The sequence below is a fragment of the Halomonas sp. GXIMD04776 genome, from assembly GCF_049808615.1.
Lineage (GTDB): Bacteria > Pseudomonadota > Gammaproteobacteria > Pseudomonadales > Halomonadaceae > Modicisalibacter.
This window is the reverse complement of sequence record NZ_JBNCAN010000010.1, coordinates 56,152-106,899: the sequence shown is the minus strand read 5'-3', so window position 1 is coordinate 106,899 and position 50,748 is coordinate 56,152. Positions and strand designations below refer to the sequence as shown.

At 63.9% G+C, this 50,748-nt stretch carries 72 protein-coding genes (2 of these 72 cut by a window edge); 47 read left to right on the top strand and 25 right to left on the bottom strand.

What is annotated here, in order from left to right:
• Positions 1 to 631, bottom strand: partial view of a hypothetical protein gene (locus tag ACPF7Z_RS08845; protein ID WP_022524163.1) — the 5' portion only. Its footprint begins 56 nt before the window's first position; the window shows 631 of its 687 coding nt (coding positions 1–631); the start codon lies at positions 629 to 631; its stop codon lies beyond the left edge, outside the window.
• Complete coding sequence (locus ACPF7Z_RS08840) at positions 609 to 1,184, bottom strand: hypothetical protein (RefSeq protein ID WP_425192880.1); 576 nt, start codon at positions 1,182 to 1,184, stop codon at positions 609 to 611. The genes ACPF7Z_RS08845 and ACPF7Z_RS08840 overlap by 23 nt, the downstream gene beginning before the upstream one ends.
• On the opposite strand from ACPF7Z_RS08840, the gene ACPF7Z_RS08835 reads away from it, so the two are divergent.
• On the top strand, positions 1,183 to 1,725 hold the full coding sequence (locus tag ACPF7Z_RS08835; RefSeq protein WP_425192879.1) for a hypothetical protein: 543 nt from the start codon (positions 1,183 to 1,185) through the stop codon (positions 1,723 to 1,725). The genes ACPF7Z_RS08840 and ACPF7Z_RS08835 overlap by 2 nt on opposite strands.
• Here ACPF7Z_RS08835 and ACPF7Z_RS08830 read toward each other — a convergent pair.
• On the bottom strand, positions 1,722 to 2,075 hold the full coding sequence (locus ACPF7Z_RS08830; protein ID WP_425192878.1) for a DUF2274 domain-containing protein: 354 nt from the start codon (positions 2,073 to 2,075) through the stop codon (positions 1,722 to 1,724). The genes ACPF7Z_RS08835 and ACPF7Z_RS08830 overlap by 4 nt on opposite strands.
• Positions 2,076 to 2,215: 140 nt before the next feature.
• Between ACPF7Z_RS08830 and ACPF7Z_RS08825 the strand changes: the two genes are divergently transcribed.
• Positions 2,216 to 2,833, top strand: coding sequence for a helix-turn-helix domain-containing protein (locus ACPF7Z_RS08825; protein WP_425192877.1), 618 nt, complete (start codon positions 2,216 to 2,218; stop codon positions 2,831 to 2,833).
• Positions 2,834 to 4,306: 1,473 nt separating this feature from the next.
• On the opposite strand, the gene ACPF7Z_RS08820 is transcribed toward ACPF7Z_RS08825, so the two are convergent.
• On the bottom strand, positions 4,307 to 4,843 hold the full coding sequence (locus ACPF7Z_RS08820; RefSeq protein ID WP_074211784.1) for a hypothetical protein: 537 nt from the start codon (positions 4,841 to 4,843) through the stop codon (positions 4,307 to 4,309).
• Between the two features lie 185 nt (positions 4,844 to 5,028).
• Positions 5,029 to 7,383 (bottom strand): DNA topoisomerase, encoded by a 2,355-nt coding sequence (locus ACPF7Z_RS08815; protein WP_425192876.1) that lies wholly within the window; start codon positions 7,381 to 7,383, stop codon positions 5,029 to 5,031.
• Between the two features lie 460 nt (positions 7,384 to 7,843).
• Here ACPF7Z_RS08815 and ACPF7Z_RS08810 point away from each other — a divergent pair, with 460 nt between their 5' ends.
• From ACPF7Z_RS08810 to ACPF7Z_RS08755, 12 genes are all read left to right on the top strand, one after another.
• A complete protein-coding gene (locus ACPF7Z_RS08810) occupies positions 7,844 to 10,009 on the top strand; it encodes an ATP-dependent RecD-like DNA helicase (protein WP_425192875.1) in 2,166 nt (721 codons plus the stop codon).
• Positions 9,990 to 10,262 carry an Rmf/CrpP family protein gene (locus ACPF7Z_RS08805; protein ID WP_425192874.1) on the top strand — a complete coding sequence of 91 codons (273 nt, stop codon included), beginning with the start codon at positions 9,990 to 9,992 and terminating at the stop codon, positions 10,260 to 10,262. The genes ACPF7Z_RS08810 and ACPF7Z_RS08805 overlap by 20 nt, the downstream gene beginning before the upstream one ends.
• A complete protein-coding gene (locus ACPF7Z_RS08800) occupies positions 10,262 to 10,480 on the top strand; it encodes a hypothetical protein (protein WP_425192873.1) in 219 nt (72 codons plus the stop codon). The genes ACPF7Z_RS08805 and ACPF7Z_RS08800 overlap by 1 nt, the downstream gene beginning before the upstream one ends.
• A gap of 33 nt (positions 10,481 to 10,513) precedes the next feature.
• The gene (locus ACPF7Z_RS08795; RefSeq protein WP_425192872.1) at positions 10,514 to 10,987 is read left to right on the top strand and encodes a hypothetical protein; all 474 of its coding nucleotides are present in this window, start codon (positions 10,514 to 10,516) and stop codon (positions 10,985 to 10,987) included.
• On the top strand, positions 10,984 to 11,262 hold the full coding sequence (locus ACPF7Z_RS08790) for a hypothetical protein (protein WP_425192871.1): 279 nt from the start codon (positions 10,984 to 10,986) through the stop codon (positions 11,260 to 11,262). Before ACPF7Z_RS08795 ends, ACPF7Z_RS08790 begins: the two co-directional genes overlap by 4 nt.
• Positions 11,263 to 11,320: 58 nt before the next feature.
• Positions 11,321 to 12,361 (top strand): helix-turn-helix domain-containing protein, encoded by a 1,041-nt coding sequence (locus ACPF7Z_RS08785; RefSeq protein ID WP_425192870.1) that lies wholly within the window; start codon positions 11,321 to 11,323, stop codon positions 12,359 to 12,361.
• Positions 12,362 to 12,370: 9 nt separating this feature from the next.
• Positions 12,371 to 12,664 carry a hypothetical protein gene (locus tag ACPF7Z_RS08780; RefSeq protein ID WP_074211777.1) on the top strand — a complete coding sequence of 98 codons (294 nt, stop codon included), beginning with the start codon at positions 12,371 to 12,373 and terminating at the stop codon, positions 12,662 to 12,664.
• The gene (locus ACPF7Z_RS08775; protein ID WP_425192869.1) at positions 12,642 to 13,046 is read left to right on the top strand and encodes a hypothetical protein; all 405 of its coding nucleotides are present in this window, start codon (positions 12,642 to 12,644) and stop codon (positions 13,044 to 13,046) included. Before ACPF7Z_RS08780 ends, ACPF7Z_RS08775 begins: the two co-directional genes overlap by 23 nt.
• Complete coding sequence (locus ACPF7Z_RS08770) at positions 13,043 to 13,534, top strand: hypothetical protein (protein ID WP_425192868.1); 492 nt, start codon at positions 13,043 to 13,045, stop codon at positions 13,532 to 13,534. Before ACPF7Z_RS08775 ends, ACPF7Z_RS08770 begins: the two co-directional genes overlap by 4 nt.
• Before the next feature lie 40 nt (positions 13,535 to 13,574).
• Positions 13,575 to 13,883 carry a hypothetical protein gene (locus tag ACPF7Z_RS08765; RefSeq protein WP_425192867.1) on the top strand — a complete coding sequence of 103 codons (309 nt, stop codon included), beginning with the start codon at positions 13,575 to 13,577 and terminating at the stop codon, positions 13,881 to 13,883.
• Between the two features lie 32 nt (positions 13,884 to 13,915).
• Positions 13,916 to 14,488 (top strand): hypothetical protein, encoded by a 573-nt coding sequence (locus tag ACPF7Z_RS08760; protein ID WP_425192866.1) that lies wholly within the window; start codon positions 13,916 to 13,918, stop codon positions 14,486 to 14,488.
• Positions 14,489 to 14,626: 138 nt separating this feature from the next.
• Positions 14,627 to 15,142 (top strand): hypothetical protein, encoded by a 516-nt coding sequence (locus ACPF7Z_RS08755; protein ID WP_425192865.1) that lies wholly within the window; start codon positions 14,627 to 14,629, stop codon positions 15,140 to 15,142.
• Positions 15,143 to 15,200: 58 nt separating this feature from the next.
• Here ACPF7Z_RS08755 and ACPF7Z_RS08750 read toward each other — a convergent pair whose 3' ends face one another.
• The 5 genes from ACPF7Z_RS08750 to ACPF7Z_RS08730 form a co-directional block, all read right to left on the bottom strand.
• On the bottom strand, positions 15,201 to 15,668 hold the full coding sequence (locus ACPF7Z_RS08750; RefSeq protein WP_425192864.1) for a hypothetical protein: 468 nt from the start codon (positions 15,666 to 15,668) through the stop codon (positions 15,201 to 15,203).
• A gap of 101 nt (positions 15,669 to 15,769) precedes the next feature.
• Positions 15,770 to 16,309, bottom strand: a complete 540-nt coding sequence (locus tag ACPF7Z_RS08745) for a hypothetical protein (protein WP_425192863.1) — start codon at positions 16,307 to 16,309, stop codon at positions 15,770 to 15,772.
• 128 nt (positions 16,310 to 16,437) lie between these two features.
• Positions 16,438 to 18,081 carry a phosphoadenosine phosphosulfate reductase family protein gene (locus tag ACPF7Z_RS08740; protein WP_425192862.1) on the bottom strand — a complete coding sequence of 548 codons (1,644 nt, stop codon included), beginning with the start codon at positions 18,079 to 18,081 and terminating at the stop codon, positions 16,438 to 16,440.
• A gap of 53 nt (positions 18,082 to 18,134) precedes the next feature.
• On the bottom strand, positions 18,135 to 18,371 hold the full coding sequence (locus ACPF7Z_RS08735) for a hypothetical protein (RefSeq protein ID WP_425192861.1): 237 nt from the start codon (positions 18,369 to 18,371) through the stop codon (positions 18,135 to 18,137).
• A 41-nt stretch (positions 18,372 to 18,412) separates the two neighbouring features.
• The gene (locus ACPF7Z_RS08730; RefSeq protein ID WP_228219482.1) at positions 18,413 to 18,640 is read right to left on the bottom strand and encodes a hypothetical protein; all 228 of its coding nucleotides are present in this window, start codon (positions 18,638 to 18,640) and stop codon (positions 18,413 to 18,415) included.
• A gap of 242 nt (positions 18,641 to 18,882) precedes the next feature.
• Here ACPF7Z_RS08730 and ACPF7Z_RS08725 point away from each other — a divergent pair, with 242 nt between their 5' ends.
• The 5 genes from ACPF7Z_RS08725 (at position 18,883) to ACPF7Z_RS08705 (ending at position 21,715) form a co-directional block, all read left to right on the top strand.
• Positions 18,883 to 19,164, top strand: a complete 282-nt coding sequence (locus tag ACPF7Z_RS08725; RefSeq protein ID WP_425192860.1) for a hypothetical protein — start codon at positions 18,883 to 18,885, stop codon at positions 19,162 to 19,164.
• A gap of 87 nt (positions 19,165 to 19,251) precedes the next feature.
• Positions 19,252 to 19,500, top strand: a complete 249-nt coding sequence (locus ACPF7Z_RS08720; protein WP_425192859.1) for a helix-turn-helix domain-containing protein — start codon at positions 19,252 to 19,254, stop codon at positions 19,498 to 19,500.
• Between the two features lie 35 nt (positions 19,501 to 19,535).
• On the top strand, positions 19,536 to 19,724 hold the full coding sequence (locus tag ACPF7Z_RS08715; RefSeq protein ID WP_425192858.1) for a hypothetical protein: 189 nt from the start codon (positions 19,536 to 19,538) through the stop codon (positions 19,722 to 19,724).
• 14 nt (positions 19,725 to 19,738) lie between these two features.
• A complete protein-coding gene (gene grpE, locus ACPF7Z_RS08710) occupies positions 19,739 to 20,839 on the top strand; it encodes a nucleotide exchange factor GrpE (protein WP_425192857.1) in 1,101 nt (366 codons plus the stop codon).
• A 207-nt stretch (positions 20,840 to 21,046) separates the two neighbouring features.
• The gene (locus ACPF7Z_RS08705; protein ID WP_425192856.1) at positions 21,047 to 21,715 is read left to right on the top strand and encodes an exonuclease domain-containing protein; all 669 of its coding nucleotides are present in this window, start codon (positions 21,047 to 21,049) and stop codon (positions 21,713 to 21,715) included.
• A gap of 43 nt (positions 21,716 to 21,758) precedes the next feature.
• Here the strand turns inward: ACPF7Z_RS08705 and ACPF7Z_RS08700 are convergent, their stop codons facing one another.
• Together ACPF7Z_RS08700 and ACPF7Z_RS08695 are read right to left on the bottom strand one after the other, a co-directional pair.
• Positions 21,759 to 22,037, bottom strand: coding sequence for a hypothetical protein (locus tag ACPF7Z_RS08700; protein WP_425192855.1), 279 nt, complete (start codon positions 22,035 to 22,037; stop codon positions 21,759 to 21,761).
• Positions 22,038 to 22,118: 81 nt separating this feature from the next.
• Positions 22,119 to 22,982: a RepB family plasmid replication initiator protein gene (locus tag ACPF7Z_RS08695; protein WP_425192854.1), complete on the bottom strand. Its 864-nt coding sequence runs from the start codon at positions 22,980 to 22,982 to the stop codon at positions 22,119 to 22,121.
• A gap of 754 nt (positions 22,983 to 23,736) precedes the next feature.
• Between ACPF7Z_RS08695 and parS the strand changes: the two genes are divergently transcribed.
• The 4 genes from parS to ACPF7Z_RS08675 all read left to right on the top strand — a co-directional run bounded on the left by parS (position 23,737) and on the right by ACPF7Z_RS08675 (position 26,502).
• Complete coding sequence (gene parS / locus ACPF7Z_RS08690; protein ID WP_425192853.1) at positions 23,737 to 24,156, top strand: type II RES/Xre toxin-antitoxin system antitoxin; 420 nt, start codon at positions 23,737 to 23,739, stop codon at positions 24,154 to 24,156.
• On the top strand, positions 24,153 to 24,617 hold the full coding sequence (locus tag ACPF7Z_RS08685; RefSeq protein WP_228219476.1) for an RES family NAD+ phosphorylase: 465 nt from the start codon (positions 24,153 to 24,155) through the stop codon (positions 24,615 to 24,617). The genes parS and ACPF7Z_RS08685 overlap by 4 nt, the downstream gene beginning before the upstream one ends.
• A gap of 137 nt (positions 24,618 to 24,754) precedes the next feature.
• Positions 24,755 to 25,225, top strand: coding sequence for a LexA family protein (locus ACPF7Z_RS08680; RefSeq protein ID WP_228219475.1), 471 nt, complete (start codon positions 24,755 to 24,757; stop codon positions 25,223 to 25,225).
• Positions 25,225 to 26,502, top strand: a complete 1,278-nt coding sequence (locus tag ACPF7Z_RS08675; protein WP_425192852.1) for a Y-family DNA polymerase — start codon at positions 25,225 to 25,227, stop codon at positions 26,500 to 26,502. The genes ACPF7Z_RS08680 and ACPF7Z_RS08675 overlap by 1 nt, the downstream gene beginning before the upstream one ends.
• A gap of 16 nt (positions 26,503 to 26,518) precedes the next feature.
• Here the strand turns inward: ACPF7Z_RS08675 and ACPF7Z_RS08670 are convergent, their stop codons facing one another.
• The 10 genes from ACPF7Z_RS08670 to ACPF7Z_RS08625 form a co-directional block, all read right to left on the bottom strand.
• Positions 26,519 to 26,818, bottom strand: coding sequence for a hypothetical protein (locus tag ACPF7Z_RS08670; protein ID WP_022524249.1), 300 nt, complete (start codon positions 26,816 to 26,818; stop codon positions 26,519 to 26,521).
• Positions 26,819 to 26,824: 6 nt separating this feature from the next.
• Positions 26,825 to 27,364, bottom strand: a complete 540-nt coding sequence (locus tag ACPF7Z_RS08665) for a hypothetical protein (RefSeq protein WP_425192851.1) — start codon at positions 27,362 to 27,364, stop codon at positions 26,825 to 26,827.
• Positions 27,365 to 27,374: 10 nt separating this feature from the next.
• On the bottom strand, positions 27,375 to 27,692 hold the full coding sequence (locus ACPF7Z_RS08660) for a hypothetical protein (protein WP_425192850.1): 318 nt from the start codon (positions 27,690 to 27,692) through the stop codon (positions 27,375 to 27,377).
• A 22-nt stretch (positions 27,693 to 27,714) separates the two neighbouring features.
• Positions 27,715 to 28,428, bottom strand: coding sequence for a DUF7168 domain-containing protein (locus ACPF7Z_RS08655; RefSeq protein ID WP_425192849.1), 714 nt, complete (start codon positions 28,426 to 28,428; stop codon positions 27,715 to 27,717).
• 31 nt (positions 28,429 to 28,459) lie between these two features.
• Positions 28,460 to 28,654, bottom strand: coding sequence for a hypothetical protein (locus tag ACPF7Z_RS08650; RefSeq protein ID WP_074211737.1), 195 nt, complete (start codon positions 28,652 to 28,654; stop codon positions 28,460 to 28,462).
• Between the two features lie 121 nt (positions 28,655 to 28,775).
• The gene (locus ACPF7Z_RS08645; RefSeq protein ID WP_425192848.1) at positions 28,776 to 29,090 is read right to left on the bottom strand and encodes a hypothetical protein; all 315 of its coding nucleotides are present in this window, start codon (positions 29,088 to 29,090) and stop codon (positions 28,776 to 28,778) included.
• A 43-nt stretch (positions 29,091 to 29,133) separates the two neighbouring features.
• Positions 29,134 to 29,316 carry a hypothetical protein gene (locus ACPF7Z_RS08640; protein ID WP_022524254.1) on the bottom strand — a complete coding sequence of 61 codons (183 nt, stop codon included), beginning with the start codon at positions 29,314 to 29,316 and terminating at the stop codon, positions 29,134 to 29,136.
• A 22-nt stretch (positions 29,317 to 29,338) separates the two neighbouring features.
• Positions 29,339 to 29,698, bottom strand: a complete 360-nt coding sequence (locus ACPF7Z_RS08635; RefSeq protein WP_074211735.1) for a hypothetical protein — start codon at positions 29,696 to 29,698, stop codon at positions 29,339 to 29,341.
• Between the two features lie 349 nt (positions 29,699 to 30,047).
• Entirely contained in the window at positions 30,048 to 30,263 is a 216-nt protein-coding gene (locus tag ACPF7Z_RS08630) for a hypothetical protein (RefSeq protein WP_022524256.1), read from the bottom strand.
• Between the two features lie 50 nt (positions 30,264 to 30,313).
• Complete coding sequence (locus tag ACPF7Z_RS08625) at positions 30,314 to 30,820, bottom strand: hypothetical protein (protein WP_425192847.1); 507 nt, start codon at positions 30,818 to 30,820, stop codon at positions 30,314 to 30,316.
• 335 nt (positions 30,821 to 31,155) lie between these two features.
• Here ACPF7Z_RS08625 and ACPF7Z_RS08620 point away from each other — a divergent pair, with 335 nt between their 5' ends.
• The 5 genes from ACPF7Z_RS08620 to ACPF7Z_RS08600 all read left to right on the top strand — a co-directional run bounded on the left by ACPF7Z_RS08620 (position 31,156) and on the right by ACPF7Z_RS08600 (position 32,779).
• Positions 31,156 to 31,311, top strand: coding sequence for a hypothetical protein (locus tag ACPF7Z_RS08620; RefSeq protein ID WP_425192846.1), 156 nt, complete (start codon positions 31,156 to 31,158; stop codon positions 31,309 to 31,311).
• Positions 31,298 to 31,615 carry a hypothetical protein gene (locus ACPF7Z_RS08615; protein WP_022524259.1) on the top strand — a complete coding sequence of 106 codons (318 nt, stop codon included), beginning with the start codon at positions 31,298 to 31,300 and terminating at the stop codon, positions 31,613 to 31,615. The genes ACPF7Z_RS08620 and ACPF7Z_RS08615 overlap by 14 nt, the downstream gene beginning before the upstream one ends.
• 4 nt (positions 31,616 to 31,619) lie before the next feature.
• Complete coding sequence (locus tag ACPF7Z_RS08610; protein WP_425192845.1) at positions 31,620 to 32,102, top strand: PH domain-containing protein; 483 nt, start codon at positions 31,620 to 31,622, stop codon at positions 32,100 to 32,102.
• A 7-nt stretch (positions 32,103 to 32,109) separates the two neighbouring features.
• Positions 32,110 to 32,475 carry a hypothetical protein gene (locus tag ACPF7Z_RS08605; RefSeq protein ID WP_425192844.1) on the top strand — a complete coding sequence of 122 codons (366 nt, stop codon included), beginning with the start codon at positions 32,110 to 32,112 and terminating at the stop codon, positions 32,473 to 32,475.
• Positions 32,476 to 32,551: 76 nt separating this feature from the next.
• On the top strand, positions 32,552 to 32,779 hold the full coding sequence (locus ACPF7Z_RS08600) for a hypothetical protein (protein WP_425192843.1): 228 nt from the start codon (positions 32,552 to 32,554) through the stop codon (positions 32,777 to 32,779).
• Between the two features lie 3 nt (positions 32,780 to 32,782).
• On the opposite strand, the gene ACPF7Z_RS08595 is transcribed toward ACPF7Z_RS08600, so the two are convergent.
• Positions 32,783 to 33,106 (bottom strand): hypothetical protein, encoded by a 324-nt coding sequence (locus tag ACPF7Z_RS08595; RefSeq protein WP_425192842.1) that lies wholly within the window; start codon positions 33,104 to 33,106, stop codon positions 32,783 to 32,785.
• Positions 33,107 to 33,150: 44 nt separating this feature from the next.
• Complete coding sequence (locus ACPF7Z_RS08590) at positions 33,151 to 33,456, bottom strand: hypothetical protein (protein WP_425192841.1); 306 nt, start codon at positions 33,454 to 33,456, stop codon at positions 33,151 to 33,153.
• Between the two features lie 108 nt (positions 33,457 to 33,564).
• On the opposite strand from ACPF7Z_RS08590, the gene ACPF7Z_RS08585 reads away from it, so the two are divergent.
• The 19 genes from ACPF7Z_RS08585 to ACPF7Z_RS08495 all read left to right on the top strand — a co-directional run bounded on the left by ACPF7Z_RS08585 (position 33,565) and on the right by ACPF7Z_RS08495 (position 50,405).
• Positions 33,565 to 34,404: a DUF4942 domain-containing protein gene (locus ACPF7Z_RS08585; protein WP_074211728.1), complete on the top strand. Its 840-nt coding sequence runs from the start codon at positions 33,565 to 33,567 to the stop codon at positions 34,402 to 34,404.
• Between the two features lie 13 nt (positions 34,405 to 34,417).
• Positions 34,418 to 36,025 carry a DUF4942 domain-containing protein gene (locus ACPF7Z_RS08580; protein WP_425192840.1) on the top strand — a complete coding sequence of 536 codons (1,608 nt, stop codon included), beginning with the start codon at positions 34,418 to 34,420 and terminating at the stop codon, positions 36,023 to 36,025.
• A gap of 86 nt (positions 36,026 to 36,111) precedes the next feature.
• On the top strand, positions 36,112 to 36,324 hold the full coding sequence (locus ACPF7Z_RS08575) for a hypothetical protein (protein WP_022524267.1): 213 nt from the start codon (positions 36,112 to 36,114) through the stop codon (positions 36,322 to 36,324).
• 170 nt (positions 36,325 to 36,494) lie between these two features.
• The gene (locus ACPF7Z_RS08570; protein ID WP_074211726.1) at positions 36,495 to 36,800 is read left to right on the top strand and encodes a hypothetical protein; all 306 of its coding nucleotides are present in this window, start codon (positions 36,495 to 36,497) and stop codon (positions 36,798 to 36,800) included.
• On the top strand, positions 36,797 to 37,405 hold the full coding sequence (locus tag ACPF7Z_RS08565; RefSeq protein ID WP_179931201.1) for a DsbA family protein: 609 nt from the start codon (positions 36,797 to 36,799) through the stop codon (positions 37,403 to 37,405). The genes ACPF7Z_RS08570 and ACPF7Z_RS08565 overlap by 4 nt, the downstream gene beginning before the upstream one ends.
• The gene (locus tag ACPF7Z_RS08560; protein WP_425192839.1) at positions 37,405 to 38,049 is read left to right on the top strand and encodes an OmpA family protein; all 645 of its coding nucleotides are present in this window, start codon (positions 37,405 to 37,407) and stop codon (positions 38,047 to 38,049) included. Before ACPF7Z_RS08565 ends, ACPF7Z_RS08560 begins: the two co-directional genes overlap by 1 nt.
• Positions 38,046 to 38,831: a hypothetical protein gene (locus ACPF7Z_RS08555; RefSeq protein WP_425192838.1), complete on the top strand. Its 786-nt coding sequence runs from the start codon at positions 38,046 to 38,048 to the stop codon at positions 38,829 to 38,831. The genes ACPF7Z_RS08560 and ACPF7Z_RS08555 overlap by 4 nt, the downstream gene beginning before the upstream one ends.
• A 10-nt stretch (positions 38,832 to 38,841) precedes the next feature.
• Positions 38,842 to 39,255: a lytic transglycosylase domain-containing protein gene (locus tag ACPF7Z_RS08550; RefSeq protein WP_425192837.1), complete on the top strand. Its 414-nt coding sequence runs from the start codon at positions 38,842 to 38,844 to the stop codon at positions 39,253 to 39,255.
• The gene (locus ACPF7Z_RS08545; RefSeq protein ID WP_022524273.1) at positions 39,252 to 39,614 is read left to right on the top strand and encodes a TrbC/VirB2 family protein; all 363 of its coding nucleotides are present in this window, start codon (positions 39,252 to 39,254) and stop codon (positions 39,612 to 39,614) included. Before ACPF7Z_RS08550 ends, ACPF7Z_RS08545 begins: the two co-directional genes overlap by 4 nt.
• 16 nt (positions 39,615 to 39,630) lie before the next feature.
• On the top strand, positions 39,631 to 39,924 hold the full coding sequence (traL, locus tag ACPF7Z_RS08540; protein WP_022524274.1) for a type IV conjugative transfer system protein TraL: 294 nt from the start codon (positions 39,631 to 39,633) through the stop codon (positions 39,922 to 39,924).
• Positions 39,924 to 40,481: a TraE/TraK family type IV conjugative transfer system protein gene (locus tag ACPF7Z_RS08535; RefSeq protein ID WP_022524275.1), complete on the top strand. Its 558-nt coding sequence runs from the start codon at positions 39,924 to 39,926 to the stop codon at positions 40,479 to 40,481. The genes traL and ACPF7Z_RS08535 overlap by 1 nt, the downstream gene beginning before the upstream one ends.
• A complete protein-coding gene (locus tag ACPF7Z_RS08530) occupies positions 40,478 to 41,170 on the top strand; it encodes a hypothetical protein (RefSeq protein WP_425192836.1) in 693 nt (230 codons plus the stop codon). Before ACPF7Z_RS08535 ends, ACPF7Z_RS08530 begins: the two co-directional genes overlap by 4 nt.
• Positions 41,163 to 42,650, top strand: coding sequence for a TrbI/VirB10 family protein (locus tag ACPF7Z_RS08525; protein ID WP_425192835.1), 1,488 nt, complete (start codon positions 41,163 to 41,165; stop codon positions 42,648 to 42,650). Before ACPF7Z_RS08530 ends, ACPF7Z_RS08525 begins: the two co-directional genes overlap by 8 nt.
• 4 nt (positions 42,651 to 42,654) lie before the next feature.
• Entirely contained in the window at positions 42,655 to 43,152 is a 498-nt protein-coding gene (locus ACPF7Z_RS08520; RefSeq protein WP_074211719.1) for a TraV family lipoprotein, read from the top strand.
• Position 43,153: 1 nt separating this feature from the next.
• Positions 43,154 to 45,766 carry a TraC family protein gene (locus ACPF7Z_RS08515; RefSeq protein ID WP_425192834.1) on the top strand — a complete coding sequence of 871 codons (2,613 nt, stop codon included), beginning with the start codon at positions 43,154 to 43,156 and terminating at the stop codon, positions 45,764 to 45,766.
• A 9-nt stretch (positions 45,767 to 45,775) separates the two neighbouring features.
• A complete protein-coding gene (locus tag ACPF7Z_RS08510) occupies positions 45,776 to 46,558 on the top strand; it encodes a M48 family metallopeptidase (protein WP_425192833.1) in 783 nt (260 codons plus the stop codon).
• Positions 46,555 to 49,707 carry a hypothetical protein gene (locus ACPF7Z_RS08505; protein ID WP_425192832.1) on the top strand — a complete coding sequence of 1,051 codons (3,153 nt, stop codon included), beginning with the start codon at positions 46,555 to 46,557 and terminating at the stop codon, positions 49,705 to 49,707. Before ACPF7Z_RS08510 ends, ACPF7Z_RS08505 begins: the two co-directional genes overlap by 4 nt.
• A gap of 82 nt (positions 49,708 to 49,789) precedes the next feature.
• On the top strand, positions 49,790 to 50,041 hold the full coding sequence (locus tag ACPF7Z_RS08500; RefSeq protein ID WP_425192831.1) for a hypothetical protein: 252 nt from the start codon (positions 49,790 to 49,792) through the stop codon (positions 50,039 to 50,041).
• A gap of 106 nt (positions 50,042 to 50,147) precedes the next feature.
• A complete protein-coding gene (locus ACPF7Z_RS08495; protein ID WP_022524282.1) occupies positions 50,148 to 50,405 on the top strand; it encodes a hypothetical protein in 258 nt (85 codons plus the stop codon).
• Positions 50,406 to 50,651: 246 nt separating this feature from the next.
• Here the strand turns inward: ACPF7Z_RS08495 and ACPF7Z_RS08490 are convergent, their stop codons facing one another.
• Positions 50,652 to 50,748: the 3' portion of a hypothetical protein gene (locus ACPF7Z_RS08490; RefSeq protein ID WP_425192830.1), read on the bottom strand. It continues 731 nt past the right edge of the window; only the last 97 of its 828 coding nucleotides appear in the window; the start codon falls outside the window, past its right edge — the gene reads right to left on this strand; it ends in the stop codon at positions 50,652 to 50,654.

Below are 50,748 nucleotides of genomic sequence, written 5' to 3'. Positions count from 1 at the left end.
CTTCGATGGCGTCGGGACGGCTATCTCGCACGCCTGCCAGTGATGGCGTGTGAGTGATGCCCAAACGGTCGAAATGCCATTCCTCGGCGAAGTAGACGGCACGCCCCAGGTCAGCAGCCAAATCGCCGGGATCGCCCGCGGTCACAATGACGGTCAAGTTGACCGGATGACGCTTCTTCAGCTCCACGGCCAATTCGCGCTGCCTGTCCACCCGGAGGTCGACAACGAGGAGCCAGTTTTGCGGGCGCACCTTGTCCAGGGGATTAACCTTGGTGCCTGCCTCGTAGATGGTGCCCCACTGGTAAGTGCCGTCCGGTTGCCGCTTCAGCGCTTCGATGTCTTCTTGAAGGGTGTAGGAGGGGTCTACGAAATGGGTTTCGGTATGCTCGGCGACGGGCACATACCAGTCAGGGATGTCGTTGGTGTGTGTCTGGGCCTGCCCCGCCAGGTGCTCATGGACCGAATCCCAGTCGACGCCATGAGCCTCAGCCACGATCGCCAGACGCATATCTGGCTCGCCGATTTCCCAGGTAGGCCCGAGGGTTCCGAGGTCCTGGTCAGCTGCCAGGGCGGTACTTGAGAGCGCTACCGTGAGCGCTGCAATTTTACTATACTGTACTACGATTTCCATTTTTCAGCCGTTCCAATCTGCGGTAGACACTGCGCTCGGTCATGTCAGCCGCCGCAGCGATTTCGGCAGCCGACAGGCCTTCACAGTGAAGGGAAAGCAGGTTCTCGTTGGACAGCCCTGAGCGAGCTGAGCGTTTCGGAAGGTCGATGAGGTGGGCTGAGGCAGTGGACGTGGGCTCAATCTCCACGGAGGCCTCAGTGTCGATCTCGTCGTTGAATTCCTGGGTAAAGCCAGGGATCTGCTCAGCCATCAGATCGTACTGCTCAGCACGGGGCTCACTGTCCGCCTGACCCGCCTTATGGACTGTGACGGGGAGAACGGTATGCCGGCGCCAGGTGCTAATGGCCAGGAAGGCGGCTTCGCCCGCGTATTTCATGATGGCATCATGGGAATAGCTGGCGTCGTACTCCCGCCCAAGCCAGGCAAGGTAAATTTCCTGGCGCATGTCGTCCTGCCATTGCCGCGGTATGTGCAGACGGGAGGCAGTCCACCCGACCAATCGCTGCATTTCGGATGGCGGTTGTTTCGACAAGTATTCAAAGAGGTTAGCCATGCGAGACACGCTCCTGAACGACCTGATCAATACGCTTGAAAGGCATGGCTGCGAGATCAAAGTGAGCATCCCCACGACCCGTGGGCGTGCTGAGCGCAGCTCGACGGATAGCGACCTGGGCCGGCGCATCAACACTTTGCGTGACGAGTACGGCATGACCCTGGCCAAGATCGCCGAGCTGCTGACCTCGAAGCTCAACAGCAAGATTTCCGTGGCATCCGTCAATGCCTGGACTGGTGGCGTAACCCCTCGGAAAGTCCCCTACGAGCGAGTGCAGGGCGCCCTCGAGGAGATCATGGAAGAACATGAGGCAATCGAGGGCGGCGCATGGGTCGCCGCTGATGAGGTCAAGGCAACGGTGGATCGCTGGATGGAAGTGATGACCCCACGACAAATCGCCGTAGCCGCCGACGAGGCCGTGACCTCGATCCGTAGCTGGCATACGGGCAACCATCGGGTGCTGCGTACCAAGTGGAACCGTGTGGTCCCTCTGGTCGAGCAAATGCGTGAGGTCATCCAGATGCGGCATGGTGAAACCTAGCGCCCCATGCCCTGTTTTGGCTGACCGTGCTTGCGGTCTTCCTCGCTTGTGGTGTGATTTCTCTCACCCCCACCATCACGAGGCTCGCCGGCCGGGGCCTCACCCCCCTGGCCTTGCTGCTTGGCCTCTTGCTTCTCCTTCCGCTCCTGGTCCTTCAGAAACCGCTTGAACTCGCGGTCCCTGTCCATGACGTTCCTCAGCATTAGGTCGACCAGATCACTGGTCGAAACCTTCTCGCCGAAGGTGAGCTGGTACAGCTCACGGTATTGATCCAGCCGATTGATCGTGGATTCAGGCAGTTGGGCCTGAATCTGCTTTTTGGGGTCGTGCTCTACGCGGCCAATGAGCATTTCGGTCTCCTGGGTTATCATGACGACGAAGCAATCTTGCAGCTACGCTGACTGCTGCGGATAGCCCGGGACCGTTAGAAAACGTTATCTGGTATAGTTACATGTGAGTGGCGTCGAATTCCGGCGTATGGGAGAGAGCATTGGATCACGACAATGAAAACGACGACCTGAAGAAGGTCATTGAGGCCGGAAAGCGCAAGCCAGGCCCCGGCCCGAAGGGTGGGCAGAAGGGAAAGCCTAAGGGGCCGCGGAGTGACTATCTGCAAATCGAGCCAGACGCCCCAGGCTACAAGCTGGTTCAAATCATCTTTGAGCGGGTGGTAAGTGAAGGGATCTCTATCACTGAGCTGGCCGAGAGACTTGGCATAGCACCCTCCACGTTGAGCCACCTGAAAACAGGCCGGCGCCAGGCCACCACCCTGGGCCGGGATGTGTTAGAGCGATTCGCGGAGTGGCTGAACTATCCCGTGCTGGCTGTCATGATCCTGGCCGAGCAGGTTCGTTTGGAGGACTTCTACTCGCCTCAGAATGACCTGGATCGCGCAATCGACAGGGCGCTTCATTTCATGGCTGATGATCCTGAGTGGGGCGGCATGATGCCCAAGGATCTCGATGGGGCCTCAACCCACATGAAGCTATGGAGCGTCTGGATGTACGAGCGAGCCACCAAGACTCGGCTGATCACGGGTGGCGTTGACTACCTGGACCTGTTGAAGGCCATGGAAGATTTTAGGGCTGAGTACCCCTCGAGCAGCTAGGCGAATCCCCTTACCAAGGTCAGGGGGCGCCTGAACGGCGTGCCGACTGGCTTCAGTAGACAGCCTATGAGCCCCGGCCCTGGATTGGCCAGTACGGGAATCGATCCCCGTTCCCATGACTTGACTATGATTACGGGAATCGAACGGGTTAGACGCATCTTGCCGACTGACTGAGATAGAGCATTCCGTTGGTGCTCTCATGACAACCGCTCCTGTAATGCTCTTCATGGTGCTCTCGTAAAGCTATATCAGGGCACATATTTGGGCATAATTAGTTGGCATATCAGCACTTTTTCAGCGTTCCTAGTAATGCTCGATCGCTGCTTATACTGAATGCTCGAGACCCTTTCCACATACAACGAAAAGCACATGGGCCGCTCCGCGGCCTGGGTACGAGGCAAGCCTCGAAATGCCTAGCCCTGGTGGTTTCCTATCCTGCAATTTCGCCCGCATGGACTTCGTTCTGTGACGGCTGCAAAGCTGCGCTGTGGTGACGACGCTTGGGCACTGCCGCTTGCAATACGAAAAGCACATGGGCCGCTCCGCGGCCTGAATACGAGGCGGGCCTCGAAATGCCTAGCCTTGCTCGATCTCAAACCCAGAATTCGCCCCAAAGCCACTTCGTTTTAACTGGCCCTGGCTGCTGTCGCTCACGCACCGGAAGCGCCAGCCGCAGGCACTGTGGCATGGCTTCCCCACACCCCGAATGGCACACACTCATCGTGGCTGCTCACGCACCGGAAGCGCCAGCCGCAGGCACTGTGGCATGGCTTCCCCACACCCCGAATGGCACACACTCATCGTGGCTGCTCACGCACCGGAAGCGCCAGCCGCAGGCACTGTGGCATGGCTTCCCCACACCCCGAATGGCACACACTTATCGTGGCTGCTCACGCGCCGAAAGCGCCAGCCGCAGGCACTGTGGCAACGCCTCACCACACCCCGAACGGCACACACTCGCCGTGGCTGCTCACGCACCGGAAGCGCCAGCCGCAGGCACGGTGGCAATGCCTCACCACACCCCGAACGGCACACACTCGCCGTGGTCGCTCACGCACCGAAAGCGCCAGCCGAAGGCACGGTGGCAACGCTCCCCCACACCCCGAACGGCACACACTCGCCGTGGCTGCTCACGCACCGAAGGCGCCAGCCGCAGGCACGGTGGTAACGCTTCCCCACACCCCGACAGGCACACACTCCCCGTGGTCTCGCACGCGCCGATAAGTCGTTCGCACTGTCGTCACCTCTGCCCGTTGGGGATGCCCTCCCGCAGTACGCTCGTACCCCCTAAGGATGCAGCCTGGCGATCGCACACCCATGTCGCCTGTAGTGCTGGTATAAGCCATACCGGCAAGCGCTCTATGGGGCGCTCTGGCGGTGTCCTATCACTCTATGTGCCAGCCACAAAAAAGGCTCCGCGAGATACCCCGGGAGCCTGTTTGCCGCTTGTCAGCGATACCGTATGAGGGTGCTCTACTCACCCTCCCCTGTGTGCTGAAACCCTAGGTCAGGACGTGTGCTGCGAGCTGCACCGATGGCCTTGTTGATGCGCTTCAGGTGATCGATAAAACGGGCTCTACGCTCGATCAGCGCCTGTGCTTCAGCAATCAGTTCGCGGGCCTCGTCTGGGATGCTTTTCGAGCGTGCAGCGGTGCCTGGGCGAGACAGTCGAACGGCAATCCACTTGGAGGCGGACTGGCGGTTATTCTTCTGCTTGTCCATCCACTTCACCCACACCGGATGCGGGCACCCAAGGCACCCGTACCCGCAGCGGTTGAGGTCCATCAGAACGGCGCCGTGTGAACGCGGCTGAGCGTCACGCAACCGCTCATGGAGTTCTACTAGCTGGCGGTTGTACTCCCCCATGATGGCCGTGATGTCATGACTCAGGGCGCCTACCATCTGGGCGGACTCGTCCAGGTAGGTTTGCCTGTCTACCGTGCGTCTATAACGCGACTTGCGCTGTGTCGGGGAAGCCCCCTCAGTGTTGCTGGATACGCTATCGGTCATGCGTCATTCCTGTGTCACCTACCATGTCCATAGCTGGTGCCATCCCCCCAGTGAGAGAGAGTCCAAGCTGTGTTCTTTCGCCCCCTTCCTTGGCGAGGGTAAGGGCCTATTCGAGTGGCATGCAGGTGGTCGATCTGGTGTGTCTATCCCCGCCCAGGGGGTGCCCGGGCGGGCCTCGTGCGCGGCTACCGCGGGTGCTCGCTCAGGAACAGCCGGCACTCCTTGATGCAGGTGCGGGCGGCCTCGGGAATCTTGACCCCGTAGCGCTTGGCGGCGGCTTCAGCGGCGGCCAGCATCTTGGGGGTCGGCTCCCCGTTCTGGAGGTGCTTGTCGATGAACGCTTTGCACTCCCTGAAGGAGGTCAGCTCACCATTCAAGGTGACGCCGTTCTCGTCCGCCAGCCGCATCGCCAACGCCTTCATCTTGTCGGTGGGTGGGGGCGTCTGCTGCATCACTTCATCCAGGAATGCGCGGCAGGTGTCGAAGCTGTGCTCAATGCCTTCAGGCAGCTCCAGATCACGCGAAGCAGCGATCTTCCGGGCAGCGGCAATCATGTTCTCGGTCGGTGCGTTGGTGGCCTCACGAACGGCCTCGGGGGCGTTGTCCATGGTCTCGATAACCTCGTTGATGCGGGTGGTGATGAAGTCGCGTTGCTGAGTGATAAAGGTGTCGCGCAGCCGCTTGGCCTCGGCATCGCTGGAGGCGTTCTGGATCGCGTCGAGTTCGCGCTCCCAGGCGGCCGTCACGCGGACATCGGAGAGCATGCGCGGGGTGTTATCGATGAAGGCGCGGCCTCGGGGAGTGGACACGATCAGCTGCTGCTTACCCTTGCGCTGAGTGGCGATGTACTCGCGATCGAAGAGCGTCTGAATCACCGTGTCGCGGGTGGCCGGGGTGCCGATCCCCTCGGCCTTCTTGAGAGCCGCAGCATCCTCGCCTTCAACCTGTCGTCCAGCGTTGAGCATGGCGCTCAGCAGGGTGTCCAGCGTGAAGTGCTTGGGAGGCTCCGTGCGGGCCTCGTGAAGCCTCACGGCCTCGATGGGTAGGCTGGCGCCGGATACCAGCGGGGGGAGATCCTTCTGCGCTTTCGGCGCCTGGAACGCGGTCATCCAGCCCGGGTCAACGACGCGCTTGAAGGTGCCGGCGAACAGCGCTGGCTGGCGCTCCAGCACGTCTTCCACATCGACGCTGGCGCTGACCTTCAGAGACTCCACCGTGGCCGGTGGAAGCAGCGCTTGGATGAACTGCTGGGCACACGCCAGGTAGACCTTTCGCTCGGCGTCTGAGCGTGCCGACAGGTCCGGCGTATTGTGCGTGGGGATGATCCCGTGGTGGTTCATCGGTTTGTCGGTGAAGCACCGTGGGCGCGGCACATCGGCCCCTTCCAGGCAGTGCCGTCGACCCGCCAGGCGTGCTGGCGCCATGAGCCCGTCATCGGCCTTGGCAGCGCCGCCCAGGATCGCCAGCAGGTCATCCCGGTTGTAGAGGCTGGCGGGCAGCTCTCCGTGCTCTGTCCGGGGGTAGGTCAGGTAGCCATCGCTACGCATGGCGTCGGCCGCCTTGAGGGTCTGCGTGGCCGTCATCCCGTGCTGTTTGGACATGTCCCGCTGGAGCGCGGTGAGGCTGTAGGGAAGCGGCGGGTGCTTGGCGGTTTGCTTGGTGTCCGCGGCCAGAATGTCGGCCGTGTCGGCGCCCTCGAGGCGTTGTGTGAAGGCCTCCATGGCGTCCCGGTCCAGGAACAGCGGCTTGCCATCGTCCTGGAGCTTGATGCCGCTGGCGCCAGCAGGCGGATCGACCGGGGCATAGCTCAATTCGCCACCGCCCAGGGTGATCTTCGCCTGGTAGTGGTCGACCGGGACGAAGCCCTCAATCGTGCGATCGCGCTCGACCACCAGCCCCAGGGTAGCGGACTGCACACGGCCGGCAGAAACGACGCCGGCCTTGCCCTTCCCCTTGCCCAGATCCTTGCCCATGAGCCCGATGCGGGCGGACGCGGTGTAGGCCCGAACGAGGTACTGCCAGAACCCATCGGCGTTGGCGCGGGCCTGCTGGGCTCGCCAGTAGGAGATGGTCTCCCCACCTTCCCGGAGGCGCTTGGCCGCGGCCTGCACGTCTGACGCTTCCATGGAGCCGGTGAGCCACATGCGCTTCACCGTGCCCCGGTATTTCGCGTGTTGCAGAACCTCGTAGCCGATCGCCTCCCCCTCACGGTCGGGGTCGGTCGCCAGCCACACCTCACTGGCCTGGGAGAGGGCCTTCTTCAGGTTGCCCAGGTACTTCTTCCCCCGGTCTGTCGGGGTCTGCGGAAAAGCGGTAGGCAGCGGCAGCAGGCTGCGTGGATCACGCCAGTTGGCCTCAGGGCTCACAACGGCAGGCTCGACCGGCGCCAGCAGGTGGCCAGCCGCCCATACCAGCGTCAGGGAGACTCCATTCCAGGTGCCGGTATAGGAAGATCCGTTGCGTGTCAGCCCCAGGGCAGGGGCTATCTTGTCTGCCTGATCCGAGTGCTTCTCACACAGAATGAGTGCTCGTGATGTCATCCTGTTGGTTGTCCTTCGGTAGGGATTGTCGAGCGGAATATCGCCCCGCTCGGAAGCATGCCGACAATACGATGTCTTCCATTCCCTGGGTGTGTTGCATTCCTATAAATCGTCGTCTAGTATAGCAACACATAGGCAGGGGAAACAGAGAAACCCCTGCCGACCGAATTACGCGGAGTGCGCCCGTGGCTCCTCTCTCTCCCCTGACGCGGCTTTGGGGATGCGCATCAGCCGCCTGGTCGTCCCGGTCACCGGGGCTACCGGAGAGCCCACTGAGCAGCCCTGATCCGGCTTCTCTCTCTCACACCGCTTAGTGGGCTCCCCCGTAGTAGAACCAGCGCTTCAGTCGGGCGTGTCCCGGGCGTGCTAATAGGCCGCGCCGCTCTGCCAGAGCCTATTGACTCCCACCCTGCATTTGCCCGGCTCTCCCCAGCCGGGCTTTTTTTTGTGAGGTAGCACCATGGACAACCTGGAGCAGTTGAGCGGAGTGGTTGCCGATGTCCGTTTCGTGGGCGAGGAGGGATTCCAGATCCTGACCGTGCGCGATGAGGCGGAACGCGAGGTGACCCTGGTGGTGGTGTGCCAGCCGCTCAATGAAGGGGAGTCGGTAGAGGCTCATGGCGCCTGGACGACCCATCCCCGCTTCGGGCAGCAGTTCAAGGCCGAGAGGCTGGTGACCCAGGTGCCCCAGGAGTCGAAGGCCCTGGGCGCCTACCTGGCCAGCGGCAAGGTGGCCGGTGTTGGCCCGACCTTCGCCAAGCGGCTGGTCGCGCACTTCGGTGACGGCCTGCGGGATGTCCTGGGCGACGAGAAAGCCCTGCGAGCGGTGCCCGGTATCGGCAAGAAGAAGGCCGCACGGATCGCCGGCAGCTGGAACGAGTATGAGGAAGCTCGGGAAGCCCTGATCTTCCTCCAGGGGCACGGCCTCGGCGCCTCGCGGGCCATGTCGGTATTCCGCCAGCTGGGCCAGGACACCATCGCGAAGGTGTCGGCCAACCCCTACCGGACCTTGCTCAAGACTCGCGGCATCGGGTTCCGCATCGCCGACACCATGGCGCGGTCGATGGGGTTCGAGCTGACGCACCGGGATCGCATCATCGCCGGCCTGCGTCATGTCGTGGATGCCCGCTCAGCCTCGGGCCACACATTGGCAACCTCGGGGGAGTTGGCCTCGGAAGGCGCGAAGCTCCTCGAGGTGGATGTGGCACGCACGACCTCGGTGGTTGAGCTGCTGCTGGCGCACGAGAAGCTGGAGCAGGTGGAAGGTGGGCTGGTGGGATTGCCGGCGCTGATCAATGCAGAGCGCACGATCGCCGCTGCCCTGCTGGCGCGAGCGGTCCCCTGGGAGGACAGCGGGCTGGCCAGTGTCGATGGCGAGCTATCCGATGGGCGCGTGCTCAGCGACGAGCAGCGTGAAGCCCTGGTGACCTGTCTGGCCTATGGCGTGGCGGTACTCACGGGCGGCCCGGGGGTCGGCAAGACCACGGTGACCGAGGTGCTGGCGCAGACCCTGGATGACAGTCGCTATGAGCTGGCGCTGTGTGCGCCGACTGGGCGAGCCGCACGCCGGATGAGCGAGGCGACCGGGCGACCCGCGACGACCATTCACCGGCTGCTGGGGGCTGGCGCCAACGGCTTCGAGTTCAATGCGGACAACCCGATCGAGGCGGACGTGGTGATCATCGATGAGGCCTCGATGGTGGACGTGCAGCTGTTCCGCGCCCTCGTCGTCGCCCTACCCGACCACTGCCGGCTCTACATCATCGGTGACCAAGATCAGCTGGCCTCGGTTGGCCCGGGGAACGTCCTGCGGGATGTGATCGCCTCGGGGCGAGTGCCTGTCGCCCGGTTGCAGCAGATCCGCCGCCAGGGGGAAGGCTCCCAGATCATCGTCCAGGCGCACGCCGTCAATCAGGGACACCCGCCCCAGTCTGTCCCGGGTAGCGACTTCGAGATTGTCGCGGTGCCCGAGGGCAGTGACCCGGAGCTGGTCCTTCAGGAGGCGTTCCGCGTGGCCACGACCGACATGCTGGCGCACGGCTTCGACACCCTGCATGAGGTGCAGGTGTTGACCCCCATGCACGGTGGCCCGGTCGGCACCCGATCGCTCAATGACGCACTGCGGGCCTACCACATCCCCGGCGACCGGGGCTCGGTGACGATCAACGGCCGGCGCTGGGCGGCCGGCGACAAGATCGTGCAGACCGAGAACGACTACAACCGGGAGGTCTTCAATGGCGACCTCGGGTTCGTGGTGGCGGCGGACCCGGAGGAAAAGACGGTGCTGGCGCGGTTCGAGGACCGGGAAGTGCTGTTCACCAGCGATGCCCTCGGCAAGTTGCAGCTCGCCTACGCCATGACTGGCCACAAGGCCCAGGGGTCGGAGTTCCCCGCCGTGGTGATCCCGCTGGCGCGATCGCACTGGCACATGCTCGAGCGGCAGTGGCTGTACACCAGCATCACCCGCGGGAAGCGCCGCGTGGTGCTCGTGGGCCACCCCTCGGCCATCGAGCGAGCGGCCCGGCACGTCACCGGGCGGCGGCGGCTGACCTCCCTGCCGCTGTGGCTGCGCCAGCCCACCCCCGCAATAGATGAAGGAGAGCCGCATGGCCAACCGAGCGCTTGATGGCGCCGAGAGGAAGGGACGGGAGGCACGCGACCGTGGCGACCCCCGCCACGCCTGCCCCTACAACGACTACCGGAAGGACTGCGGCCGACTGACCTTTTCGCGGGCCTTCCGCAATGCCTGGCTGCACGGCTGGGAAGGCAGAGATCGCGAGCTGGCGCATGCGCGTTTTGGCACAGAACGTGGCGGCCGTCTTTCCGCCCCAGATGAGGGAGCCACCGCGGGACAGCCCCGAGCCAAGGGAGGTGGATGATGCTGAAGGCGCCTGTGGTGGACCGCTTCTTGAGAGGCACGGCTGTCTTCGGTGTGTTCGTCGCCAAGCTGAATATTGCCGGTGGCGTGGCCTGGCTGTTGCTCTCCGAGTTCGATCGAAGCGCCGTGTCCTTCGCGACCGGGCTCATCCTGTGGCCCTTCGCGGCTTGGGCGCGAGATGCGGTCGATGAGGCCAGCCGGCGAGACGGGGAGCAATAGCAACCCTTCCCCTAACCAAGATGGAGAATCCAGATGGAGCAAGCCTACGTTCCGATGGCCCGGTGGGGCCGAGACCACTGGCGCTGCCTGGCCTACGTCGAAGCCGTGATGGTGGAGATGGCTGGCTTCCAGGTGGGCGCTGACCCGCGCATGACCGCCAATCGGAGGCACTACCGTGTCCTGGCCGAGCAGTGCCCGCGCCCCAAGCGCCCGAGTCACCCGGTTCGCCCAGGCATGGTGATGCGCCCGGAGCACGCCACCACGCTAGCGGACGGCACCCAGCCGGACCCGTGGCACGACGACTGGAGCTGCGTGCAGGACTTCGCCGCGGAGGGGCTGTTCACGGTCGGCCCCGAGCAGGTTGAGCCTGGCAGCACCCTGACCTTCAGTGACGAGGGGCTGGCGCTGACGGCCAAGCTGCGCCAGCACAAGGCGGCTGGTGGCCAGTACCGCGATTTCGCATGCGAAACCGGCCGACCCGCGGCCGTGGCAGGAGGTGACCTATGACGCGCTTCCTGGTGCTGATATGGGTCGCGGCCCTCCTCTATGCCCTGTTCCTGACGGCGAAGCTGCTCACCCGGCGAGCCCGGCTGGCCGACCGCCCATTCCTGATCCGCTGGATGGTGGCCTGGGCGACCATGCTGGCGCTGTCGACCGCTATCCGCTTGTCCGCTCCCGAGCCCGAGTCGCCCGAGCCGCCCCCGGCGCCGCGGCTGGAGGAGCCGGTGGACATGGCCATGGTGCCGGCCGTGCGCAACGGCGTGGTGACGTTTTCGCTGTGAACGACCTCGGCCCCTTCCTTGGCAAGGGGAGGTGGCCTCGTCGTCTGGTGTGCGATTCGTGTGTGGGAGAGAGCCTGTGCGAGACAAGACAACGACAACCCGATACCTGCAAAAGCTGCCGGCGCTGCTGGTGCTGACCGGCGCGATCGCCCTGCTTCAGCTGCACGCTATCCAGTTCTGGACCGAGTTCGTCGGCCCGATGGGCTGGGCTTGGGCGGTGCTCCTCGAGGTCGTCGCCCTGTGGCTCTGGTATCAGCGCCAGCTTGCGCGAAGAGCGCTGGCGCTGGTGACCAGCGTGCTCGCCCTCACCGGCCCGGTCTATACCGTCTGCGAGCCTCTGGTGGAGGAGTGGCAGGCAGCCTCGCATGTCGACGCCGGCCGTGAGCTGCGGATCGAGCGGCTGACCCAGGAGGCGGCGCGACTGGAGGAGAGCCTGGCAACCTTCCGGCAGAACAGCGAGGCCCGGGCAGGCTGGCTCACGCCCATCCAGGAGGCCCAGGCACGGCTCACCGAGGTCGATTCCGAGCTGGCCGAGCTGCTGTCGACGCCCCCGGCCGAGGCCATGACCTGGCGCCAGCAGGCACTGGTGGTGATGCAGGCGCTGGCGCTGATCATCTTCCAGCTGTCGGCCGTGCTGGCGATCACGTCTCTGTCACGCATGGGGCGGCCTGTGCCCGCGCCAGCTGTCAGCGGTGGCCCTACCTCTTCAGGCGACAGGTTGCCCGAGGACACTGCTGGCCCGGGAGAGGATGTGGCTGTGCCGAGCACCCCATCCGCCGAGGCCGTGACCTTCAACCTCGAGCCCAGGCTGGCCAAGCCCAGCATGAGTGAGACCAACGATGAGAGCGAGCTGAGCAAGGGTCACTTCGAGTACGCCGATATTGTCGCGCTGCGAGAGGCCCTGGAGCAGCTGCTGGAAGAGCGCGGGACCACCCAGGCGGCGTTTTGCCGAGACCACGGGGTTTCGCCACGGGATCTCTCCCTGCTGCGCCGCCATGAGGCGCGTAGCGCGGCAGGCGAGAGGACGATCTCCATCACGGCCCTGGAGCGACTGGCCTCCATCATCGACGCGCAACCGATGAGCCGTGCTGCAACGTAGGAGGTAGAGATGGGCACTTCACTGCATACCGTGAACCCGTCACCGGAGCAGGCCCCGGACGAGTCTCTGGCCGGTCGTCTCCAGGAGTACCAGCGCCACCGCGCCGTCATCGAACAGGATCTTCGGCGGGCCGGCATTACCGACACCACCCCTCTCGAACTTGCGGATCGCATCATCGGCGATGCGCTGCATTCCGCCTATGCCTGCATGGTCAGCGCTCATCGTATGGCGCATGCCGGCCTCGAGAGAGGGGCACAAGAACACCAAGGGGGACCGAATCATGGCGAAGCCGAGTCACCGTAAGGGAGAGCTGCTGGCGCTCTCCAGCGGGGGGACCACCTACTACCAGTGCAGTGGCCTGTACCGAGCGCTCGTGGATCTCAACCTGGGCGAGCTGGCCGAGCAGTATTGCCGCCAGGCGCCCTACCGCCAGGGGACGCTCGACGCCCTCAACAAGGGCCTGGTGACCATCGAGCAGATCAACGAGATGGAGGCTTCCGGGGTCTTCTCGCACCGCGACATTTCCGATCAGGGCTTTGGCAACTACCTGATCAACCGCGGCTACCTCCAGCTGGTGATGATCGATGAGGTCCACTGTGGTGCCGGCTTCTCACCCGACATCGTGCGCGAGAGCGCCAATGCGCGGGCTCAGTCACTGAGCCAGCTCTCCGGGGGCTTCGCATGAATGTCCGCACTCTTGAACCCATCACCCAGCAAGCACCGGGAGGTGACATGGCAGAGCGAGCGCCCTGCCCTGTCTGCGGCTGCGAGGACAGCCCGGACTACCTGCGGCGAGTGACCGACTGGTTCCATGCCCACTGGCTGTCCTGCCAGCGCTGTGGCTACCAGACCGCCACCCATCCTGCCTTTGAGAGCGCCGAGCGCGACTGGGACAAGGCCTCTACCGGCCGCCAGGCAGAAGAGGCAGGGCTGCTGGTGCCGGCCATCCAGGTCTTCTCCATGCGCGACCTCGAGCTGCTGGAGTCGCTTCAGATGCAGGTGCCCGAGGGCGACTGTGCTCGAACCTACCTCGTGTCCCGGGATGCCCTGGAGCGCTGGAAGGAAGTCGCCCGCCTGGGCAGGGAGGAAGTGGACGAGACGCTGGCGCCAGCGGTGGCATCGGTTGAGCGCGAGATCGCCGCCCTGCTCCACGCGCAGCAGGACGAAGACTGACCCTCTGACGCCAGCCATTGAGGGATGGAGGAGGATAGACGTGACCCCTGACGGATTCATTGCGAACCCCAGGCAGAGCCAACCTGGCTGCCTCATCAAGCCTCGCCGACTTGTCGAAATGGCCGAGGAGGGGGCTGGGTCTGGCTGCGGACTTCACTACGAGCTTTATCACTTCGAGGTCGTGACGCAGCTTCGCCGCTGGCACGACATGTTGGGTGACCCCGCAGATCGAGACGCATTGATGGCGGCAGCTGAGCGTCGGGGTTTCCCCTTCGATGATGCTGACCTCCAGGCAGCACAAAAGGAACGCGAGACGTTACTGGCCGAGCTTCGGGAAGAGATGGAGTGACCCGGCCGCCCACCACAACTTGAGGAGAACCCATGGCGACATGCTTGTTCCATGTGACCGGGCCGGTGCAGGCCTACCAGATCGCGAAGGCGGGCCGGTATGCCCCGTTCTCGGTTGACCCGATGAACACGGATGCCTGCCTGAACCTGTATGCCACGGCGGTGCGCGGCAAGCCCGTCGCCTATGCCCCGGATGGCCAGCAGGTGGAGGCAGCTGGCGCAGCCCTGGTGGTCGAGTGGGATGGCCCCGAGGAGGTGCTGTCGACCTGGCAAACCGTGCCCAAGCCCAATGTGCTCTACCACCAGCCCTGGGACCAGTACAAGCACGCTGATCCCCTGGAGGAGCCGGAAGCCTACTACCGGAGTCTCGTCGCGGCCGGCACCGATCACCATCTCAAGATCGTGGGCTTCAAGCTGGACGAGGAGGCCGTGGAGGAGGCCTGGGTAGCCGGTGACATGCCCGACGAGATGATGGGGCTCTGGCGTTTCGCCCCAAAGGCGCTTAGGCGGCTCAAGTCCGATTGGGGGGTCAAGCGCTTCTACGCGGCCATGCGGAGCGCCATCGGTGGTGGCGACAACGGCCGGACCCTGGTGGTGGATGGGTAGAACGAATCATGGAGCCCCTACCGGAGAGGCCTCTGTGATGTGCCCGGAGCTTCCCCGGGTGACAGCTGAGGGTTACCCACCCTCGGATAACAGAAGGGCGTGAGGCGCCCACACAACCTGAATAGAAGGGATGACACTATGCGAAAGCGGAACCTGATTGCCCTGCTGCCGGCCGCGGCGATGCTGACCCTCGCCGGCTGTGGCGGTGACAGCGCCGTGATCTCTGACCTCAAGGAGAAGACCTTTCCGGTGGGCTCCTCGCTGACCTATGAGCAGGCCCTGGATCGCCGGGCCGTGTGCGCCAGCACGAGCTGGGAGGTGATCGAGGACAGTCGTGGTCGTGAGGTGGTGCGCTACAAGTGCGACCTCGAGGGGGTCGACGGCTTCAACGAGCAGTTCGTCGCCGAGAGCAGCCTGCCCGAGGAGGAGCTGTCTCTGCTGAGTGGCGCCACCCATATCGTGGAGTGGTTCCACAACGAGGGTGAATACGAGATGAAGGATACCCGCGTCGACTTCCACACCGAAGGCGAGCCCGATGAGACCCTGGAGATGAACCAGCGGATCTCCTACAAGATCGCCGTCACCGACGAGATTACCGAGCTGCGCGAGTTGCTGGCGGTATCCAGCGAGCTGCAATCCCCCTGGGGCTGGTAAGCCACAAGCTCCTCCCCACAAGCTGCAAGGCCCCCAGGATCACTCCCGGGGGCCTTTTTCATAGGTCGTTTGTCGAGCTGTAGGTGCCATGGCGAATGGCCCTTGCCGATGGGTAACCGCTGTAGTCGATCCCTGTCGGGGAGCCGTCACCGCTATACACGTCATAGTTGCCGAGATAGGACTTCTTGCTGGCGCCAGCAGCCGGCTTGTGGGCGACGATGACGAGGGAGCAGATAGCGAGGAAGGCGATGAGCCCCCAGCCAGGCCAGCCCAGCTGGGTGAGGCCAAGCGGCGGGAATGTGTATGTCAGCGTGCCCAGCATGGCGATCCAGAAGAGGGTGGCCGCCCACTTGCTGTAGTGAATGACCTTGGCGATGGCCAAGAAGCCGCAGATGAACGCAGCGACCCCGAGAACCAGCGCCATCAACGTCATGCCCGTATCGTGGCTCGAAGCGAAGCCCCAGGAGGCCCAGGAGAGGCCTCCGAAACCGGCTGCGCCGAGGAGGAGCTTGATGATGAGTTCCATGGCGAGTGTCCCGCGTTCTTGTCCAGGTCAGTGATCCGATCATACCTCCTTTCATGAGGACGCAAGCGCCTGCTGGCGCGGAGCCCTCTCGCTGACGGCGATCACTCCTCAGCGGTGGCCAAGCCAGCCTCTATGCTGCGCTGGGCGCGGCGCCGAAGGAAGGGCTGCGCCTGAGTGGCACCCTCGAGCCAGGCGGCATAGTGGTCGAGCATGTCCACCGCCCCGTCAGCGTCTGTCTCGATGTCGGCGATGATCGAGCAAACCGCCAGGGTCTGAGCCAGGGAGCTGCTGCCGGCCACGATCGCCCGCTCCTGCGCCAGCATCTCCTCCACGGTCGTTGCCTCGCTGGGCTCTTTCTCCGGGACGGCGGCCCGGACCAGATCCGCGACCTCGCTACCGAATACCTCGCGAATGTCCTCGATCATGGTGGCTGTGCGCTCGACAGCGGGCAGCAGCCAGGCCGCGGCCCGGGCCTCAGGCGAAGACAGGTTGGCCTGCTCGAGCAGCCGAAGCACTGCCCTGGGATGGGAGTTCTCCTCGAGGCCTGCCAGATTGGGGCGAATCTCTGATCCGGCATAGGCGCCGCGAGTGAACAGCCGGGCCTGCGCCTCGAGGGAGGCAGAGTCGATAGTCCAGCTCATTGGATTGTCTCCGGTTGGTCGCTTGATCCGTGTGCCTGGAGTTTACCTGCTGGCGCCAGGTCACCGCTCAGTGAGCGATTTCGCATGCGAAACTGAGGCCCCGGGCTGCCCCGGGGCCAGTTGGTGGGTTACCCCACCATCGCCAGCTGGAATTCATTGCTGGCCAGCTCAGGGCGGCCACCGTGGAAGGCCCACTGCATGACGCCTTCCTCGCGAAGCCGAGCGACCGCGGTGAGGCGGCGATCCAGCTCGCCACGGCGGCTGGCCGGGATGCTGACCACGCCGCGCATGAGCAGCGAGTTGGCCACGCTCTCCGGGGCCTTCTCGTTGTCGGCCGCCAGCATGTCGCCCTCGATGCTCAGCATCTCCATGGCGCCCTCGGGGTCAACCTCGAGGCGAGAGCCGATGGCCACCGTGACGCCGGCATGGGCCATGAGCGGGGTGGTGACAGAGCCCAGGGTCTCCCCTTCCAAGGGGTGCAGTGATTGGCCGCCTGCCTGGGCCGGTGCTGCGGTGCTGGCGCTGGGAATGGGGAAGCGCTTGCCCTGGTGGTGGACTTCGACCCAGGCGCGGGTGGCCTCCCACGGGCGCACCTGGATGCCGCGGATCGCCCAGTTCCACTCGATCGCGACCAGCTCCTGCGGGGTGATGATCTGGAAGGCCGGGTTGTCGGAGCGCTCCATCTCCTCGGCGTCGAGAGTCAGGCAGGCCCGCAGCAGGTCCAGCAGGACACGGCCGCTATAGCCAGCAGCGCTGATATTGATGTCGCCACCGTCTTTGATGTCGGTGCCGATGAAGTTCCGGGCGCCCACGTCATGACGCAGTGAGACGATGTACTGGCGCAGCGCCAGCAGCGGCGCCATCTCCGGGTTGTCCTTGGCCATGTTGGTGAGGCTTTCGTCAGACTTGCCGGCATACGGGCACGCCCAGCAGCCGGTGCGAGCGCCGCACGGGGTCCGCTTGCCGCTGTCGCCGACGATGGAGCACTCGCCGTTGGCGCTGTTGTAGACCTCCAGCACGTCCGCCAGAGAGGTGGTGTAGCTCGGGAAAGGCCCTCCCTGTCCAAAGGGCTGGGCGAACAGGATGTAGTCCCACACGTCGCTGGTCGTCCAGTCGGCGATGGGGTAGGCCAGCAGGCGCCCCTGGTGATCCACCACGCCGCTACCGGCGCCCTGGTCGGCCATGTTCGCCGCACGGCGAGCGGACTCCTCGAACCGGCTGCCCAGCAGAGTCACCTGACGCACTCCCTTGGGAAGGGACTTGGCATGCTGGCGCTTGAGCGCGTCGATCGGCTTGATCTTCCAGTCGACAGAGCAGTATTGGCTCTGCCCTTCGCTGGGCCAGGCCATTTGGCGACGGCCACCCAGGACGCTCACCTGCCAGCTCTCGGCCAGGCTCGGCAAGGCCCACTGTGCCTTCAGGGGGATAGCGTGCTCGGCGCAGAACGTCCGCATGGCTCGCAGATGGCTGCCGACATGGCGCTCGATCACAGGGTTCTCGATGCCGGTGTTGGAGGTCACGGCCATGTGCTCGATGTCTGCACTCAGCTTCCCTTCCTGCGCCAGCTCGGCCAGGGCCGCCAGCGCGAGGCTGGTGACCACGGTGGAGTCCTTGCCGCCCGAATAGGCGATCAGCAGTGAGGTGGGCTGCTCGGTGACAATCGCCTTGAGGAGGTCGATAGCCTGACGCGCCCGCTGGGGCAGCGGCGCCGCGGCCGGCTCGAAAGTGGTCGGTTCTGCGGTTTCGGTGTCCAGGTTGATCGCCAGGTTCATGGTCTACTCCCTTCCCTTGTCGTTGTTCGGCTCGTGCGATGCGTGGTCGTGCTTCAGGCGCTGGCGCCTTGATGGACCTGGCCGACCAGCCGCGCCCCATCGGCGCTGTATTCGATGACGCCGACCTGCTCGTGAGGGCGAGCACGGCGGGCCATCTTCTCGGCCTCGCGCTCGGCGACGTGCTGCACCGGATAGGTCTGCGTGGAGATCGGCATCCACTGGTTCCCGGGCTCGCTCTGGCTGGAGAGGCCGGCGACGACATAGAGCGGGTGCATGATGTTGAGCTTCATGGGGGTTCCTCGCGTTCGGATGTTGGCAGCTGGTTCGTGGGTTACAGGCGCTTCACGATGTCGTTGGGCGTCTCGGAGGTGGCCATGATCCTTCCGGTCTTGTGCCACCGTTCGGCGGTGCCGGAGCTGACATAGCGCCCTGTGCAGTTGAAGTCGTGGCGACTGGAAACCCGCTCGACCAGGACGCGCTCACCGGCCCGAGTCAGGTAGTGGCCGGGCTCGACCACGATGGTTGGGAGGGTGAACAGGGGGATGAAGTAGGTCGTCATCGGTGCTCGTCCTGCGGTGGCGGTATTCAGAAGGCCTTGGCCTCCACCTGATGACTGTCATTTTAGTGTGCAATGCACACTTTATCAAGGCCAGCGCACACTTTTTTTGCAGCCGACGCGGCACATTTCCAATGGTCCTGAATATCTAATAGGGGCTATCGCGGGGATGGGTCACACTTGCCAAGGTGTGCATTGCACATATAACATTCGTGTTATGTCCACGCCGTTCACCTGGAGGCTGTATGTCGGGCGAAGAGATGCGAGAGCGCCAGCTGGCGACGATCAAGGGTCATGCCGAAGTTCAGCGCCTGATCCGCGACAACGAGGAGGTCGCCCAGCTCGACCCCTGGACGACCATCGAGATTCATCAGGCCGTCGACCACCTTGTAGGGATCGACCTGGACCTGAATGACCGAGAGCTGTTCGGCGAGCTGCTGGCTCACTTCAACGCGCAGGAGGCCCAGGAGCGGGCGCCCAGGACGGCGCTGGATCGTGCCCGCCAGCGCTGGGGGCTTGAGGCGTAACCCCTCTCTGGCGCCAGCAGAAGGCCGCAGGCGCCCCTATGAATCTGGCCACTCGCCTCGGCGGGCGGCCCTGAGTGAGAGACCTAGATGAGCACATCCGAGACATCGAACAACGAGGCCTTGCGCCAGCTCATGGAGCGCCATGGACTGAAGCAAGAGCATGTCGCGACCTTGACGGGCTACAGCGTCGAGACGGTGAAGGGCTGGTTTGCCTCACCGGAGTCGACCCGCTATCGCACGGTGCGTAGGCCGGTGCTGGAATCCGTGCGCCGGGCTATCGAGCTGGGCGAGCACTACAACCTGGAAGGCGTGAAGATCCCCAAGCCGAAGTCGTGATGGGGAGGGGGCTGAGAAGGCAAGGAGGTGTTGAGATGGGAGCCGCGATCGCACAGTACCACGCGATGTCGGAGCAAGAGCTGCGGCGCGAGTGCATTCGCCTGGCAAGACGTGTCGCCCGCCTGGAAGACGAGAAGGCCCAGGCTGAGGCGCGTCGAGACCACTGGTTCCGAGAGCGGGAGACTGCCTTGGATGAAATCGAGCAGCTGCGACAGAGCGCTTGAGCCAGGAGGATGACGTGTCTGAGATTGCATTCAATGAATGCCTGAAGGGCCACGCGCAGCCGGTCCCAGGCAAGGATGTTCGGATCACCAAAGCGGCTTCGCTCCGGTCGGTCGCCGAGCACAACCTCATTCGAGTCGACTACCGCCGCAGAGTCCGATGCCAGTCGTGCGTCAAGGCTATCTGCCGGGTGTGCCGAGCCCCTTACCTCTCCCAATCGGCTCCCATGGCCGGTGACCCTTCGTGCGAAGGCTGCGGGGGAACGGGAGTCCAAGGCTTCATGCCCTACTCTGAGGAGCACTGCCTGTCCTGTGACGGCCAAGGCCTGGTCGAGAAGCGGGAGCGCATCCGGGTCGCTCTGAAGCCCCGCTTCATCGACACCACAAAGTTCCCCGTCAAGGTCCAGGGGCAAGGCAGTGAAGGGCTGAATGGCGGGGAGGCCGGCGACCTTTACATTGAGGTCGAGGTGGAGCATCCACCTCACCTGAAGGTGGAAGGCAAGCATCTGAGCGCCGTGGTGGAGGTGCCCTACCTGGCCATGGTGTTTCCGGCCGAGGTAGAGGTGGCCTATCCCACCCTCAAAGGCCATGAGCACTACCCTTTCATCGAGGGCTACACGCCAGGACGGCCGCTCTATTTCCGGGGTCGTGGTGGGTACGTTCGTGGTGATGCCAAGCGAGGCGACATCCGGTATGACATCGAGCTGGTAGGTAGCGACCTGGAGAAGCAGGCAGCCGAGAAGATCCAGGCGCTTGAGGCCGATCGCGAGAAAGAGGTCCGCCAGGCACGAGACGAAACGATCAAGGCCCTGACGACTGACCTGCTGCCAGCGATTGATGGGCTCGAGAAGGCGGTCAGCAGCATGACGGGGCCGGAAGATGCAGCCCACCGGCAAGGGCTCGAGATGATCATCCAGATGCAGCGGGACGCCCTGGCCCAGCATGGAGTTGAAGTGATCCAGGCTGAGCGCCAGCGGTTTGACCCTGAGCGTCACGAGGCGGTCGGTATCGACCACAGCACTGGCCTCGGGAAGGGGATCGTGACCGAAGTGCTCCAGACCGGGTATACCTATGCCGGGCGCCTTCTTCGCCCTCCCCTCGTCAAGGTAAGTGGTTAAGGGGGCACGACGATGGCAGACGACACCTCCCCTGCCGCCCTGGAGGCCGCTCGCGAGGCGGCCATCCGTAATGGGTTCTGTGCGACCAAGGCACGACTGAAGAACGAGCTACGCCTCAAGCCCGCCCGGGACGCCACGCCGGTCGCGGTGTACCGCAACCAGTATGGTGGGCATTCCCATGTCTACCGGGCGGCGGACTGTGTGCCCATGCGGGCAGCGCCTAAGCGTCAGTCACCGGCACAGAAGGTGGCTGCTCGCCGGCTGGCGCTCCAGTCACGCCTGACCTCCTACCTGATGAAGGCCTCTGTGCGTGCTGATCGCCTGCTGGCGCAAGACCCTGTGTTCCTGGATGTCGAGACTACCGGGCTGACGGCCGATGATGAGGTGGTCGAAATCGCCGTGTGCAATCGATATGAGCGCGTGCTGCTCCACACCCTGGTCAACCCTCGCATTGAGGTCTCGGAGGAGGCGCAAGCTGTCCATGGGCTGTCTGGCGACATGCTCCACGGGGCGCCGCGCTTCAGTGAGGTTGCCCCACGGCTCCTCGAGGTGATCGCCGGCCGTCCGGTGGTCGCCTTCAACGCCGACTTCGACCGCCGCCTGATCAGCCAGAGCCTGCCGTCAGGCAGTGTCGCTGAGCTAGGGCGCTGGTCGTGCGCCATGGAGTTGGCGGCCCAGGCGTTCGGCCCGACCAACGATTTCGGCACGATCAGTCTCATCGATGCGATGGACGCCGCGGATCTTCCTTGGCCAGGGAGAGCCCACCGGGCGACGGCCGACGCGATGGCGTGTGCTCGGCTGGTGAACCGGATCGCGAGCCATCACCGGCCTATTAGCGAAGAACTCGATTCGCTCTCGCCTGCCAGTGGCGTGTGATCCGGCCCATGGCCAACGAGGGGACTGCTAAGCACGCTGACGCTCACCCTCGGTGCTTGAGTAGCTGAGGAATGGCAGACAGACCGGCAGCGATGAAAATGAGGGCGACCAGCCCAGCTGCGCCGCCGCCAGCGCTCAAGATGAAGTTAATCCCAAGGTCACTGGCAAGAGAATAATCACCCTTAGTGGCGTCGATGTAGGCTGTAGGCAGAAGGTGGCTTGAGCCAAGCCAGAAGCCAACGAAGCCGAACATCGCCCCCGCGAGCGCTAGTGCGGTCACTATTGGCTTGAGCGACTTTCGATCACTGCCTGTCTTCTTCATTCATGGTCTCCTTGTTCTGCTGCCTGGCGAGCATGGAGGTGGCCATGCCGGCGCCAGCCACCCCCTCCCCCCTCGAGGTTGCTACTTGATCCGTTCGACACGCCTTCGCTCATCGATCAGGCGCATGGCGCAGGCCTCGTAGGTTTCGCCAGGGTGCGCTCTCTGTTCGATCAGGCTGCGTGCGATTCCCTTGATCATCTCTTCGCGCTTGAGCGATGCAGACACCAGAGGTGCGCTCTCGAGGCGAGCAGCTGGCTTGTCGAAAACGAAGCTGAAGATCAGATGCGTGACCTTTCGCCCCGTCTTGTGGGGAGACCAAGATACCGTGATGGGAGTGTGCTCATTGATCTGCTGGACGGCATGCTCGACAACGTATCGGCGAAAGTCCTTGAACACGGGGTACTTCCCCTCGAGACCCAGACGCTCTCGCATCCAGTCGATACTTACCTGGCGCTTTCCGGTCTCGCGCCACTGCATCAGTAGCTCGTAAAGCCTCACCGCATGCGGACTATTGACCTTGGCCACATCCGACAGCGCATAGCGCGTGAATTGCCTTGATAGCTCTGTCAGGTACGGCAATATGTCCTTGCTGAAGCGCAGCGCTACGGACCCGGCGCCGTCCAGGTACTCGACGGACTGGACCCAGCGCATAGTGATTTTCCGGGGCTTCCCGGTGTTGGGGTGCTCGAAAAGCGTTAAGCGGCGCTCGAACAGGGTGTCGGCGGCGAGCTTCAGCTCCTTGTAAGCACCGTTGATGTTGCAGTTGGCCAGCTTGGAGAAGAGGTCCGCGCTGATGACGTACTGCACCTCATCCGTGATGGGCTGTGATCGGTCTACTTGGGCGATACATCCCAAGATGATGCGCTGCTCCCGAAGCGTTAGCCGATAGCTCGCCTCCACGAGGGCGTTCGACTTGACGACTTGCTGATGTTCGAGCGATGACATGCCAGGGTTCCTTTCAGCGTTACCCGGCAGAATACCTCATATTGGTGGAAGCGCCATAACCCTTCCCCCTTTGCCAAGGCATCTCTCCCCGCTTGGGCAAGGTATCCCTCCCTGGTTGGCAAGGTTTTCCTCCCCATGGAGCAAGGTTTCCTTCCCCCGTATTGTAGAAATAGGCCTTTCCATACAGTCGCTTATGTGACACGAAAAGGAAAAGGGAAAAGGACAGAAAAACATATTGCTTCGCTGCCCCAGTAATAGCACTGGTGTCAGGCAACCAGCTGCTGACGATCGCACAGCAGCGCCAGCAAGGTATCTCTCCCCCTTTGGCCCGGTTAGCGCTGGTTGCTGAGAGGCCTAGCAAGGTATTTCTCCCCGTTGCTGGGCTGAGTGATCCTAGTCGTTGCTGAAGCGGCAAGGTATTTCTCCCCCCCCTTTCAACCCAAGGGCCTGGCCTGCTCGGAACGGCAAGGTATCTCTCCCCCTTTTGGGCCATAGGCTGTCGGCCTTCCACTGCGGAACAAGGTATCTCTCCCCCTTTAGGCGCTCGGTGCAGATGGTCTCCCTCGGGTGCAGCAAGGTATTTCTCCCCCTTTATCCCGTGTGAAGAGAAGCAGCGCCCTGCTTAATCGGTTGGAGCCCTCTCTCCGGGTGGGGAGGGATAGCGGCATTGTTCGCGCCATCTGATACACTGATGGTGTATCAAATGATACGGGGAGGGATTATGGAAGCCGCGATCAAAGAGTATCGGCCGAAGGTGAAGCGCCGGAAGGACGACTTCTGGAAGGCCTTGGGCCTTCCCCCGCGTGGCGCCAAGCTGCATGAGGCGCTGAGTGAGGGTGTCTCGTACAAGGTCTACACCAAGCTCACCGAGACCTCAGGGCTCGAGAGCAAGGAGCTGGCGCGGTATGTGGTCATCCCCCCGGCAACCTTGAAGCGCCGCGCTGACACTGGCTACTTCAAGCCGGCTGAGGGCGATCGGTTGTACCGTTTCGCTGAGGTCTACAAGAGCGCGGTGGACCTGTTCGAGGGAGACAAGGCCAAGGCGAGGGAATGGCTCCTCAGCCCGGTGCGTGGGCTGGGCGGTCGCCGTCCGGTGGAGATGGTGGCAACGACTGCTGGCGCTGAAGCTGTCCTGGACCTGATCGGTCGACTAGAGCACGGCGTCTTTGCATGACCTCGGTACGCGGCTATCGGCTCGTCAAGCGGAAGTGGCTCAAGACAGCCTTTGATGGTGAAGGGGCTCGACTGTACGGCGGGCGCTGGAACAGCAAAGGCAAGGCCTGCGTTTACCTCGCGAGCACCGAGTCGCTGGCCATGCTCGAGGTGATGGTTCACCTGGAAGACAACCAGCTGCTGAAGGAGTACGCGCTCCTGGAGGTGACGTTCCCGGAAGAGGTGCTGATGCAGCTCCCCGAGGACGTGCTGCCTGCTGATTGGCGAGCTGAGCCGGCGCCACCCTCCACAGCCGAGATCGGTGACGACTGGCTCGAGGGGCAGTCGAGCCTGGCGCTGGCGGTTCCGAGCGTTGTCGCGCCCCGAGAAACGAACTACCTCCTCAACCCTGAGCACCCCGACTTCCAGGCGCTTGCCGATGGCGCCAGGGAGGTCGACTTCTCCCCCGATAGCCGCCTGTAGCGCCCGTGCGCTGCGCGTCAGCGCTTCCCTTGGGCCGGGAGTGCTGAGCATCGATCTTTCCCGTCAGGCACCGTCGCCTTGCCACATCCCCGCCGACTCTCTGATACTGTGCGCATGTACAGTATTGGGAGAGAGCCATGCCACCCCTTCAGCATGATGACGTTACCGCCTGGGGCCTCGAGATCCTGGGCCAGTCAGCCGGTGAGTCTCGCCATGCCCTGCCGTTGATGGCTGGGGAGGTGCGGGCCGGGTTTCCCATCCACGCGGATGCGGAGCTTGATCGTGTCCTGGACCTCACCGAGCACCTGATCCCTCACCCCAGCGCCAGCTACTTCTGTCGGGCCAAGGGCGACAGCATGGTGGGTCACGGCATCCATGACTCGGACCTGCTTATCGTTGATCGATCGCTGGCGCCTGTGACGGGTGACATCATCGTGGTCGCCCTCGACGGGGAGCTGACCTGCAAGCAGCTGGGCCGGTGGCATGGTCAGCCGGCGTTGCTGTCGGGGAATCCCGAGTATCCGCCTATCGCGCTGCGTGGCGTGGAGTGTGAGACCTGGGGCGTGGTCACCCACAACATCCATTCCCATCGTCGCCGAGGCCGGTGATGATCGGACACTGCGACTGCAACAACTTCTACGTCAGCTGCTTCCGAGTGTTCATGCCGGAGCTGGCGGGGCGGCCTGTAGGGGTGCTCTCCTCGGGAGATGGCTGCATCGTGGCGCGGTCGAACGAGCTGAAGGCGATGGGGGTGGCCAACGGCACGCCGGTATTCCAGCTGCCTCATGAGGTGCGCCGGCAGACCGTGCTGCTGAGTTCGGCCTATCCGCTGTTCGGGGAGTGCTCACGGCGCGTGGTGGCCACCATGCAGGCCTTCACCGGCCCCGTTGAGCCGTACTCAATCGATGAGCAGTTCATCGACATGTCGGGCCTTTCTCTCGAGGTTCTGCAATCGCATTCCCGCGATCTGCGCCAGCAGGTTCAGCGCTGCACGGGCATCCCGGTATCGATCGGCGTAGCGCCCTCGCGCACCCTGGCGAAGGTGGCCACCGGCATCGCCAAGAAGCAACCCGCCTATGGGGGTATCTGCGTTCTCGAGGCTGACCACCCGGCGACCCGGGCTCACCTGGGGCGCATGCCCGTGACGGATGTGTGGGGCGTGGCGAGCCGGACTGGCGAGAAGCTGGCGCGACTGCGCATCCATACCGCCCTGGATCTTCGCGAGGCCAATCCCAGCGAGATCCGCAGGCGCTTCGGTATCGTGCTCGAGCGGACCCTATGGGAGCTGCGCGGCCAGGATGTCATCCGCTTGGACGACATCGACCAGAAGCGGCAGAACATCATGACCAGCCGCACGTTCGGTGGGGCCACCGGCCGCCTCGAGGATCTTCGCGAGGCCGTTCGATCGCATGCGCAGGCTGGCGCGGAGAAGGTGCGGCGCCAGCAGTCCGTGGCGCGGGCCGTGATGGTGTTTCTGTCGACGCCGCGGTTTCGCAGCGACCTCCCCCAGGACTTTCCTAGCCTGACCCTTTCCCTACCGCGGCCGACCGATGACAGCCGGCTCATCGTCGCTGCGGCACAACGCGCCCTGGAGGCCATCTACCGGCCAGGGCTGCTCTATGCCAAGGCAGGCGTCATGATGGTCGACCTCGCGGATCGTGAAGGCATGCAGCTCGATTGGCTCGAGGGACAGCAGACGGAAGCCGAGCGCCAGCAGTCGGCGAAGGTGATGGGCGTGATGGATGCCCTCAACCGCGAGTTCGGCCGGGGCACGGTGACGCTTGGGGGCCGCCGTCAGGATGAGCGCTGGCGCCAGCGGCATGCACGGCAGACGCCGCGGTTCCTGACCTCATGGGATGAGCTGCCCAACGTGAGAATGGGCTGAGATGCAGCGGAAGGCGCTACTTCGCCCTTGGCGGGGGGAGCATGCGCTGAAGCACCCGGTCGGTGAATCCAGCGTCATCCTCTGGCACGTTGCCGCCCTCCTCCTGAATGATCCAGCTGAGCGCGGCATGGAGCATGTAGGCCTGCACATGAGACGGCACCGGAAAGGTGCCAGCCCGCCATTCATAGAGCCGGTTCGGACGGTACTTGGTGCCCAGGTCGCGGTTGAGCTGGGCCAGAGCCTCCGACTTGGGGTGCGTGCCGCCAGCGGTGGCGACGTGGAGCCAGGAGTCTATGAGGTTGGAGGGCTTGGGCATCAGGGATTATCGGTTCGTGAAGAGGGAATGTAGGGCCTTGCTCAGAAAGCCACGCTTGGGCTTATCCGGCGCTTCAGCGGGTTCCGACGCGGCCTCGGGGGCCGAGGCCGAGTCCTCAGCATCGCTGCGCAAGGTAGCGGCCTCAGGCTCACCGCGGAAGTAGTTGGCCAGCGCGACCCGCTCCTCAAGATACGATGCCGAGACGCTGTTGGACAGATCCGCGGCCTCTGCCGGCGAGAGTACGGCAGGCGAGCCCTCGACCTCCTCTGCTATCGTTCTCAGGCCTTCCTGGTTGAAGGGCAGTTCTGCGCCCCGGAAGACCGCCGAGAGGATGGCTTGCAGCAGGCCGATGGTCGGTATCTCCTCCCCCTCTATCCCGAAGATCCAGCTGCCCTCGAGGTTGAAGAAGAACGTCCCCAGGGGCTCGTCGTAGCCGACCACGCCATGGCTGAGCCAGTCGTAAAGGTCGTAGCCAATGAGGTCGGTGAGGTCTTCCTGGTTCTCGGTGGGGTCGTGCATCACCTTGAAAAAGCCGTGTCGTGACATAGGTAGCGCCCTATCCCTGTGGTGGTGTGTGCTGGTCGATCCAGCAGAAGTGTTCGCCTGGCGTGAGCCACTGGCCCTGGAAGTTGATGTGGCCAAGGGTCACGTTGCCGAGGAGCGGATGGTCACGCCGAGCGTAGTCAGCGCAGCCTGGATTGGTGCAGTAGCAGCTCAATGGGTAGGCGACGTTGCCGCACGAGTTGCAGCGCGACACCGGGTATATCTCCAGCATGGCCTGCTGCTGCTCGAGGTCATCATCGTAGGTGCTGCGGGTCGCGTGTGTCTTGGCTCCTCGCAGCTTCCGCCGCAGTCGCTGCATAGCGTCGTTCATGGTCGCGGTTGCTCCAGGCGCTCTACAGAGCGCCCTCTTTGAGGTGGATCTGTGCCGGGGCCGGCTGTGCTCCGACGCCGCGGAACAGCTGTGCGGCTTCCCCAGCCTCGCGACCCGAACGGATCGCATGGATCTCCTGTTCGCTGCTGGCTGGCGGCTGCTCGCGCCACTCGGCTTTTTCCAGCTCGCCGTAGGTCTTCTCTTTGAAACGCTCGATCACGTCGCGGTCCTGCTCGCTGATCGCAATGGCCTCCACCTTGGAGCGCACGGCTTGTACCCACGACTCGCAGAACAGGTCGCAATGGCGGCTTTTCCGACGAGGCGCCATGCGCGGGTGCAGCTCCTTCCTGTAGCGGTTACGGTCAGCGCTGATCTGCCGGAACAGCACCTCATAGCAGTATTGGGCCGCCTGGGGTTTCTCGCCGATGCCGACGAAGACGGCCCAGTTCTGCCAGACGCCACCGAGCTTCTGGTAGCGATTCATGACTTGCACGCCGAACACCTCACCGATGGTGCTTCTCAGGAAGACCACCCAGGCTGGCAGTGACTTCGCACGAGACGCGCCCCGCGCCTCGGCCTCGCTGACGGTGTGCAACGACAGGTCTGAAGCGGTCAGGTTGTGCTTCTCCATCAGCTTCTGGGCCTGACGCAGCGCGGCAGCCGCCTCTGCCGGGTTGTCGCTGCTGGCGAGGCTCATGCACTTCTGGATCTTGTCCAGGATGCGACTCGTGCTCATGTGGGAAGGCCTCCTTAGGCGTTCAGCTGGCTCATTGGCTATTGGCCGCGGTGCTGGCTTTCTTGTTGGATGCTTCAGCCCACTGGCTCACTTTTCTGGCAACGCTGTCGAAGCTCTCCCCCTCGAGGAAACGGTTGATCGCCTTCTTCTGGTCAGTGCGCTTGAGGCGGTCGAACGGGGTGTGAAGGCTAAGCTGGCGGCGAACAGCATCCGTCTTCATCGTCATGTGCCATTTCTCGTGTCTGATGGATGGAAAGGCCGAGCCCATGGGGCTCGGCAGGCCTTTCCGGCTATCCAGGCCGCGTGGCCACCGGGCATGGAAAGGCGTGGAAAGCATGGAAACGAGGTCACCTCGCGTCCCAGCAGCAGGCTTCCCAGGCGTCGACCACCGACAGGAGGACTGCCGAGCAGGAGGCCTGCATGGAGGTGATGGGGAGGCGCCGGCCGGGCTCGACGGTCAGCGAGGCTGTCTCACCCGATTCGGTGGTGAGGGTCAGCGTGCCTTTGCGCTGTTGCCCGAGGGCGCCCACCAGCTCCTCGAGGCTGACTGGTTGCCGCTGCTGCCAGCCTGTTCCGAGGGTGACGCGCTCGAGCGATCCGTTGACCAGCTTGCCGATCCCTTTCGGTGTCAGCTCACTCAGCAGACGTTCCAGGATGCTCATGAGGGTCGAGGGTGCCTCGGCACAATTCGCCGAGGGGGCTTGTTCAAATGCCAGCATGGTGATGGAGGCTCCGTGTTTCCTCGCGAACCTTGGCAACCCAGTCCCAGTAGGAGAGCTGTGTGTCGCCGTTCTGGTATTCGAGCTGCCAGTCCTGACGGGGGAATTGCGGGTGCTCATGGGAAGCCTTGCGGCCTCGCAGCGGAATGTTCTGGTTGTGATCGGTCATGAGATCGCTCCGTGATGCAGAGTTACGCAGCAGCCTCGCTGCAAAACGTGGCTTTCCAGTCGTGGATGGGAAGTCCAGGAACGGGACGCGCATCGGGGTCGAGCATGAGCCACTGATGGCCAGCGCTGCGTGCTTCCTTGGCGAGGGCGCACAACACCGGCAGATCGACATGCGCGGCCTCACTCGGGTAATGCGCCGCGCAGTCCCGTGGAAAGTCGGCGGATATGACGAACCATTCTCGATGGGCGCTTGCCCCTTTGATCACGCGATTAGCCAGCAGGATGGCCACGGTTTCCGCTTCCTCTTCCGGGAGGTGGAAAGTCCTCAAGGCCACCATGCGCTGGGCCTGATTGATGGAGGCAAAAGCCAATGGAGATGCCATGCGTTCACCTGTCCGCCGAATGGATGTGGCTCTATTATAGTCCCAGATATAGGACTATGCCAAGAGCCCGAGGCGTCGATCCCGGCCCAAGGAGGGCCTGTGTCACAGCAGGGTAGGGGCGTGACCGTCACCTCAGAGGGAGTAGCGATTTCGCATGCGAAATCGGCGTGGGGTTCCCCAGGGCGGGGTGATCCAGTTCCGCATGCGAAATCAGAGCGTGGTGCTCAGGGCGGGACGCTCCCAAGCAAGAAGGCGGGGCCAACGGAAACCGGGCAGCCGCGGTGAGACGGCTGCCCGGTCAAGGTGGGTCACATTCATGGGCGGCTACGCTATTGTGCCGCGTCGAGCATCACTCTCTGGCTTGTTCATCCAGAGTGTCAGAGGCAGCCGAAAGGGATGCCTCGGCCATGGCAGCCGCGTTCTCTCCGACTTCCTCGGGGCTGAGCTGGCCCCCTCCCTCGCCAAGCAGGATCGCGTGCATGGCGACCATCGTGTATGCCTCAAGCCGGGTCATATCCAGGGCAGGCTTGGTGAAACGTGAGGTGTTGAGGGTGTCATCGCCCATGATGCTCTCCTTTCAGTTTGGGGCCGCGCTGGACGCGGCCCCTAGCTCGATCAGACTTTCTCCCAATCACCCTTTGCGTTCTGGCAAGTGGTGACGTTCTGCTCGCTGTCCTCGGGGCCGCCTGTGACGCTGATCTGGTAGTCGATGCAGGTGCGACCTTCGGCGTCCACATACGGATCGCTCTTGGTGACATTCTGCTGCATGTTGGCTACGTCCTCGAACCCCACCTCGGGATCACCTTGCATGGCGGCGAAAGCCCCGCGCATCCCCTTATCGACCACGCCCAGCGCCGTTGCGCCAGCCGCGCCGTAGGCGGCACCGCTCATGCCCGCGCTGCCGCCATTGACCAGTCCACGAACGCCGCCCATTTGTCCCGCTGCCCGTGCGCCTGCGGCACTGGCGCTATTGGAGCTGCGGCCGCTGATGGCGTCGGCAACGCCGCCGATGGCATTGGCTGCGGCCCCCTGGAGGTGTCCTGCGCTTTGCGGCACGGCACAGCCTGTCGCCAGAACGAGCAGGGAAGTGGCAGCCAGACCTTGGAATGTGCGCTTGATCATCATTGTCTTCTCTCCCTTGGTTGTGATCCCGAGCAATGTGGCTCGATACTTGTAATTATACAATACGACGATTTACAGCTCAAGCCGCTGCGGCATCTTTTGAGTATCAGTATGCTTGCCTCGGGTCAGGATTTCGCATGCGAAACCGCAAAAGCGAGTGTACCGCAAAGGCGTTGGTCTGATACCGCAACCGCATGGCCTGGCAAGGCGACCGCCAATGCGCCGGGTGGACTTAACTAAAAAACGTCGTATTGTATAGATAAGGCTTTATAATGGACTCTGACACGTTGATTCAGGAGGCAGAAGCCGACCTTTCCCTGCTGTCGAGGCTCGTTGTGGGACGGGCCTCAATGCAGGAGCGCAACGGGAAACTCGTGCTGGGGATCGACCAGGAGGGGGCGCGATTACTGACGATGGATCGCGTGAGGCAGGAGATCGAAAGCGCGGTGGAGCGAGTCTGGGGGCTGGAGGTCGTGTATGAGCGAGCGTAGTACCCGCCAGGCCCGGCAGTTAGTCAGGCGTCTTGCCCGCGACTGCAACCTTGAGTGGCCTGGCGGCGAGGAAAACGCCGCGCTCCTCTATGACCGCTCGACTCGCCGCTGGGAGCTGCGCTGCATCGACAGCACTCCCTCCCCGGTCATTCGTGGCCCTACCCCTCTCACACACCTGCTGCGCGATGGCTTCGTGCTGATCCGCTGGCCTGACGACCAAATTGAGCTGTTCCACGTTGAGACAGTTCATTCACAACTGCGCCACCGGCTTGAAAAAGCGGAGGTGGCCCAAGCCGGAGCATAGTTCGATGAGTACGAGCATCACCTATCGAGTCAGCCACCGTGCCTTGCTGGGCTACTGGCTGCTCATCCCCGTGGGGGCGGCGCTGTATTTTGCCCCCGACGCCCCATTCACGTTGGCCGGGGTGAACCCCGCCTCGCCGCTGACTGCCGCCCTTACCTGGGCCGGGATGGGGGTAGCTGCCTGGGGGCTGCTGAACGTGGCCTACCAGCGACTGGCTCACAAGTACGTCATCGAGCCGGATCGCGTCATTGAGCGCCATGGGATCATCGCTCGGCGCGTGACGCCGCTTCACATCCACCACATCCGCTCAACAGAGGTGAACCAGACCATCATGGGGCGGTTGCTGGGCTATGGCACCGTGGAAATGTCCGCCGCTGGCACAGGCACCAGTGAGGCCCGTTTCGATCGCGTATCGCGCCCCATGGACGTGATGGCAGCGATCGACGGTTCTGTGAGCAACAAGGCGTCCACCGCAGGAGGGGAGTAGCAAGACCATGGAAAGCCTCACTTCGACCCTCGCCAGTGTGTTGATCCCCGGCCACCATGTTGCCGTTGGCACTCCTGGGGGACAGGAAACCCTGCCCGAGCGCCAGCTTCTCTCTCAGGTATTCCTGAAGGCCATTGATGACCTGAAGAGCGACAACCTCAAGCACCAGTATTCCGCAGCCGAGTTCCTGGCTGGCCCGGTGGCAGAGGAGTACATCGGCCACCTCGGGCTGCCTGAGTGGACGCCGAAGCTGGCGCTACTGATCCACGCCCAATGCGATCTTCGCTCGTGTCTGGAGATCCCCGATGACCTGGAGGGCGTTCTGAGCCGGTATCGGCCCGCAGTCAGAGATGGCAGCGAAGCCTCGCTGTGACTTGCCACGCGCCATGCCGCTCGGCATCCTGCGGCCTGATCACGTCAGGCTCGACTACCGAGGAGGGGATAACGGCATGGCCGACTTTCGTTCGACAAGGATTGGCGTAGCCAACGCAGCCCGCATCCTCAATGTGCGGGTTGCGGAGCTGAAGGAAGCGGTGCGTCACGACCAGCCGCTGTACGGTGTTCACCTCCCCAAGCCAATCGGCTATCTGGGGGCCTCGGCCAAGGAAATGTACTTCACCGCTGGCGAAATCATGGATGCAGCCGACCTGATCGCACAGCAGCGCAAGGCCCCATAGCCCTCACCTTCCAGGGTCGCGCCCGTTGTCCTCGGGCGCGATGATACCGTTGAGCCTCCCTTCCACTGGCGGTGCCGCCTGAAGTCGCCGCTCCTGATCCGTCAGCCACTCTCGCCTCTCCTCAGCTTGCCGTTGCTCCCCCTGACGGGACGCCTGATGACCGATGCCTCGGGCTTGCCTCTCCAGGGCGCGAGACTCGCCATGCGCCAGGGCCTGCTCGCCCTGTGACGCTGGGCTGGCCTGCGCCAGCATGGTCATTGGCATCCATAGTGCGCCAGCCGCCACGGCTCCCAGTCCCCAGTGAGCGATCTTGTCTCGACTACCCATCACAACGCCTCCTGCTGCCCTGGGTAACTCAGCACCCAGCATCCTCAATCGGGCTTGTCGGTGGGCGACACGCTGCCCCCTTTGGCGTTGACCCACGCCTCCAGCTCGCTCGCGCAGTCGTGCGGCAATCTGACCTCGACCGTGACGAACGCTCGATCGACCTCGGCCCGAATACGCTTAGCGGCTTGTGAGACAGCCGCCCGGCTGATGCCGTGGCGTTGCGCGGCCTCGGCATAGGTAGCGCACACTCCCTCGATCACCTCAACGGCAGCATCACAGGCCCTTCCGCGAAGCCTAAGCCTCGCCAGGGCAGCGTATAGCTGTCCCTTGCTGATGTCCCGATCTTCCATTTGCCCTCCTGAGAAAGTGTGCTTTGCACGCGAAAAATGCTTGCTGTAAACACTTTGTATGCCGTAAGGTGTTTACATCGTACCGACAACGCAGCGAGGCCGCTACCGATGCAGCAAGACACGACGCAGCTCCCGTCCCCCGCCCTGGGCGCCATGGATGACCTGCTGGCGCGTCGAGAAAAGGCGCTGGCGCTGGCGCAGGGTGCAGCGGCGCAACTGGCCGAGGCCGCCTCCCTCATGCCCATCAGCAGCTTCCGGTTTGCTTCCATGCTCCGGCACCTGACCTGGCACGATCTCAGCGTTCGCCCCGAGGCGTTCTGTGACCGGATCGCCAACGAGGCACGGCAGACCTTCGATGCCAATGGCTGGCGCTGGTTGCTCGATAGCTCCGGCCTGGGTGACGTGATGACCGCCCAGGACAAGCAGGAGGTGCAGCGCCAGCTCAATGATGACCCCCTGCCGTTGAACCGGGAGAACGTGCAATCGACCTTTGTGGCCCTGTTCGAGACACGCCATGAGGTATTCCGGCGCGGGGTGGTCGAGCTGTTCCAGAGCCTCTGCAAGCGGTATCGCAGCCACAGTGCGTTCAAGGTCAAGCGGCGGCTGGTGGTCGAGCAGGCGTTCAGTGAGCACGGCGGCTGGCGCAGTTTCGGGAGCGCCAGGGAGCGCGTGGATGACCTGGAGCGCATCTTGCTGGTGCTGGAGGGCCTGGAGCCGTCCCAAGTGCCCCATGAGGAGCGGCTGGCTCACCGCCTGCAAGAGCAGCGCCATGCCGCCTTGCTGGGCGATGGCGACCGGGCCGGGGAGCTGGAAACGGAGTGGCTGGTTTGTCGCTGGTTTGCGAACGGGAACCTTCACCTCTGGCTGAAGCGCCCCGACCACATTGACCGGATCAACGGCCTGATCGCGGAACACTACGGCGCCGCGCTGGCGCACGAGCGCTACTAGGGAGGACACCTGCATGATTCACGAAGCTATCGATACTCGCGCCAGCACCGAATACCTTGACGACCTCGGGGAGTTCTTCGCCCCCGTCTCCACCGACCTCATTGACGGCCTCGTGGGCGAGCGCCAGGCGAGGAAAGCGGAGATCGAGGGACTGGCCAACCTCGTTCTTGGCGAGGGATACAGCGCGGCCATGGGCTACTTCCTGGAGGGGAACCAGCACGACCTCTCCCGATTCGGCGGTCATCAGGTATCACGGCTGTTCGATGTCGAGGGTGCCGTGGCGGCGCTGGATGCGGACATGTGGCAGCGAACGCTGGCGCTGACTGATGTGCTCGACGTGATGCCGGCTGATCGGCGCTATGAGTGGAATGACGAGATCCGCCGCCACAAGGCCCCGGCGTTCGAGGAGGCCACGGTTCGGGCCACCCTGGAGCAACTGCTGTTGCAGCGGGCCGAGTTCTTCGCCGAGAAGGTAGATGGGGTGTTCCGTGCCCTGTCGGGCCAGCATGTCACCAACCGCCCTGAAGGGTTCAGCAAGAAGATGATCTTCGGTGGCCTGCTCGACGTGCTGGACTTCATCGACTCTCGCCGCTGCGGCTATATCCACGACCTCCGCACTGTGCTGGCGCGTTTCATGGGGCGCGAGGAGCCCTTGCCGGGGACGACCCGCAAGGCCCTGGATCTCGTGAAGCGCCGCCTTGGGGTATGGCATGACCTGGATGGTGGCGCCATCCGGCTCAAGCTCTACAAGAAAGGCACCTGCCATGTGGAGGTTCACCCGGAGCTGGCGTATCGGCTCAATGCCATTCTGGCGAGCCGGTATCCGGCTGCGATCCCGGCTGCCTTCCGCAAGCGGCCCTCTGCTGGCGCCAGCAAGAAGCATTTTGCCGCCCTTCAGATGCCTCTGCCCTCGGCGGTGATCAGCCAGATCGCCGACGCCCGCCTCAACGGCCGCAAGCTCAGCCTCTCCTGGTACACGCTCGATCAGCAGTCGAAGCGCGAGCGCCAGGCCATCGAGGAGGCCCTGGCGGGCATCGGGGGTGCCAAGGTCGATATGGCGACCTTCGAGTTCGACTATGACCCCGAGGAGGCGCTGGCGCATCTCGTGATGACCGGCTGCCTGCCTGAGCAACGCTCGCACCAGTATTACCCGACCCCGGGGAGTGTGGCCGAGGAGGCTGTGGACCTCGCCGAGATCCGCCCACACGACAAGATCCTGGAGCCGAGTGCAGGGCAGGGCCATCTGGCCGAGTGGCTGCCACAGGCGCAGACGACCTGCGTGGAGCTGGCGGACCTTCACTGCAAGGTGCTCGCGGCCAAGGGCTACACCTGCCACCACGCGGATTTTCTGACCTGGGCTGAAGATGGGCGCATGGCTGGCGCCTTCAGCAAGGTCGTGATGAACCCGCCCTTCAGCCAAGGCCGAGCGGCCCTGCATCTTGCCGCTGCGGCGAAGTGTGTCGCCCCAGGCGGTCGTCTGGTGGCCGTGCTCCCGGGCTCCCTGCGCGGCAAGGACGTGCTGCCAGGCTGGGACGTGTCCTGGTCAGCGCCTCGGCAGGGGGAGTTCGCGGGAACCGGCGTGACGGTCGTGCTCCTGGTGGCCGACCGCCCCGCCGTTTGACTGGCTGGCTGGCGCGGGCCGCCCGCTCGCGCCAGCTCAGGCCCTTGGGATAGCATCGCAAGGCGCGAGACAGGAATGGTGATCGCATGGACCGTACTTGCCGAGAGGCGTATCAGTTATCGCATGAGCTGTACCGAACGCTGGGTAACTACCAGCCGTCGCCCTATGCGCCCTGGACGGCAGAAGACCTGGCTTGGCTTGCTGGCGCTGATGATGCGTCAGGCTGCTATCCCGATCGCGCCACCCCAGCGCCGGCCCCAACGACGCCAGCCCCCACCGACCAACTCGCCTTGTTCTGACCCCGCGCCAGCAGGCGCTCCTCCCTTGCCGCAGAGCGCGTGATGACTGCGCATCCAACGCCGATCGAAAAAAAATCGCCCTCCCCCGCCATTTAGTGTCAGTGGCCGCCCTATCAGTCAGCGAGGCCCATTCGGGCACCTGATGAGAGAGCACCGCTGGGAGGCGGAATATGATGGGAGTTCGTGGTAGCACGCTGATCGGCGTGGCCATTCTTGTATGGGTTGCATGGATCGTCCTGGCGACCGACTCAGAAGCTCGTATTGAGCGCACCTGCCAGCCCGTTCTGTGGTTCGGCAATGTGGCAACGTCCCTCACACAGCTGACCTTCAATGAATATCAGGACTCGGTGCAGGAGAGCTTCGAGTCTGCCGACTACGCCTGCCGCTTTACCGTGTGGCGCCTGCTGCACGAAGACGCCTGGATTGAGAGCCAGCAAGGCACCGATCCCGAGGCGCCGACCGGGGAGGGCGAATGATGTTCGCGCCCCGTCGATTCCCCGCTCTGTTTCGCACCCTGGCCACCACCCTGCTCGCCGTGGGGGTCAGTGCTGGCGCGACGGCGGCTGAACCACGCCCTGTCGCGCTGGTTGAGTTCGCCAGCTTCGATTGCCAGTTCTGCCAGGCAATGAGTGATCACCACCCGGCGATCGAGGCAGCCGTCGAAGACGCCGAGCTTGAGTACCGCTACGCCCCTCTCCCCTCCCACACCAGCCTCGAGCGCGCCTGGCGCGAGCGCACCTATTACGCCTCCCGAGAGATCCCGGGGATCGCTGAGGAGGTCCGTGAGGCGTTCCTGACAGCCGGGAAAACTGGCGTCCCTCTCGAAAACCTCGATGAGGTGCTGGCGCATCTCGAGCTTCACGTTCCCCAAGTCCGCTGGAACCCCTTTTCTGAAGACCGCATTCAGGACCGCAGCTCAGTTGAGGCCATTGAGCGGGCCATCCGGCTGGCTCAGCGGGCCGAGCTGCGGGAGTACCCAGCCTTTGCTGTCGTCTCTCGCTCCGGTGTCGAGCTGCTGAGCCTGACTGGCGACGTGGATGAGAAGGCCGAGGCGGTAATCAAGTATCTGGAGAACCTTTGATGTCCTTGCGAAACCCCGTGCTGGCCGCCTCGCTCGTGGCCACCCTCGCTGGCTGTGTGGCCCAGCCACCGGCTGACGAGCCCAAGCGTTGGGAGGTGTTGCCTGACGCCTACAACACCCTGACCAGCCGCTATGTCCTGGTCCCGGGCTATGAGCACCTGGGTGTCTACGCCAACCGTACTTACAACTGGTACTACGGCGCCGGCAAAGGCCTGGAGCGGTATGCCCAGGGCGGCACCATCTACGACGAGGCGTACTGGCAGGCCCGCTACGCGGCCATGCCGGATGAGTACAAGGACGCCCTGGATGGCGTGCCGCTGGCGCGATTCCACTTCGAGTTCGACTCCACCGCCCTGACCCCGGCCTCCCAGCGAGAGCTTGCGTCCTTCCTGGATGGGGAGGCGCTAACCGGGCGCGTGCTCGTGGTCGGGTACACCGACCATATCGGACCCGAGACCTACAACGGTCCCCTCTCCCAACGCCGAGCCGATGCGATGGCCAGTGAGCTACGCAAGGCCTGGCCTGATGCCCGCTTCCTGACGGAAGGGCATGGCACCTACCCCAAGCTGGTTGACGGCACGACCGATACAGCGCGGGCGGCTAACCGTCGCGCCGAGATTTTTCACCTGGAGGCAGATCAATGAACGTCTTTATCGCCCACGCCCAGATCCTCCGTAAGGAGCCGCCGAAGGAGCCCGGTCGCTCCGGCCTGATGGTCCTGAAGGTCGGCAAGAACAAGCGCACCACCGACGCGCTGATCCAGTCGGTGAACCAGATCATCGTGCGCATCCCGGGGCATCTGTCCGACCGAGCGGCCAAGCTGCCGGTGGATTCCTACATCGAGATTTTCGGCCATGTCGGCGGGATTGTGCGTCGCTCCCAGGTTTCCGGCGAGCAGCACCTGAGCGCTGAGCTGGTGGCCAACAACATCCAGCCGGCCACGCCGATGATCGAGGGCAACATCGAGAAGCACCTGTTCAACCGCTTCATCGCGGTGGGCCTGCTGCGCGGCGTGAAGAGCCCGGAGAAGGAGGGGCCGCCCTCCACCGCCTACCTCCAGATTGGCCCGGATCGCCCGGACCTCGGCCGCTCGTTCCAGCATACCGGCGTGATCGGCATGGCGGCCTTTGGTCGTGTGGTCGACCGCCTCGCGGAGTATTCGGCCGGCACCGCTCTGCACGTTGAGGGTCGCGTCACCGGCCTGCTGCGCAAGATCCCCAAGCCAGGCGCCGAGGGCGGGTTTGAGGAGAGCCTGGAAGTCGGCCTGGTGATGGATCGGGTCACCCCAACCGCGATGGTCGCCGAGCGCATGCTGACGCCCTTCGAGGCGCCCAAGCCGGCCTCCGAGCGGCAGGACACCACCCCGCAGTCCAGCGCCGAAAGCAAGCGCCAGCCGGCGTCGGCTGCTGATCAGGCTCAGAGCTAGGAGGTCGTCAGTGTTCGCCCTACCCGATTGTGCCGTTGAGATCGCCGCCTACTACGAGGTGCCCATCCAGGTAGTCGCAGCTGTCCGCCAGCAAGAAAGCGGAAGCCGCGGCCAAGCAGTCGGCCGTATCGGGCCGAACAGGAACGGCACCTATGACCTCGGTGCCATGCAGATCAATACATGGTGGCTCGATCCAGAGACCAACCGGAATCACCTCCAGCAGTGGGGGATTACCGAGCAGGAGCTGCTGGAAAACGAGTGTACGAACATCGCCGTTGGAACGTGGATTCTCTACGAGAACATCACGCGCTATGGCGACTGGGAAGCGGCCTTGGCCGCTTACAACGCAGGGTCACCGGAGAGCCCGGTAGGCCAGCAATACGCAAACCAAGTCCTTGCGACACTAGGAGATCAGTACCAATGACTACTTCCGTCGAGATCCGCGACACCAAGCCTAGCAAGTTCGCCCAGCTGCGCGAGTCGCTGACGACCAACAAGAAGCGCATCGGGGAGCGTTCCCTGCTGGTGGCCACCACGCTTTTCATGGCCATGCCCGCCTGGGCGCAGTCCACCGAGTTCCAGGACTTCGCCGACAAGGTGGAGGAGCTGGCGCATGGCCCGTTCGGTATCGGCATCTCCATCCTCGCGCTGATCATCGGCTGCCTGGTGGGCCTCGGTCGCCAGTCCGCAGCTCCCGCCTTCCTTGGCCTGGGGATTGCCGGCGCCTTCGCTGTCGGCCCCTTCATGATCAAGGAAATCTTCAGCTGGTTCTCAGGCACCTGAGAAGGAGTAACGGGTCATGTCCAACGAGTCCTATCGGATTCCACAAGATGTCGACGCGCCAATCCCCATCTTCGCGTGGGAAATGACCGAGGTGGTCGTGGCCATCATGGTCATCGGCGTGGGGATCATCATGCGGTTCTTCATCCCGGGCCTGGTGGCCGGGATCTTGCTCATGATGGCGGCCAAGAAGATGCGTGCCGGCCAGAAGCGGGGGCAGGTTCAGCACGTCTTGTGGCGCATGGGGCTGCGGCTTGACCCGTTACTTGGCAAGTACGCCCCCCGTCCCATGCGCCTGGAGTACATCCGCTGATGAAATACCTCAACGCACTCCGTAATCAGTGGATCGCGGCCCGGGGCTGGATGTTCTGCACCCTGCTCCTGGCTGGGCTGCTGATCTACGTCATGCAGAGCTATGTGCAGCTGAGTGCCAACATGCCCACCCGGCTGGTCCCCTATGACCTGCACCTCATGGAGGGGCCGGTCGAGGTGGGCGCCAGCGCCGGCTACACCGATGAGGACTACCTCACCGAGATAGCCGTGGCTGACACCCAGCTGCACAGCACCTGGACCCCGAACAACGTCGAGAGCCAGTACGCACGCTTCCAGAACCGGATGACCCCGGCCCTGTACGCGAAGGTCGGCAACGACCTTCAGGGCCGCCTACCGGACCTGGAAAACTCCGAACGCTCCCAGGCCTTGTTCGTAGAGCACACCGAGGCCCTGGAAGACACCGTTCGGGTCACAGGACGGCTTCGCGCCTGGATCGGCAGCGAGCAGGTTGAAGACCGGCCGATTGCCTACCGGGTCCGCTACGCCTTCAGCGATGGCGTGCCCTACGTCGCTGGTTTCTCTGTGGAGGAAGAATGAACAAGCCCAAGATGCTGGGGCTGATCGCGGCGGCGGCCATGGTCGCCGCCCCCTTCGCCAGCGCCAGCGATGAAGTCCAGACGGTGGCTGTGTCCACTGATGCCTATAACCGGCTCGTGTTCCCCGAGCCGTACTCGCAGATCGTGATTCCCCCGGAAGCCGAGCTGCGTGATAACCCCGTGCCCACCGATGGTAAGCGGGGCCTGTTGATTCGACCGGCTGAGGATGCAGAGCCCTTCTCTGTCTTCGTTCAGCTGAAGAGCGGCGAGGCTTTCACTGTGAAGCTGGCGCCGGATGCTGACATCGAAGCCCAGGTATTCCGCTACCGGAATGCCCCCGACCTCTCTGAAAAGCCCGAGCAGGAAAGCCGGCCCAAGGATCGCTGGATAGCCGACACCATCCTGTCCGCTTTCCAGGGTGGCCGCCCTGCCGGGTTCGAGCCATCGGGCCGCCCGTCCAGCGCCCGCATGGAAATGCCCAACGGCGGCACCCTCAAGCTCACTGCCCAGGACCAATACCGTGGCTCCGGCCATGTGGTGAATGTCTATGTCCTGTCGGCGGATACCTCCGTGGAGGTCGAGCCTCGAGACTTCTACCGGGCCGGCGTCGTGGCCATCTCCCTGGATGGGGATGTGGTGAGCGAGCGCCAGCACCCTCGGATGATCGTCGTGGAGGTGGACCGTGGCTGAAGAGCAAGGCAAACAGCAGCCCGAGGAAGCCGGTAGCGGCAAAGCCTCTACCGTCTCCAAGGCCAAGTCCAAGATCGTGTCTCAAGGCTTGCTGGAGCGGGCACAGACACGCAAGTGGCTCCTCTATGGAGGGGCTGCCTGTCTGGTGGTGTGGCTGGTGGCCAGTAAGGCAATCAGCGAGCGCAACAGTGATGATGACCGCGCCCCGCCGCCTCCCGAGTTCGTAGACACCTCGCCGAACACTCGCGAGGGCGAGGAAATCACGATTGCTCGGCTTCAGCGCCAGCTCCGAGACGCCAATGAGCAGATTGCTCAGCAGCGTGAGCGCCAGGAGCAGCGTGACGAAGAGTTCATGGAGCAGCTGGAGTCGATCAAGTCCTCGATGGAGACCGAGCGCGCAGCGATGCAGACCACCATGGCTGAGCTGCGCGAGAGCCTGGTGAACGCCTCGGATAGCGACGGTGATGCTGGGGTGCGGATCGGCACCGGGTCACGCGATAGCGACAACAGCGCCAGTCGCTCGCCGACTGATTACCTCCGGCCGCCGCGCAGCGATGATCCCGGCGTGGTGCCGCCGCCCCCGCTGGCGCGTCGTGACAGCGACACAGGCCGAGGCAACCTGCCCCCGCGCCAGCAGACCTCTTCCGGTTCGAGCGGTGGGGTCATCCCCTCGCAGCTGCCCCAGCTCCGGCAGCCCGATGAGCCTGCTGATCCCATCGTGCTCGATGGCTCGAGCGGTGAGTCCAACGCCCGGATCATCCGCAACGAGGAAGTCGCTCAAGAGGACGACGAAGAGAATATGGGACCGCCGAAGGCTGGGTTCCTCCCGATGGGCTCGTTCTCCGAGGTCGCGATGCTGACCGGCGCCGATTTCGGTGCCGCCGAACGGACGCGCAACAACCCGCAGCCGGTGCTCTTCCGCATCCAGAACGATGCCTTCCTCCCGGGTAGTGCCCGGTATCGCCTCGCCGACTGCTTTGGCATGGGCGGTGGCTACGGGGATCTCTCGAGCGAGCGGGCGCACATCAATGTCACCCGGATCTCCTGCGTCGACACCAAGACCGGGATGATGCTCGAGTCCCCCATCAATGGGTACATCGTGGACTCCGATGGCCGCCTGGGGCTGCGCGGCAAGGTTGAGCGTCGTGCTGGCGCCCTGCTGGGCAAGGCCATGCTGGCTGGTTTCGCTGAAGGCGCCAGCAGCCTCGCAGCGACGGCTGCCCAGGGCGCTGAGCAGGCCGTGACCGGCAGTGGCGTGGTGACCACCGTTGACCCCGATAGCGTTGGCGAGGTGGGCCTGTACGGCGGTGCTGGCCGTGCCATGGAGATCCTGGCCGAGCGCTACATCGAAGAAGCCGAATCCATGTTCCCGGTGATCGAGGTTCCCTCTGGCCGCCGCGGGACCGTTGTGATCCAGGAAGGTCAGCAGCTTGAGTGGGAAGCCTACGAGCTGGCCGACAAGATGCCGACCCAGGAGTAACCCGATGACCAAGAAGCTGTTGATCCCCCTGGGCGCCCTGCTGCTCCTCGGCGGCTGCGCCACCGTCAAACATGATTGCGATCTCGGCGAAGAGTGCGTGGGCACCAGTGATGTCTACACCGCGGCCGTGGCCAATGAGGGCTCAAGCGAGTCAGTGATGGAGGGCGTGAAGCCCGCTTCCGAGGCTGAGGAGGAGCAGATCGAGCAGTGGCGCCCCTACAGCGGGGGCGGTCTCACTGACCAGCCGGTATACCAACCGGGCAAGCCCGTGCGTATCTGGGTAGCCCCGTGGCGCGGTGACGATGGGATTCTCCGCTCTGGCGAATACCTCTACGTCACCCTTCCCGATTCATGGCGCTATGGCGAGCTGCGCGAGGCAGGCGTCGGCGCCGGCATGATCGGGCCTGCGCCAGGCGAGCTGCACATTGCGCCTGCGGGGCGTGGGCGCCAGCCGAACCCGAACCGCATCCAGCCGCAAATGCAGATCGTCCCGGAGGAGTGAGATGAAGATCACTGCGATGACCCGCATGCGGCACCAGTTGCGCCGCATGATCCAGCAGGGGGCACCGGACTACGGAGACCGGGCTCTCCCTCTCCAGGCGGCCGAGGCGCTGACCGAGCGGGATGACCCGGCCACCCTGCTGCCCTACCTCGACTACGAGGATGGCTACTGTGTTAGGGACGATGGCAAGCACCCTCAGCTGGGGTTTGGCATCCAGTTCTCCCCGCTCATGGTCGCCGGCAAGGACATCGAGGAGCAGATCGAGTCGCTGATTACCCGGGCGCCAGCTGACACGGTGATTCAGTTCGTCGCGCACAGCTCTCCGGCCATCGAGGACCGCATCCAGACCTGGGAGACACGGCGGCTGCGCTACTGCAAAGACCCCATGCTCAAGGAGTTGGTGGAGCGGCGCAGCCAGCACATGCTCGATGCTGCGGCCAACAACAAGAGCTTGCTGCCGAACGAGCGCCTGTACCCTCGCGAGGTTCACTACTTCGCCTTCTTCACGATGACCTTCGACGGTGACCCGGAGCACGCGGAAGAGATCCGCTCCTGGCGCCACATGTGCGACGAGTTTCGCCAGTCGGTGCAGGGGGCCTTCGCGTCTATGGGCCTTGGCCCTGCGCTGATGAACGAGCTGGGTGCCCGGCGCGTGCTGCGCCGGATCGCTAACCCGCAGATGGTCCCGGGTGAGCTTCAGCGCCTCGAGGAGGAGGATGGGAGCTTTGTCGACTCGATTTTCGACAAGCGGACCCGAATCCGCGTGAAGTCGTCTGGCGCCATCCAGTTCAGCGATGACGAGCGCGAAGTCGACGTGGTGCCGATCACCATCGACACCTACCCGGACTACCTGCGGCTCTACATGACGGGCGACCTCCTGGGCGAGCTGAAGTCGGCCACCGACCGGATCGCGCCGGCCTACTGGATGCACACCACGATCTACAAGCCGTCGACCGAGAAGGCGCGAAACGACATCACCATGCGCATGGGGATGATCTCCAAGCAGTGCATGAGCGATTCCGAGTGGTACAAGGGCATGATGCCCCACCTGTTCACACGGCGCCGGGATACCCAGCAGCTGCTCAATGACACTCGCTCGAGCTACTGCCCGGTGCGCATGTGGTCAGGGATCAACATCATCACGGAGCCCGAGCGTGCGGCCTCGGATGCCGACTACGTTTCTTCGCTGTGGCGAAAGGCTGGGTTCCGGGCGTCCCGTGAGCGCTACATCACCTTGCCGATCTGGTTGTCCTCGCTCCCCTGGGGCTACAACCCGCGCATGGACAAGCCAACCTCGGGCCTCCAGCGGGCGCAGATGGTCTCGAGTCTCAACGGGGCCTGTGCGTCGATCTGTCAGGGCGACTGGGGCGGCAATGGCCCGGTGGTCCGCAAAGACCCCCAGGGCAACCCATACCTCTATGCCAACGGCCTGCTGCTGGTATCGCGCCGGGGGCAAATGTCGTGCATCGACATTTTCGACTCAGCGACCTCCTACAACTTTTCGGTCATCGCGACCTCGGGCGCGGGCAAGTCGTTCCTGGCCAACGAGTTCGTCACCGACATGCGCTGTCGGGATGGCGTGGTGCGGATCATCGACGTGGGCGGCTCCTACAAGGAGCTGTGCGAGCTGCTGGGCGGCCAGGAGCTGCGCTTCGACCCCAACTACCCGGTGTCTCTCAACCCCTTCTGGGGCATCCGCGGCAAACAGCGCTTCGATGATGATGACGGGGGCAGCGAGATCGCTGAGATGATCCCGGTCCTCAAGGATGCTATCTCGCAGATGGCTTTCCCGCTTGGGGAGCCGGACAACTACGAGTACCAGCTGATCGAGAAAGCCATCCTGGAGAGTCATGACAGGCATGGTGATGTCATGGAAACCAAGCACGTCTACCAGTGGCTGGCGGAGCGGGCAGACAGTGATCGGGTGGCCAAGAACATCGCGTTGCAGCTGGAGCCCTATGCGGTCGGCCGCCACGCCGCCTGGTTCAACGGCGAGCCTCAGCTGGACCTCTCCAACGAGTTCACGATCCTCGAGCTGGAAGAGCTGAACGTCGACCGTGAGCTGCGCAACGTGGTGATGACGCTGCTGATGGCGCGGACCACCCGGGACATGTACCTGCGCCCCCGCAACATCCCGAAGATGATGCTGATCGATGAGGCCTGGGATCTGCTGGCGGACCCCAAGAGCGGCAAGTTCATCGAGACCGCGTTCCGCCGTATCCGTAAGTATTACGGCAGTGCCGGCTTTATCACCCAGGGCTTCAAGGATACCGACCTCTCGCCGGCAGCCCAGGCCGCCTTCGATAACGCGCCCTGGACGTTCGTGCTCAAGCAGTCCGGCCCCTCGCTGGACTATGCCGAGAAGAACGGCAAGCTGGGCGGCGAGGATGAGTTCCTGTTCGACATGTTGCGAGGCGTGAAGCCCGGGGCGGGCTACTCCGAGGTGTTCGTCAAGCACGAGAGCGGCGGTGGTCTCTTCCGGTTTGTGGTCGACCCCTACTCGTACTTCCTCTACTCGACCAACCCGAAGGATCAGGCTCGCTTGATGAAGCTCACCGAGGCGGGCCACAGCACGCAAGAGGCCATCCGCATGCTTGCCGAAGGGCAAGGGTAGGGTTGGCTGGTGCTGGCGCTTCTGTCCGCCCTGTCGGCGTGTCTCGCTGGTGCGGTGGGCTACTCGATCATGGTGGTGCTGCCCGTGGTGGTCTTCATCGGGGTGCCCCTTGAGCTGCTGCGCCCCCCGGGCGAGATGGCCGTCGCGCACACCCTGGCCCAAGGCGCCATTCTGGCGGGAGCCGCCGTGTCCGTCCTCGCTTGGCTAGGGTATCGGCTGGCGCCAGCCAGCTATCGGGTTGGCCGCTTGTTCCCTGGGGCTCGCGAGTTGGCCGATCGGGTCTGGGTCTACGAGTCCCCTGCCCTTCAGGCCTATGCAATGCCGAGCCCCACGGGTGGGGTGGTCATTCTGACGCGGGCTGCCCTGAACCTGCCCAAGGCAGAGCTTGACTGGCTGCTGGCGCACGAGCGATCGCACCTGCGCCGGGGGGATGCCTCGGCCAATCTCTGGTGGTGGACCCAGCACCTCATCCTGCGGCTGGCGCTCCGTGTGGCCCTGGTGATTCACACGCTGCTGCGTCCCGTGCCTGTCCTGGGGCTGGTCAGCCGCCTCTATTACAACGTCGCCTTCCTGGGCTTGCGGCTGGCGCTGTGGCTGTTCAAGGCGCTTGACCGGCACCTGGGGCGCCTCATGGAGTATCGCGCTGACAGCGATGCCGCACGCGCCACCACGGCGGTGGCCGGCTGCTATCTCCTAAGCCGCCTGCCAGCTGGCCTCGAACCCAGCTGGGGGCTTTTCTCCACTCACCCGCCCACCTATCGGCGGATTCGGCGTCTGGAGCGCATGATATGAGCCTGATGGGCTATCGCTCGACTCTCCTGCGATCCGTCATTGCCCTGACGGTCTTCTACAGCCTCGCTGGCATGGTGGCCTTCTACTCCATGGGGCCAGAAGCGCTCCAGGCGTGGCTGGAGGCTCGTGGTTTCTGGGATGCGGACAGGGGCGACATCAATCCCGCGAACGCCGCCTCAGCCGCCACAGAGGCGGTGGTGGCCAGGGCCGATGCTGTCTGGCCCTGGCTGGTTGGCGGCATGGGCGTGGGGACGCTGATCGTCCTCATGGTGGTGTTGGTCGGCCGGGTCGTGCGTCGTTATCGAGCGAAGTCCCGGGGCGAGTTTCGTGGCATGGATCTCACCATCACGTCCATGCCCACACCGGACCCGGTGAAGTTCAAGCCGATCAAGGCACAGCTGGCGGGTGACGTGCCCCGCCATCATCTCCCGCTGATTCACCAGCTGCTGGGCTACCTGCAAGCACACCCTGACGCCTACTGCGGGGATGGCCATGGCACGACGCTGCTCGAGCACCACCTCGGCGTCATGGATCAGGCCTTCGAGTATGAAGGGGCCGATCCTCTTCTGCCCCTTGCTGCGGCAGCGCACGACATCGGCAAGACGATTTCGCATGCGAAACTGGACGGCGAATGGGTACGGCTCTCCCCTCACGACAAGGAGGGTGGTCGACTCCTGCCGAAGTTTCCCGCCTGGTGGGAGCTGCCGGATGATGAACGGGCGATCCTTCTGCTGGCGGTCAAGTACGAGCACTCGCCCTCCAAGATGCCGCGCACCTTCCCAGGGCTCACCGACAAGGGCCTGCGTCGGGCGAGCACCCTCCTCCAGCAGCTACGGGAAATCGATGGGCTCACGACGCGCACCGAGAAGAGCAAGGTTCTGGAGTCAGTGGATGTGGAGGAGCTGGCGATCGATGCCTTCCTGCGCGTCATCCCCCTGGTGCCTTATCAGGTCAAGGGCCTGGCCAAGGGGGTGAAGGCGGCGGGCTTTCGCGTGGGCGACCGCCTGTACCTGTCCGAGCCGATGATCCGTGAAGCCGCCCTGACCAAGCTGGGGCAGGGTGTAGCCGAGGCGCTTGGCGGCGGCTATCGCGCCCCGGGCAAGACTGGGCAGTTCACACAGATCCTCTTGAAGGCGCTCCATGATCGCGGATGGCTGGTGACCGAAGCTGAGGGTGTGCCGGACGGCAGTGAGACGAGCAAGACGTGGACGCTGCCAGCTGACCAAGCTCTGTGGCGCGTGCGCTCCGGCATCATTGAGTTCCGAGGCATGATCGCGGTCGAGCTGCCCGAGGAGCATCACGGGCTGTATCCGCGGGAGACTGCCTATGAGGTGACGGTGATCGGCCCGCTGCGCTCCAGCGCTGGAAGTGGCGTCGTGCCAACCGCGGACAGTGGGAAGCGTGAAGAGCGTGCCCAGATTCCCAAGGGCATCCCTGCCTCCGAGGTATGCGAGGTCAGCCTCTTCGCCTCATCACAACCTGGAGGCGATGCAGGGAAGGTGGAGTCGTCAGCTTGCGGTGGGGATGTTGCGCCGAAAGGCGAGGAGCCTGCACCGAGCAAGGCCCAGAAGGACAGCCCGCCTTGGCTGCTCGAGAATGATGACAGCGCCAGCACGGCGTCAGTCAGCAGTGGGGATACTGCACCGAAGGATGGGCCAGTAGGTGGGGATGCTGCACCGAAAGGAGAGCAAGCCGCTGGCGCTGGGGGTATCTCGGCCCAGGATGAGGCCTCGAAAAGTGACGTGTCCTGGCTGCTGGATGATGGCTTCGAGGATGCAGCGCCGCCAGTCAGCGGTGGGAACGCTGCACCGAAGGATGGCCCGGTAGGTGGGGATGTTGCACCGAAAGGCGAGCAGGCCGCCGATGCGGCCGGCGAGCCGACCCCGAAGCATGACGCCTCCTGGCTCCTCGAGGGCGATGACAGCGCCAGCACAGCGCCAGCCAGCGGTGGGGATGCTGCACCGAAGGACGACTCGATAGGTGGGGATGCTGCACCGAAAGAGGCTGCGGCTGCCGGTGGGAACGCTGCACCGAAGGACGATCCGATAGGTGGGGATGTTGCACCGAAAGGCGAGCAGGCCGCCGACGCGGCCGGTGCGCCCAGCCCGGAGCCGGCCCCGAAGCATGACGCTTCCTGGCTCCTCGAGGACGATGACAGCGCCAGCACTGCACCAGCCAGCGGTGGGAATACTGCACCGGAGGATGAGCCGGTAGGTGGGGATGTTGCACCGAAAGAAGCTGCGACAGCCGGTGGGGATGCTGCGCCGAAGGAAGACCCGGTAGGTGGGAACGCTGCACCGAAAGGCGAGCAGGCCGCCGATGCGGCCGGTAAGCCTACCCCGGAGCAGGCCTCGAAGGATGACGCCTCCTGGCTCCTCGAGGACGATGACAGCGCCAGCACTGCACCAGCCAGCGGTGGGGATGCTGCACCGGAAGAGGCTGTGGCGGCCGGTGGGAACGCTGCACCGAAGGACGACCCGGTAGGTGGGAACGCTGCACCCAAAGGCGAGCAGGCCGCCGACGCGGCCGGTGCGCCCAGCCCGGAGCCGGCCCCGAAGCATGACGCTTCCTGGCTCCTCGAGGACGATGACAGCGCCAGCACTGCACCAGCCAGCGGTGGGAATACTGCACCGGAGGATGAGCCGGTAGGTGGGGATGTTGCACCGAAAGAAGCTGCGACAGCCGGTGGGGATGCTGCGCCGAAGGAAGACCCGGTAGGTGGGAACGCTGCACCGAAAGGCGAGCAGGCCGCCGATGCGGCCGGTAAGCCTACCCCGGAGCCGGCCCCGAAGAACGACGCCTCCTGGCTCCTCGAGGACGATGACAGCGCCAGCACGGCGTCAGCCAGCGGTGGGGATGCTGCACCGGAAGAGGCTGTGGCGGCCGGTGGGAACGCTGCACCGAAGGACGACCCGGTAGGTGGGAACGCTGCACCGAAAACTGTTCTGGCCGAGGAAGGAGCCCAAGAGGCCGGGGCGAAACTGTCGCCAATCGAGCGGCGGTTGCAGAAGCGCCGAGCTAAGGCGAAGAAGGCATCCGCCAGCCACTCCAGCGGGAGTGCGTCACAAGCTGGCAGCGACAATGGTGCTGGCGCAAAGGGCAAACGCGCAAAGGCCGAGGTGGCAGGGCCGCCCAAGCTCTTCAGCTGATCCTCGCGGGAGGCCACCGGAGTCATGGCCATCCCTATCTCTCCTCGAGACCTGCAATCCCGCAGGAATGAGGAGAGAGACCATGCAGAACACTGAAGACGTGCTGATCGTTCGGGAGGCGAGCGACCTCCGTGGATTCTGGCGAGCGTATGAGCGCCACCATGAAGGTGCAGACCCTGCCGAATTCGGCATTGAGCGCAGATGCGCCCAAGTGCGGTTCCATCGACGTGATTGGCCCTGTTCGGCCTCCACGAGGCTTTCGATCGATGGCCAGCGCCGCACTTATCCGGTCACGCACGGGCTCTATGGCCTAGTTGTCCGCCCGGATCGCTGATTCCCTGCCTCCCCCAGCTGCTGCTGCGGGAGGCTTCCCTCCAAGTGTCACCCCACCCCCTACCTCCTTATGAGACCTGCATTAGAGCAGGAATGAGGAGGAAAACATGTTTGAGAAGATCCGACGATGGTTGCGAGAGCGACCTCCACTGATGAGGCCTGCAAGCCTCCAGGTTGTCACAGAGGATGTGCGTAAGCTGGGTATCGGCGCCATGGGTGCCGGCGTACTCGGGTTATTCGCCCCAAGTGACAAGATCGCCCTAGGCGATTCCGTTGCCTTGTTTGCTCTGGGTGCTATCATCTGGGTAACAGGCATCATGCTGCATGCGCTCAACGAGCGCAGCCGACCTGATACCGAGGAGTAGGTTATGACACCTTTTGGTTGGATGATCTTGGCTTTTGCCCTGCTTATGGCAGGCGTTTGTGGTTTCACTTACGTTCAGATTTTGCGCAACGATCACCAGCAGCATCGCAACGGCAATAGTTAGCCCAATCCTGGAGATTGTCATTCTCGCCAGGACAAATCATTGTGATTTGCTATTCAACAGGCTCCCTCCGGGAGCCTTTTCCATTTCTGGGGCCGCGTCGATTCCCGATTACCTGAGCGCCAGCTACCCCACCACCTTGGACAGGGATAGGGCGACAACCCCCACAACGACCATGCCCCAGGCATACGGGCTGGCAGCCATGCGTGACAGCACCTGCCTG

Coding starts and splice junctions, on each gene's coding strand:
- ACPF7Z_RS08740 (WP_425192862.1), bottom strand. CDS start 18,081: ATGAACCTGGCGATCAACCTGGACACCGAAACCGCAGAACCGACCACT.
- ACPF7Z_RS08670 (WP_022524249.1), bottom strand. CDS start 26,818: ATGCCCAAGCCCTCCAACCTCATAGACTCCTGGCTCCACGTCGCCACC.
- ACPF7Z_RS08665 (WP_425192851.1), bottom strand. CDS start 27,364: ATGTCACGACACGGCTTTTTCAAGGTGATGCACGACCCCACCGAGAAC.
- ACPF7Z_RS08625 (WP_425192847.1), bottom strand. CDS start 30,820: ATGATCAAGCGCACATTCCAAGGTCTGGCTGCCACTTCCCTGCTCGTT.
- ACPF7Z_RS08715 (WP_425192858.1), top strand. CDS start 19,536: ATGGGAGCCGCGATCGCACAGTACCACGCGATGTCGGAGCAAGAGCTG.
- ACPF7Z_RS08790 (WP_425192871.1), top strand. CDS start 10,984: ATGACGCGCTTCCTGGTGCTGATATGGGTCGCGGCCCTCCTCTATGCC.
- ACPF7Z_RS08555 (WP_425192838.1), top strand. CDS start 38,046: ATGAACGTCTTTATCGCCCACGCCCAGATCCTCCGTAAGGAGCCGCCG.
- ACPF7Z_RS08835 (WP_425192879.1), top strand. CDS start 1,183: ATGCGAGACACGCTCCTGAACGACCTGATCAATACGCTTGAAAGGCAT.
- ACPF7Z_RS08545 (WP_022524273.1), top strand. CDS start 39,252: ATGACTACTTCCGTCGAGATCCGCGACACCAAGCCTAGCAAGTTCGCC.
- ACPF7Z_RS08560 (WP_425192839.1), top strand. CDS start 37,405: ATGTCCTTGCGAAACCCCGTGCTGGCCGCCTCGCTCGTGGCCACCCTC.
- ACPF7Z_RS08680 (WP_228219475.1), top strand. CDS start 24,755: ATGCCACCCCTTCAGCATGATGACGTTACCGCCTGGGGCCTCGAGATC.
- ACPF7Z_RS08705 (WP_425192856.1), top strand. CDS start 21,047: ATGCGGGCAGCGCCTAAGCGTCAGTCACCGGCACAGAAGGTGGCTGCT.
- ACPF7Z_RS08735 (WP_425192861.1), bottom strand. CDS start 18,371: ATGAAGCTCAACATCATGCACCCGCTCTATGTCGTCGCCGGCCTCTCC.
- ACPF7Z_RS08600 (WP_425192843.1), top strand. CDS start 32,552: ATGGCCGACTTTCGTTCGACAAGGATTGGCGTAGCCAACGCAGCCCGC.
- ACPF7Z_RS08780 (WP_074211777.1), top strand. CDS start 12,371: ATGGGCACTTCACTGCATACCGTGAACCCGTCACCGGAGCAGGCCCCG.
- ACPF7Z_RS08795 (WP_425192872.1), top strand. CDS start 10,514: ATGGAGCAAGCCTACGTTCCGATGGCCCGGTGGGGCCGAGACCACTGG.
- ACPF7Z_RS08530 (WP_425192836.1), top strand. CDS start 40,478: ATGAACAAGCCCAAGATGCTGGGGCTGATCGCGGCGGCGGCCATGGTC.
- ACPF7Z_RS08810 (WP_425192875.1), top strand. CDS start 7,844: ATGGACAACCTGGAGCAGTTGAGCGGAGTGGTTGCCGATGTCCGTTTC.
- ACPF7Z_RS08675 (WP_425192852.1), top strand. CDS start 25,225: ATGATCGGACACTGCGACTGCAACAACTTCTACGTCAGCTGCTTCCGA.
- ACPF7Z_RS08660 (WP_425192850.1), bottom strand. CDS start 27,692: ATGAACGACGCTATGCAGCGACTGCGGCGGAAGCTGCGAGGAGCCAAG.
- ACPF7Z_RS08645 (WP_425192848.1), bottom strand. CDS start 29,090: ATGAGCATCCTGGAACGTCTGCTGAGTGAGCTGACACCGAAAGGGATC.
- ACPF7Z_RS08750 (WP_425192864.1), bottom strand. CDS start 15,668: ATGGAACTCATCATCAAGCTCCTCCTCGGCGCAGCCGGTTTCGGAGGC.
- ACPF7Z_RS08610 (WP_425192845.1), top strand. CDS start 31,620: ATGAGTACGAGCATCACCTATCGAGTCAGCCACCGTGCCTTGCTGGGC.
- ACPF7Z_RS08775 (WP_425192869.1), top strand. CDS start 12,642: ATGGCGAAGCCGAGTCACCGTAAGGGAGAGCTGCTGGCGCTCTCCAGC.
- ACPF7Z_RS08830 (WP_425192878.1), bottom strand. CDS start 2,075: ATGCTCATTGGCCGCGTAGAGCACGACCCCAAAAAGCAGATTCAGGCC.
- ACPF7Z_RS08505 (WP_425192832.1), top strand. CDS start 46,555: ATGAGCCTGATGGGCTATCGCTCGACTCTCCTGCGATCCGTCATTGCC.
- ACPF7Z_RS08720 (WP_425192859.1), top strand. CDS start 19,252: ATGAGCACATCCGAGACATCGAACAACGAGGCCTTGCGCCAGCTCATG.
- ACPF7Z_RS08760 (WP_425192866.1), top strand. CDS start 13,916: ATGGCGACATGCTTGTTCCATGTGACCGGGCCGGTGCAGGCCTACCAG.
- ACPF7Z_RS08520 (WP_074211719.1), top strand. CDS start 42,655: ATGACCAAGAAGCTGTTGATCCCCCTGGGCGCCCTGCTGCTCCTCGGC.
- ACPF7Z_RS08575 (WP_022524267.1), top strand. CDS start 36,112: ATGGACCGTACTTGCCGAGAGGCGTATCAGTTATCGCATGAGCTGTAC.
- ACPF7Z_RS08605 (WP_425192844.1), top strand. CDS start 32,110: ATGGAAAGCCTCACTTCGACCCTCGCCAGTGTGTTGATCCCCGGCCAC.
- ACPF7Z_RS08840 (WP_425192880.1), bottom strand. CDS start 1,184: ATGGCTAACCTCTTTGAATACTTGTCGAAACAACCGCCATCCGAAATG.
- ACPF7Z_RS08770 (WP_425192868.1), top strand. CDS start 13,043: ATGAATGTCCGCACTCTTGAACCCATCACCCAGCAAGCACCGGGAGGT.
- ACPF7Z_RS08595 (WP_425192842.1), bottom strand. CDS start 33,106: ATGGGTAGTCGAGACAAGATCGCTCACTGGGGACTGGGAGCCGTGGCG.
- ACPF7Z_RS08815 (WP_425192876.1), bottom strand. CDS start 7,383: ATGACATCACGAGCACTCATTCTGTGTGAGAAGCACTCGGATCAGGCA.
- ACPF7Z_RS08635 (WP_074211735.1), bottom strand. CDS start 29,698: ATGGCATCTCCATTGGCTTTTGCCTCCATCAATCAGGCCCAGCGCATG.
- ACPF7Z_RS08590 (WP_425192841.1), bottom strand. CDS start 33,456: ATGGAAGATCGGGACATCAGCAAGGGACAGCTATACGCTGCCCTGGCG.
- ACPF7Z_RS08615 (WP_022524259.1), top strand. CDS start 31,298: ATGAGCGAGCGTAGTACCCGCCAGGCCCGGCAGTTAGTCAGGCGTCTT.
- ACPF7Z_RS08820 (WP_074211784.1), bottom strand. CDS start 4,843: ATGACCGATAGCGTATCCAGCAACACTGAGGGGGCTTCCCCGACACAG.
- ACPF7Z_RS08565 (WP_179931201.1), top strand. CDS start 36,797: ATGATGTTCGCGCCCCGTCGATTCCCCGCTCTGTTTCGCACCCTGGCC.
- ACPF7Z_RS08730 (WP_228219482.1), bottom strand. CDS start 18,640: ATGACGACCTACTTCATCCCCCTGTTCACCCTCCCAACCATCGTGGTC.
- ACPF7Z_RS08580 (WP_425192840.1), top strand. CDS start 34,418: ATGATTCACGAAGCTATCGATACTCGCGCCAGCACCGAATACCTTGAC.
- ACPF7Z_RS08700 (WP_425192855.1), bottom strand. CDS start 22,037: ATGAAGAAGACAGGCAGTGATCGAAAGTCGCTCAAGCCAATAGTGACC.
- ACPF7Z_RS08535 (WP_022524275.1), top strand. CDS start 39,924: ATGAAATACCTCAACGCACTCCGTAATCAGTGGATCGCGGCCCGGGGC.
- ACPF7Z_RS08500 (WP_425192831.1), top strand. CDS start 49,790: ATGCAGAACACTGAAGACGTGCTGATCGTTCGGGAGGCGAGCGACCTC.
- ACPF7Z_RS08725 (WP_425192860.1), top strand. CDS start 18,883: ATGTCGGGCGAAGAGATGCGAGAGCGCCAGCTGGCGACGATCAAGGGT.
- ACPF7Z_RS08570 (WP_074211726.1), top strand. CDS start 36,495: ATGATGGGAGTTCGTGGTAGCACGCTGATCGGCGTGGCCATTCTTGTA.
- ACPF7Z_RS08695 (WP_425192854.1), bottom strand. CDS start 22,982: ATGTCATCGCTCGAACATCAGCAAGTCGTCAAGTCGAACGCCCTCGTG.
- ACPF7Z_RS08495 (WP_022524282.1), top strand. CDS start 50,148: ATGTTTGAGAAGATCCGACGATGGTTGCGAGAGCGACCTCCACTGATG.
- ACPF7Z_RS08640 (WP_022524254.1), bottom strand. CDS start 29,316: ATGACCGATCACAACCAGAACATTCCGCTGCGAGGCCGCAAGGCTTCC.
- ACPF7Z_RS08650 (WP_074211737.1), bottom strand. CDS start 28,654: ATGACGATGAAGACGGATGCTGTTCGCCGCCAGCTTAGCCTTCACACC.
- ACPF7Z_RS08800 (WP_425192873.1), top strand. CDS start 10,262: ATGCTGAAGGCGCCTGTGGTGGACCGCTTCTTGAGAGGCACGGCTGTC.
- ACPF7Z_RS08745 (WP_425192863.1), bottom strand. CDS start 16,309: ATGAGCTGGACTATCGACTCTGCCTCCCTCGAGGCGCAGGCCCGGCTG.
- ACPF7Z_RS08585 (WP_074211728.1), top strand. CDS start 33,565: ATGCAGCAAGACACGACGCAGCTCCCGTCCCCCGCCCTGGGCGCCATG.
- ACPF7Z_RS08630 (WP_022524256.1), bottom strand. CDS start 30,263: ATGGGCGATGACACCCTCAACACCTCACGTTTCACCAAGCCTGCCCTG.
- ACPF7Z_RS08515 (WP_425192834.1), top strand. CDS start 43,154: ATGAAGATCACTGCGATGACCCGCATGCGGCACCAGTTGCGCCGCATG.
- ACPF7Z_RS08755 (WP_425192865.1), top strand. CDS start 14,627: ATGCGAAAGCGGAACCTGATTGCCCTGCTGCCGGCCGCGGCGATGCTG.
- ACPF7Z_RS08805 (WP_425192874.1), top strand. CDS start 9,990: ATGGCCAACCGAGCGCTTGATGGCGCCGAGAGGAAGGGACGGGAGGCA.
- traL (WP_022524274.1), top strand. CDS start 39,631: ATGTCCAACGAGTCCTATCGGATTCCACAAGATGTCGACGCGCCAATC.
- ACPF7Z_RS08685 (WP_228219476.1), top strand. CDS start 24,153: ATGACCTCGGTACGCGGCTATCGGCTCGTCAAGCGGAAGTGGCTCAAG.
- ACPF7Z_RS08655 (WP_425192849.1), bottom strand. CDS start 28,428: ATGAGCACGAGTCGCATCCTGGACAAGATCCAGAAGTGCATGAGCCTC.